We start from the raw sequence: 56,052 nt of genomic DNA, 5'->3' as shown, positions 1-56,052 counted from the left end.
ATACGACGGAAAAAGCTGTCCTCGCCAGCGGACGCCTGAGAACCCGCGGCGGTGCCGGTTGGCAGTGTGGGCTAAGCGGCTTCGCCGCTTGAAGACGATGGCCGGGTTGTGGTGTCACTGCGGGGTGCGGAGGCGGTAGACGGTCACGATCGGGGCGCGCAGGAGGCGGTCGCGGTCGGCGAAGCCGAGCACCTCGGTCTCGGCGATCACGCCGTCCAGCGCGGGATCCTCGGTCGGCATGGTGCCGCCCGCCTCGTGGTGCGCGGGGTCGAAGCGCAGGCCGTCCGGCCGCAGCGCGGTCACGCCGATGCCGTCCAGGCCCTCCGAAAGCCGTTCGACGACACCCGTGCTGCGGGCCCGGTCCATCGCGTACATGCAGAGCTGGATCAGCGTCGCGCGCTCGGCGAGCGCCTGGTCGAGCGGGTTGGCGAGGAAGTCGGTGTCCACCGCGGTCATGTCATTCCCCAACTGGCCGTCGGAACCGGAGGCCACGGGTTGGCCCCCGTCGGTTTCCGACGCGTCCGCCGCCTCCCCGGTTCCCCGCTCGGGTCGCCGAAACCATCCCCGCATGGCCATCCCCTCACGTGCTCTGGGCCCGCAACTGCTGCCAGATCAGGAAGTAGGCGCGGTGCACCACGTGCGCGATCCGACTTTGCGCAGGTGTGGCGCCGAACGACGAGAACGACCGCCACCAGCCCGCGCGCTCCAGCGCGTAGTCGGTCAGCTCCTGCCTGCCGCGGCCCGGAAGCCCCAGCTGCTCGCCGATGTCGGAAGCGCTGCCGACCCGCATGACCTCCTCGGCCAGGTCGTCGGGCATCGCCACCGCCCCGGACGCGACCAGCGTCAGCGCCTCCAGCAGCCGCAGCTGGTGCGCCTCCGGCTTGGCCAGCAGCACCTCGATCGCGTCGTGCACCCGCTGCCGCTCGCCCTGGTCCCCGGAGGCGTGCGCGAGCGCGGTCACCGACGCGAGCGCGGCGGCTGCCTTGATGCCGTCGGCGCGGGCGCGGAACACCGAGTCGAGGCGGCTCAGCACGCCCGCGAGCCCGGAGGCGTCCAGCAGCCTGCGCCGCAGCGCACCGGCGGTGATCTCGGGATCGGCGTCGATCGCGGCCAGCGCCTGCCCGATGCCGTAGAGGTCCATCCGCTCCAGCAGCCTGCTGCGCACCCCGGCGGGGACCTCGCACTCCCAGCTGGTGAACAGGTCCGCCGACATCAGCAGCGTCTCGCGGGTCGCCTCGTCGAGCCCGGCCAGCTCGCGCAGCGCGTCGGCGTCGGCGGAGGTGAACCCGCCGGTCTCGGCGGTCTCGGCGAGCAGGCCGATCACCGGCAGCACGTCGGCGACCCGGGGCTTGAGCAGCTGCGACTGCTTGTCCGCGATCGTCGTGGCCGCGGCCCACACGTCGCCGTCGGCGCCCTCGACCGAATCGGGCTCGATGGTGTCGGCCTTGTTCAGCAGCGCGATCGCGTTGACCGGCCCCGCCTCCCGGCTCGCGGTGGCCGCGGTGAACGACGCCAGCGCCTGCTGGTCGTCGGCGCGGACCGCCTGCGTCACGACGTAGAGGACGGCCTCCGCCCCGGCGACGGCGTTGCGGGAGACCGGGTCGAGCTCGTCGTCGCCGGGCTCCTCGTCCGGCCGGGTGCCGAGCAGCTCCTCGGTCCGCGCGACCGACGCGGCGTCCAGCGAACCCAGGCCCGGGGTGTCGATCACGGTGAGGTCGCGCAGCACCGCGTTGGTCAGGTACGCCTCCAGGTGCGAGACCTTCTCGACGTCGATCCCCAGGTCGGCGGGGATGCCGCCGTCGGCGTCGAACGGGATGGCCTGCTTGCCGCCGTCGTTGAAGATCACCTCGACGCGGTCCACGGTGCCGTACTGGAACCGGGTCACCAGCCGGGTGCACTCACCCACGTCGGTCGGTGCGACCCGGCGCCCGATGAGCGCGTTGACCAGGGTCGACTTGCCGGACTTGATCCGGCCCGCGACGGCGACCTGCAACGGCGCCGACAGCCGCCGCAGCACCTCGCGGAACCCGGCGGCGGTGCGTTCGGAAACCTGCGGCTGGAGCCCGGTGCACAGCCGCGCGACGGCCGCGGAGAGCGGACCGGGCCAGTGCTGTTGCTCGGTTCCCGTACTCACCCATGACCCCTCGATCGGCGACGCGTGCGGACATCCTGCCACGCGGCCCCTCGGCGCACGGGCCGTCCGCCGGGATCCGACCGCAGGTGGACGCGGTCGGCCCCGGAGGATGACGCCGTCGCGGCGCGGGCTGCCTAGGCTCGTCGGTGTGCGAAGGCTGAGTCTGTGGATGCGCGCGCATCCGGCGGTGGGAGATGCGCTCATCGCGCTGTTCGTGCTGGTCCCGGACCTGGCGGACGCGATCTACACCGACACCCGGCCGCAGCCGCTGTGGCTGGCGGTGCCGGCCGGTCTCCTGCTCGCCGGTCCGCTGTTCGTGCGGCGGCGCTGGCCGGTGCCCGCGGCGTACGTGACGCTGGCCGGGCTGCTGCTCGTGGTGATCACCGCGGACACGCCCCAGGTCAGGTTCGGCGGTATCGCGGTGTGCATCGCCGTCTACACGCTCGTCGCGTACGTCGGCAGGCGCGTCGCCGCGCTCTACACCGCGCTCGCCGCGGCGCTGGTCGCGTACCAGGTGCTGGTCAAGAGCCCGCACTTCGAAGGCCGGGCGGGCGCGATCGTGGTGCTGGCCATCGTCTACAGCCTGGTCACGGCGTTCTGCTGGGCCCTCGGCGAGTTCGTCGGGGCCCGCCGCGCCTACCACGCCGAGGTCGAGCGGCGGCTGCGGAACCTGGAGTTCGAGCAGGACCAGCAGGCCCGCATCGCGGTCGCCGAGGAGCGCAACCGGATCGCCAGGGAGCTGCACGACGTCCTGGCCCACTCGGTCAGCGTCATGATCACCCAGGCCGACGGCGGTTCCTACGCGCTGCGCAACAAGCCGGAGCTGGCCGAGCAGGCGCTGCGCACCATCGGCGACACCGGCCGCGCCGCGCTCGGGGAGCTGCGCGGCCTGCTGGAGGTCCTGCGCAACCCCGACGAGGACGGCACCCGCGCCCCGCAGCCGACCGCGACGAGCCTGCGCGAGCTGGTCGACCGGGTCCGCGAGCTGCGGCTGCCGACCGAACTGGAACTGGTCGGCGACTTCGACGAACTGCCCACCGGCATCGGGCTCGGCGTCTACCGGATCGTGCAGGAGTCGCTGACCAACGTCCTCAAGCACGGCGGCCGCAACGTCCGCGCGAGGGTGCGGGCGGTCAACGACGGCGAACGCATCGACATCGAGATCGTCGACGACGGCAGCAAGACCGAACCGTCCACGCTGCCCGGCGGCAACGGCCTGATCGGCATGCGCGAGCGCGCCACCATCTACGGCGGCACCCTCGACGCGGGCCCGCGCCCGGAAGGCGGTTGGCGAGTGCACGCGGTGCTGCCCCTGCCGCGCGGATAGGGTTGTGGACATGTCTCGCGTCCTGCTGGTCGACGACCAGGAACTCATGCGCATGGGCTTCCGCATGGTGCTCGACGCCCAGGACGACCTCGAGGTCGTCGGCGAGGCGCACAACGGCGAGGAAGCCGTCGAGATGGCGGCCCGCCTGCGCCCCGACGTGGTGCTGATGGACGTGCGGATGCCGGTGCTCGACGGCGTCGAGGCGACCCGCCGGATCGTCGCCGACGGCAGCTCGAAGGTGCTCGTGATGACCACCTTCGACCTCGACGAGTACGCGCTGGCCGCGCTGCGCGGCGGGGCCAGCGGCTTCCTGCTCAAGGACACCCCGCCGGACGGGCTGGTCACCGCGGTGCGGTCGGTGGCCAGCGGCGATGCCGTGGTGTCGCCGAGCGTGACCCGCAGGCTGCTCGACCGGTTCCTCGGCGGGGACGCGGGCGAGCTGCGCGATCCGTCGGTGCTCGACTCGCTCACCGAGCGGGAGCGCGAGGTGCTGGTGCTGGTCGCCAAGGGCCTGTCCAACTCCGAGCTGGCCGGGACGCTGTTCCTGTCCGAGGCGACGATCAAGACCCACATCGGCCGGATTCTGTCCAAATTGGACCTCCGGGACCGGGTGCAGGCGGTGGTGCTGGCCTACGAGACCGGTTTGGTGCGCCCCGGGGAACAGTGAGATTGGACGCGTCCGGGACACCTCGGGCGCGAGCGCGCATAACCTGCTCTGGTGCCCTCCGCCTGGAAGCCGAAGCCGGCCTGGACCCCGAAACTGGTAGCCCTCGACGTCGACGGAACGCTGCTCGAACCGGATGCGCAGGTCGTCTCGGAGGCCGTCGGCGCGGCGGTGCACCGGGCGGTGGAAGCGGGTGCGCTGGTCGTGATCGCCACCGGCCGGAGCACGCTTGGCACCCGCCCGGTGCTGGCGGCGCTGGGCCTGACCGGCGGCACCGCGCTGTGCTCCAACGGCGCGGTCCGGATGGACGCCGCGACCGGCGAGGTGCTGGCGGTCGACACCTTCGACCCCGCCCCGGTGCAGGCGGCGCTGGCCGCCCGGCTGCCGGGAGCGATCTTCGCGGCCGAGCGCATCGACGTGGGCAGCCTGGTCACCAGCAAGTTCCGCGAGGAGGCGCTGCACGGACCGCAGCGGCTGGCCAGCCTCGACGAGCTGCTCGCCGAACCGACCTCGCGGCTGATCGCGAACTGGGCCGACCACGACGCGGACGAGCTGCTGCGGGTCATGGCCGGGGTCGAGTTCCCCTCCTGCACGCTGACCATCGACCACTACCAGCCGTGGGTCACGGTGGTCCCGGCAGGCGTGACCAAGGGCGCGGCGCTGGAGAAGCTCCGCGTCGAGCTCGGCGTCCCCGCCGAGGACACCTTCGCCGCCGGTGACGGCGACAACGACATCGAGATGCTGACCTGGGCCGCGCACGGCGTCGCGATGGGCCAGGCGCCGGAGGTGGTCCGCGCCGCGGCCGACGAGATCACCGCGACGGTCGACGACGACGGCTTGGCGAAGGCCCTCGACCGCTGGTTCCGGTGAACGCTCGGCAGTTCCCGCGAGCGCGCGGTAGTTCCCGTGAGCGCTCGGGGTTTTCCCTGAGACCGCGGTCACTCCCCGCGGCCGAAAGTACGACCTGAGGTTGACCCGTTCCTGGCCCATCGACCGATGTGGACGTCCCATCGGCCGGGGCAGAGTTGTGGTGCCTGGGGGAAGCACGAAGTCTGCACGGGAGTGACCAATGATCGAGGCAAGCCATGATCGAAGCTGACCGCCTCACCAAGCGCTACGGGTCGAAGGTCGCGGTCAACGACCTGTCGTTCACCGTCAAGCCGGGCCGGGTCACCGGCTTCCTGGGGCCCAACGGCGCGGGCAAGTCGACCACGATGCGGATGATCCTGGGCCTGGACCGGCCGACCTCCGGCGCGGTGCTCGTCGACGGCAGGCCGTACCGCGAGCTCAAGCAGCCGCTGCGCACCGTCGGCGCGCTGATCGACGCGAAGTGGGTGCACCCGAACCGCTCGGCGCAGGCGCACCTGAAGTGGCTGGCCCGGTCCAACGACATCCCGCTGCGGCGCGTCGACGAGGTGCTGGAGATGGTCGGCCTGTCGCAGGTCGCCAGGCGCCGCGCGGGCGGGTTCTCGCTGGGCATGTCGCAGCGGCTGGGCATCGCCGCCGCGCTGCTCGGCGACCCGAAGATCCTGCTGTTCGACGAGCCGGTCAACGGCCTCGACCCGGAGGGCATCCACTGGATCCGCCGGTTCATGCAGGGCCTCGCGGCCGAGGGCCGCACCGTGCTCGTCTCCAGCCACCTGCTCTCGGAGATGTCGCTGACGGCCGAGGAGCTGATCGTGATCGGCCGCGGGGAGCTGATCGCGCAGTGCAGCACCGACGAGTTCGTCGAGGGCGCGAGCAACGCGTCCGTGCGGGTGCGCTCGCCGCAGGCCCAGGAGCTCCGGCAGCTGCTGACCGGGCAGGAGTTCGTGGTCCAGCAGCCCGACCGGGAGACGCTGCTGGTCGGCGACGCGGGCAGCGAGCAGGTCGGCGAGATCGCCGCCCGCAACGGCATCGTGCTGCACGAGCTGAGCCTCCAGCGCGGATCGCTCGAGGAGGCGTTCATGCAGCTGACCAGCCAGGCCGTGGAGTACCAGACCGATTTCGGCGGCGCCGCCGCGACGACGGCAGGAAAGTGACATGACTCTGCTCGCAGTGGAACGCATCAAGCTGTTCTCCACCCGCTCACCGTGGTGGTGCGCGGCCCTGGCGCTGGGCCTGACGATCGGTTTCGCCGGGTTGTTCGCGAACTACGCCGACTTCGCGACCGTGTCGATGAGCCAGCAGGGCTCGCAGTTCGGACTGATGGTGGTGATGGTGATGGCCGCGCTGGCGGTCACCACCGAGTACCGCTTCGGCACGATCCGGGCGACCTTCCAGGCGGTGCCGAACCGGACCGCCGCGCTGCTGGCCAAGACCGGTGTCGTCGCGGCGCTGGCCCTGGTGATCGGCGAGGTCGCGGGCTTCGGCTCCTGGGCGGTCACCAAGCTGTTCTCGCCCGCGGGCGACCTTGCGCTCGACAGCGCCGAGGACCTGCGGCTGGTGGCCGGCGTCGGCCTGGTCTACGCGCTGGGCGCGGTGATCGCGGTCGCGGTCGGCGCGCTGGTCCGCCAGAGCGCGGGCGCGGTGACCATCCTGATCCTCTGGCCGACCCTGATCGAGGGCCTGGTTTCGGCGATTCCGAGCGTAGGTCCGGAAATCCGGCGGTGGCTGCCGTTCAACGCGTCCAACCACTTCCTGTCCGAAGGAGGAATGGGCGCCATGGACATGCCGTTCGGCCCGTGGGGATCGCTGCTGTACTTCGCTGCGGTCAGCATCGGACTGCTGGTGATCGGACTCGCGGTGACGAATCGGAGGGATGCCTGACCAGCGGGGATGCCACCGGGCGCTCGAACGTAGATCAACTTCGGGGAATTGCCTGCTGGGCGGCGGAGGATATGGGGTCCGCCCATCCCGGCCGAGAGCCTGGTCACGTAAGCCGATAGGATCCCCGCAAAGAGATCAACCACGGTAACGCCGCGCGACACGCCGGAACCGATCCGGTGGAACACGTCCGAAATGGACACCACCGAGAACAACGGCGAACAGCGCGAAGCACAACAGAATCGACCGACTGCACCAGCGCTCGGGGGCGCTGCGGTCGGGACGGGGGAGGGCCCGGGCTGTCATTCGGGGGATGGCCCGGGCCCTGTGCTGTCCGGGGCCGGCACGAACCCCGGACCCGCCGCCGCGACCACGCGAAGCGGCCCCCGAAGCCGCCGCCGCTCCAGGGACGCCCGAGGCCTGCCGCTCCTGGGCCAGTGTTTAGCCGAGCCCCCCCGCTTCGAAGCCGCCCGGCTCCCCGCCACCTTCGGACAGGCCGATCGACCCCCGCTCCGAAGCCGTCCGACCGCCTACCGTCTCGGGCAAGCCGAGCGACCACGGCTCCGAAGTCGATCGAGCGCCCGTCGCCTCGGGACAGGCGGAGCGACCACGGCTCCGAAGTCGTCCGACCGCCCCGTCGCCTCGGGACAGGCCGAGCAACCGCTGCTTCGAAGCCGATCGAGCGCCCCTCCACCTCGGACAGGCAGAGCGACCATCGCTTCGAAGCTGTCCGAGCGACCGCTGCCTCAGGGCAGGCTGAGCGGCCGTTGCTTCAAAGTCGTCCGAGCGCCCGTCGCCCTGGGCAGGCTGAGCGACCATCGCTCGGAAGCCGTCCGAGCGCCCGCCACCTTGGGCCAGGCCGAGCGACCGCTGCTTCGAAGCTGTCCGAGCGCCCCGCCGCCTCGGGCAAGCTGAGCGGCCGTTACTTCGAAGCCGATCGAGCGCCCCGCCGCCCTGGGCAAGCCGAGCGAGCATCGCTCGGAAGCCGTCCGAGCGCCCGTCGCCTTGAGACAGGCTGAGCGACCACGGCTCCGAAGTCGATCGAGCGCCCGTCGCCTCGGGGCCGCCCGAACGGCCGCTCCTCGGAAGTCAGCCGAGCCCGCCGCTTCGGGGTCGACCAAGCGACCGCTGCTACGAGGCCGGTCGAGCGTCCCGTTGCTTTGGGACCGGCCGAGCGGCCGCTGCTTGGGCGCCGGAGCTGCCGCCACTTCGAGGTCAGTGCTGAGCCCACCGCCGCAGAACCGGCCGAGCGACCGCAGTTTGGAAGCCACTCAAGCCCGCCGCTCCGGGACCTGCCGGAGCGACCGCCGTTTCTGGACCGGCCGAGCCACTGCTGTTTCGATGCGGGCCGAGAGGCCGCCGCACCGAGGTCGGTCCTACGGCCGCCGCTTCGGAGCTGGCCGAGCGGTCGCTGTTTGGCGACTGGCCGAGCGGTCGCCGCTTCGGAGCGGCCGAACGACCGGTGCTTTGGGGCCGGCCGAGCGGTCGCCGCTTTGGAGCTGGCTGAGCGCCCGCTGCTTTGAGGCCGACCGAGCGGTCGCTGCTTCGGGGCCGACCGAGCGACCGCTGCTTGGAGGCGGGCGGAGCGGTAACCACATCGGGTCGCAGCTGAGCCCCGCCGCTTCCAGGGGCGGCGCCGAGCGGCCACCGCCCCGACGTCGGCTCAGATGCTCGGGCGCACGACCAGCACCGGACACGCCGCGTGCCGGACGCACTGCTCGGCCACCGAGCCGAGCATCAGCCCCGCGAATCCACCGCGTCCGCGGTGGCCGACGACCAGCAGGTCCGCTCCGCGGGACGCGGAGAGCAACGCCTGCGGCGACGGTGAGTGCACGACGTGCACCTCAATCGGTATGCCCGGGTCCTCCCCGAGCTTGGTCCGCACGATCCGCTTGGTGTCGGCGAGCACGGTCTCGTGGTACTGGTCCGTGCTCGGGACCGCCCCAGGCGGACAGTCCTCCGGACGCGGTGCGGTCCGGATGCTCCAGGCGCGCACGACGTGCAGCACCGCATCGCGCCTCTTGGCCTCTTCGGCGGCCACCAGCAGTGCGCGCAGCGACGAGGCCGAGCTGTCCACGCCGACGGCCACGCCGCCTTCGATTTCGACTCTCTGCATAGTGTGGTCCACGTCTCCACTCCAACCGCCGAAGCCGGACTTGTCGAGTCGGGCCGTCGATCCGACCATCCACGGAGGCCGATCTGTGACCTTGGGCACAATTGTTCACAAAGTGTCACATATCGACTGCATTGTGGTAATGCATTGAAGGGAACCTTTGTCCCGAACCAGCGTCGCTTGGGGGCAAGCGCAGTTCGGGAGCCACCTGTCCGGTGTGCTCGCGGCCTTCTCGGGGCCTGTCCTCCTCGAGGTCGGGTTCTCAGCAGCAGATGGGGTGAGCCGATTGATGCGTTCCACAGAACGCGCGGTGCCGGTACCACAGGACCCGCGTGACGACGTCCACCTGGAGCCGGTACCGAGACTGGAATGGTCCCTGGCGACCGAGGTGCACCCGCCCGCGAGGGAGCCGGTCGCGCCGGTGTCGCTGCGGTGCAGCTGGATCCACACCGCTCCGGAGGACCAAGTCCTCGAACTCTTCCGCAAGCTGAACGGCTCGGCCCGCCGGTTGCCCGCGCCCTGGTGGCTGCGCGCACTGGACCGCGGCGAGATCCCGTCCAGGGCGAAGGGCTTCGAGATCGAGGACGAGGTGCACGCACTGCTCAGCAGGCGCGAAGGCTGGGTCTTCGTGCCGTGGGCCGGGCTGGGCGAGACCGGCTACTGGGAGTTCGGGCCGTCCGACCGAGCCCAGATGAAGGCCCCGACCACAGTGGTCTTCACCGACCAGCACCTCGGCTGGGTCGAGGTCGTGGCCGCCCACCAGGACAACCCGCCGCTACCGCTGCCCGTCGACCGGGCGCCCGGCCTGCTGTCCGCTCTCCCGCAGGTCGAGTCCTGGTGACCGCAGGCTGAGCCAACCTGGGCGTTTGCGATACTGGCTTCCCGTGAACGCCTCTGACCAGCAGGTTCCCTTCCGGCGCACGGTTGTCAGCTACGTCCAGCGCGGCGAGCGGATGACCGTCGGGCAGCAGCGGGCCTGGGACCAGTACTGGCCCGACCTCGGCACCGAGGTCAACGCCCTGCCGCCGGGCCCGCTGGACACCACCACGTGGTTCGGCCGGTCGGCGCCCGTGGTGCTGGAGATCGGTTCCGGCATGGGCGAGACCACCGCGCAGCTCGCCGCCGCCGCGCCGGAGGTCAACTACCTGGCCATCGAGGTCTACAAGCCCGGCCTCGCCCAGCTGATGCTGCGCGCCGAGAAGCTGGAGCTGACCAACCTGCGCCTGCTGCGCGGCGACGCGATCGTCCTGCTCCGCGACCACGTCGAGCCCGGGACGCTGTCCGAGGTCCGCGTCTACTTCCCGGACCCGTGGCCGAAGAAGCGCCACCACAAGCGCAGGCTGGTCCAGAAGTCCTCGGTCGAGCTGATCGCTTCCCGGCTGGCCCCGGGCGGCGTGCTGCATCTGGCCACGGACTGGGAGAACTACGCCGAGCAGATGCTTGAGATCTGCCAGGCACAACCGCTGCTGCGCAACCGCTTCGAGGCCGAGCCGGGTGGCTGGGCGCCGCGACCGGATTGGCGGCCGGTGACCAAGTTCGAGAACCGCGCCCACGAGGAAGGCCGGGTCGTGCACGACCTGATCTTCGAGCGGGTGTGACCACCGGTCGGAGGACCGCAAATCTGGTCCCTCTGTGGACTGATCTCACTCGAACGGCCGATCAAGAGGCCGCCTGATCTCGTCGAAGGTCAATACGGCCGGTCGGCATTGACCGGATCGGGTTGCGCCAAGTTCACGACAAAGGCTGGCCGTCTGAGGCTGCCGAGTAAGCGCTGCCGACCACTACGTTTCCGGCTGTGACGGCAATCCGCAGTGGACTCCTCCCAGCCCGGCAGGCTCCCGCGACCGACGACCACCCGACCGATCCGGCGGCGGCGGAGGAGTTCCTGCGCGCGTTCCACGACGCCCACCCCGACGCCGGCCCGCTCGCGCCACGGCTGTCGCAGGTCCGCGCGGACATCGCGAGATCCGGGACCTACCGGCACACCACCGAGGAACTCACCCACGGCGCACGGATCGCGCTCCGGGACAGCGGCTGGTGCACGAGCGGCGTGCCCTGGCGACACGTCCAGGTGCGGGACCTGCGCGGTCTGCGCAACGCCTCACCGGTGGCCAGGGAGTGCTTCGAGCACCTGCGGCTGGCCACCAACGGCGGCCGCATCCGGCCGCTGATCACCGTCTTCGCCCCGGACTCCCCGCGCAGGCCGGGACCGCGCATCTGGAACGAACAGGTGGTCCGCTACGCGGGCTACCCGGGCTCGGACGGTGGAACGCTCGGCGACCCCCGCTACGCCGGGTTCACCACCGCCGCGCAGCGGCTCGGCTGGAAACCCCCGGCCCGGCGTGGCCGGTTCGACCACCTCCCGCTGGTGGTGGAGACCGCGCACGAGGGACCTGCGGCGTTCACCGTTCCCCGCGACGTCGTGCAGGAGGTTCCGCTGGAGCACCCGGACCTCCCGTGGTTCGCCCGCCTCGGCCTGCGCTGGCACACCGTCCCGCTGATCAGCAACCTGCACCTGGTGATCGGCGGCATCCGGTATCCGGCGGTGCCGTTCAACACCTGGTTCGTCGGGACCGAGATCGGCACCCGCGGTCTCGCCGACGAGAACGCCTACGGCGTAGTGCAGGAGGTGGCGGGCGAACTCGGGCTCGACACCTCCAGCGAGCGGACGCTTTGGCGGGACCGGGCCATCGTGGAGATCAACCGCGCGGTGCTGTTCTCCTTCGACTCCGCGCGGGTCACGGTCACCGACCACCACGCCGAGACCCTGCACCGGCTCGGCAGCCCGCGCCCTGCGTCCGGGAGCGCGCGGCCCGCCTTCGTCCGTCCCGCCGATGCCGATCGGAGGGCGCGAGAAGGCGCCCCGGCGTGCTTCCCGCTGGTCGCGCGCACCTCGTCGGCCGGTTGACGCATCGGGCTCAGCGCCGCGATCCGAACGTGTCCGAGAGCTCCGGCAGGATCGAGCTCGCCGCCATCATCAGCAGGACGCCGATCGCCGCCACCGTTCCGAACGCGGTCAGCACTGTCGTGATCATCTTGTCCACCTTCCCTGGTGTTCTCCGTTGTGCTTCCAGAATCGCTGCCGCGGGGCCGGTGGCGGATCGGCCATGTGGCCATCGGCGCTGGCCACATGGCCGGTCCTCGCGAGCCGGAGGTACGAGCTCACTCCTCGGCGAAGGGCTCGGCGCTGACCCGGCGCAGCATCGGCCCGCTCGCCGACGTCGCGAGCACCGCGACCAGCACCCCCAGCGCGACCGGGGCGAACACCCACGGGCTGATCGCGCCTTCGATGTCGAACAGGCTCAACATCCCGAATCCGACCGCGACACCGCCCGCACCTGCGCCGATGGTGGCCACCAGCGCGGGGAGCGCGGCCTCGGTCCGCAACGCCCGAGCCAGCACCCGCAACGGCGTCCCAGCGGCGATCAGCGCCCCGAACGTGCGGCGGCGGTCCACAACCGAGGACGCGGCGGTGATCGCCGCGCTGCACCCGGCCAGCACGGACGCGATGACCAGGCCGATCGCGGTGACCCGCCGCAGGTCCGACAGCATCGTCCGCTGCTCGCCCAGCACCAGCTCCCGGCTGTTGATCTCCGCCCCAGGCGCGGCGACCGTCATCGCGGTCCGCACCCGCTCGCGGTCGGCGTCGCTCGCGGGCGCGACCGCCAACGTCGTCTCCCCGCTGCCGAGCACGTCCGGCACCAGCGCGGGATCGACGATCACCGAGTCGACGAGGTCCGGATCCTGACCGCCGAACGGCCGCACCGGAGCGCCCGCGGGCACCGGAACTCCCGGCACATCAGCGGAAACTCCATATCCGCCGGTGGGGACCACGGTCATCCCCGCGGTCGAGAGCTCAAGCGACGGATCGGCCCGCACGCTGGGCGGACCGGCGCACGAGCCGACCGCCATCCGGCTCACCTGCGCCGCTTCGGGACAGCTGATCACCAGTGCGCTGTGCGAGTTCTCCGGAGTCCGCACGGTCACCCGCGTCGCCGACGCCACGACCGCCGACGCTCCGCTGCGCGCCAGCTGGTCGGTGATCCGCTGCCGCTGCTGCTGCGCCTGCGCCGACGGAACGTCCACGTACAGCACGGAATCCTGGAACGACCGGCCACCGCCGGACTGCGACTCGAACCCCGGCAGCAAGGTCAGCGCCATCGACCCGACGAAGACGGCCAGCACCACGCCGGACGCCGAGCGGTAGGCGGCCTTCGGGTCGTCGCGTAATCGCCGGCCCGCGAGCAGCGTCGAAGGCCGCCGCCACAGCGTCGAGAACAGGGTCCCCAGCGAGGCCGTCAGCCACGGTCCTACGACAGACGCCGAGAGCACGACTCCGGCCAGCGACGCCATCAGCACGACGAGGTTGCCACCGTCCTTCGCGGTCGCCAGGCCGAACAGGAAGAACGCCCCCGCGGCGACGATCGCGAGCAGCCGCCAGGCCTTTGGCGCCTTCTTGCGGTGCGCCATCGCGGCGCCGACCGGCGCGCGGACCACCCGCCGCAGCCCCAGTACGGCCGCCGCGACGACCAGCACCGGAACCCCGAGGCCGACCCCGGCCACCGTCGCCAGCGACGGGGTGAAGTCCGCGGCCAGCCAGGTCCCGCCGCCCCACGGCACGTGTATCACCAGCAGCCGCAGCGGCCAGCCCAGCAGCAGTCCCAGCGCGGCGCCCGCGACCGCGGCGAACGCGGTCTCGGCCGCGACCGCGCCCACGACCTGGCCGGGAGTGGCGCCCGCAAGCCGCAGCGCGGCGAGCCTGCGCTCCCGGCGGGCGGCGGTCAGCCGCGACGCGGAGGCGACCAGCACCAGGCTCGGCACCGCGAGCAGCACGAGCCCCACCCAGGCCAGGAACTTGAGCAGGAAGTCCTGTTCCGCCGCCTGATAAGCGGCCGATCCGCCCTCCACGGCGTCCAACGCGCCCGGTTGATGCCCGACGACGGCGACCAGCTGCTCCGGATAGCGCAGGTAGTCGTCGGTGATCGTGCCGACCACCTGCCCCGGGAACCGCTCGGCGAGGTCGCCGGGCGGCAGCTGACCGCTCAGCTCGGCCAGCCGCGGCGAGAGCAGGACCTGGCCCGGCGCTGGGAAGCGGGGTGCGCCAGGGGCGTCCGGGTTGCCCGCGACGTCGACGCGGGTGATCTGCTCGCCGCGCACGAAGTCCGATGTGGACACCGACGTGCCTGCCGCGCCGGTCCGGTCGGCGTACTGCCACGAGGACCGCTCGGTCCGTGCGTCCGCCGCGTTCGGCAGCGTCGACAGCAGCACGACCAGCGCCGTGCCGACCGCGATGCCGAGGGCGGTCAGCACCGCCGAGACCCGCGTGCGCGGATCCCCGCGCAGGACTCGGACGGCCAGCTGCACCGGGTTCATGCCGCGACCACCCCTGGTGCGATCCGGCCGTCGCGGATCTCCACCACGCGCCCGGCGCGGGCGGCCAGCTCGCGGTCGTGGGTCACTATGACCACCGCGGCACGGTTGTCGGCGGCGGCCGTGAGCAGCGCGTGCATGGTCTCGGCGCCGGTGCGGCTGTCGAGGGCGCCGGTCGGTTCGTCGGCGAAGATCACCTTCGGCTGGTGGGCCAGCGCCCGCGCGATCGCGACCCGTTGCGCCTGACCGCCGGAGAGCTCGCCGGGCCTGCGGGTCTCCATGCCCGCGAGGCCGAGCCTGCCGAGCCACTCCCGCGCCCCGGCCATCGCCTGCGCGCGGTTCGCGCCCGCGAGCAGCAACGGCAGCGCGGTATTCTCCTCCGCGGTCAGCTCGCCGACGAGCATGCCGTTCTGGAACACGAACCCGAAGTCGCGACGCCGCAGTTCGCTGCGCTTGGCCTCGCCCAGGCGGTCGATGCGGTGGCCGTCCAGCACCACCTCGCCGTCGTCGGGGCGCAGAATGCCGGCCAGCACGTGCAGCAGCGTCGTCTTGCCCGAACCGGACGGGCCGACGATCGCCAGCACCTCGCCGGGGGTGATCGCGATGTCCACGCCCGCCAGCGCGTGGTGCTCGCCGTAGCGCTTGACCAGCCCCCGCCCCACCAGCATCGGATTTCCCGGTACCGGAACTGACACTGTCCTTCTCCCGTCTCCGCTCGTCCCGGCCCGCTGCCGGGAGGATCGGTACCCAGGATCGGGCGAGGAGGGGGTGTTCCGGCTCGTCCGGCGGGCCGGGAGCAGCGACGCGGCGATCGGCCGATCGGCCAGGGATTTCGGACCTATCGGCCAAGGGCGCTCGGAGTTCGGCCTCGATACGGTTTCGGGGTGAGCATTTCCGCGAAGACCCCGTCGTCAGCCCCGGGCATCGTCCGGCGGCTGCGCACCTTGCTGCGCGAGCAGTGGATCTTCGCGGCTGCGCTGGGCACGGTCCTGCTCGGCGAGCTGCTGCTGCTCGTCGACAGCGGTGCCCGTTCCCTGCTCGTCTACCCCGGTCTCGTGGTGATGGCCGTGCTCGCGCTGCTCGCCCGGCGGTGGCCGGTGCTGTGCGGGTTCGCGGGTGCCTTCGTGCTGGCGGCCAACAGCGCGCTGATCCACCTGATCCACTTCGACCCGTACTCGTTCGGGCTCGCCGCGATCCTGCTGACCGAGAACATCGCGGGTGTCGCGTTGGTGCTCACGGCGTTCTGGCGGACCCGCAAGCGCTACGCGATCCCGGTGACGGCCCTGCTGGTGCTGTCCTGCCTGGGCTCGATCCACCTGCGCACCGGTTCCTCGCTCGTGATCGCCCCGGAGGAGATCTCCCGCGCGATAGGTGCGGGGTTCCTCGAACTGGTGCTGGCCATCGGCACCGGCCTGTACCTGCGGGGCACCCAGCCGCGGTCCGACGACACCCCGCTCCAGGCGCTCGTCCGCAGGCAGTGGCCGGTGATCGCGGTCCTGTTCGTGTTCCTGTTCCTGGACCTGATCAGCATGGGCGCGGTCCTCCCGGCGGTGGTCGTCCTGCTCGGCGGGGGCGTGCTGTCCGTGCTCGCGGTGCTCGCCCCAACGCGACCGGTCGAGGCACCGATGCTCGGGGCCGCCGCGGTGGCGCTGATGGCTGTGACCATGCGGCTGATCGGCGCCCAGTCGGACACCCTCCTGCTCGGACCGATCCGGCCGACCGTGATCGCCGCCGGGATGATCCTGCTCGCCTTCTCGACCCGGTACGCGCCACCGCGCAAGGCGGTGTGGAGCGGAGCGGCGCTCGTCGTGTCGGCGCTGTTCGCGATGACCGTCACGCCGGGGGACGAGAACTACGACTGGCCGAGCGACGCGCTGACCTTCCTGTTCATGGGCGGTCTGCTCCTGGTCCTCGCGGTGGGCACCGGCGTCTACTTCCGGGCCAGGGACAACGAGCGGGCCAGGACGGTGGAGACGGCGGTCAGCAGTGCCCAGCAGGCGGAGCGGATGGCGCTGGCCCGCGAGCTGCACGACGTCGTCGCGCACCACGTCACCGGGATCGTGGTGCAGGCGCAGGCGGCGCAGATGGTCGCGGAGAAGAACCCGCAGGCCGCGACGGACGCGCTCGCCCGCATCGCCGACAGCGGCACCGAGGCGCTGACCGCGATGCGGCGGCTGGTCGCGAGCATGCGCGGCGCCGAGCCGGCAGGAGCGTCGAAAGCCACCGAGCAGGCGACCACCAACCTCGAGGCCGACCTCGCCGCCCTGATCGAGGGTGCGCGCCGCCATGGCGCCGACACCGAGGCCGCCCCCAACATCAACCTGCGGGTCGACATCGGCAGGCAGATCCCGCAGGAGGTGGCGAGATCGGCGCTGCGGGTGGTGCAGGAGTCGCTGACCAACTCCCGCAAGCACGCCTTCGACGTGTCCCAGATCGAGATCGACGTCGACGTCTCGCGCACCCACCTGCGCACCAGGGTCACCGACGACGGCTCGGGCAGCCATGCTCGTCCGGTCGGCGGATCGGGCGGATACGGTTTGGTGGGCATGCGCGAGCGGGTGGAGCTGCTCGGTGGCCGGTTCAACGCCGGCCCAGGTGACCACGTCGGCTGGCGGGTCGAAGCGTGGTTGCCGCTTGGTGAGCAGAACGAGCAGGAGGACTCTCGATGATCCGGGTGCTGATCGCCGACGATCAGGAGATGGTGCGGGCCGGTTTCCGGATGATCCTGGAGTCGCAGGACGGCATCGAGGTGGTCGCCGATGTCGCCAACGGGATCGACGCGGTCCGGGAGGCCCGCGAGAAGCGACCGGACGTCTGCCTGATGGACATCCGGATGCCCGGCATCACCGGACTGGAGGCGACCAAGCAGCTGGCGGGCCCCGACGTGACCGATCCGATCAAGGTGGTCGTGGTGACCACCTTCGACCTGGACGAGTACGTCGAGCAGGCGCTGGCCTACGGCGCGAGCGGGTTCCTGCTCAAGGACGCGGGTCCAGCCCTGCTGATCGAGGCGATCCACGCCGCGGTCCGCGGCGACGCGCTGGTCTCGCCGCAGATCACCGTCCGGCTGCTCAAGCACTTCTCGCAGCCGAAGGAGAAGGTCCGCCCGAAGGTCGCGCAGCCGAAGGAAGGACTGACCGAACGCGAGCTCGACGTGGTCCGCGCGACCGCGAAGGGGCTGACCAACACCGAGATCGGCCAGGAGCTGTTCATGTCCCTGTCGACGGTGAAGACCCACCTGGCCGCGGCCCAGTCCAAGATCAACGCTCGCAACCGGGTGGAGACCGCGGCTTGGGCTTGGCGCAGCGGCCTCATGGACGAGTAGGCGACGCTCCGCCGGACACTCCACACGCCAGACCCGGCGTCGCTTCCGGCTCCCCATGCGGCTGCCGTACCCGGCAGCTCATCCGATCAGCCGGCGTCGGAGCTGCACCCTTCCCGCGGCTCACCCGGCGTCGTAGTCCCGCCGAGCCTGATCGACCTTGCTCAGGTTGTCGCTCGCCCACTCGGCGAGCGTCGCGAACAGCGGTGCGAGGCTCCGCCCCAGCTCGCTGATCTCGTACTCCACCCGCGGCGGAACCTCGGCGTGATAGGTGCGCACCACGAGCCCGTCGCGTTCCAGTTGCCGGAGGCGCTGCGTCAGCACTTTGGGCGTGATCGAGGTGATCCTGCGTTCCAGTTCCACGAACCGCTGCCGCCCGAACTCGTGCAGCGCCCAGAGGATCGGCGTGGTCCAGCGGCTGAAGACGATGTCGACCACCGGGGCGATCGGGCACGCTTGCTCCGGGTCGCGAACCGTGCTGCCCGCTGTGTTTTCAGCCATAAAACGCCCCTGTTTCCAATACTTTCCTCTAGGTACCTACTATATCCACGAAGGTAGCTTCCTCCGAGTCGTTAGGAACTCGGAACGGGAGTGATCATGATCGTGGTGGCAGGAGCGACCGGGAACGTCGGTCGACCGCTCGTGCAGGCGTTGGCCGCAGCTGGAGAGCAGGTCACGGCGGTGTCGCGCGGCGCGGGGCCTCGCGACCTTCCGACGCAGGTGCGACACCAGCAGGCCGATCTGGCTGATCCGGCGAACCTCAAGCCCGCGTTCGACGGAGCAGAGGCGTTGTTCCTGCTGGTCACCGGCAATCTGTCGGCAGGCGACGTGACTGGCGTCCTCGATACCGCACGGGCCGCTGGGCTCAGCCGGGTCGTCTTCCTCTCCTCCCAAGGCGTCGGGACTCGACGGCACCCGCCGGAACTGGAGAACGCCGTCAAGCAGTCGGGTCTGGAGTGGACGATGCTGCGGCCGGGTGGCTTCGGCTCGAACGCCTTGATGTGGTCGGGAATGGTCCGCGAGCAGCGGATGGTCGCCGCGCCGTTCGGGGACGTCGCGCTGCCGGTCGTCGATCCGGCCGACATCGCCGACGTCGCGGCCGCCGCACTGCGCGGAACCGGGCACGTCGGCAACACCTACGAGCTGACCGGCCCGGCGCGGATCTCGCCGCGCGAGCAGGTGGCGGTGATCAGCGACGTGCTGGGCGAACCGGTGCAGTTCGTCGAGCAGGGCCGCGAGGAGGCGCGGGCGGGACTCCTGCAGTTCATGCCAGAACCGGTCGCCGAAACCACCCTCGACATCCTCGGCACGCCGTCGCCCGCCGAGCAGCGCGTGAGCCCCGACGTCGAGCGCGTTCTGGGCCGCCCGCCCCGGGCCTTCGCCGAGTGGGCGGCGCGCAACGCCGCAGCCTTCCGCTGATTTCCTTCCACCTCAACCGAAAGCCGGTCATGCCAGTCACGCACGTCCTCGACTCGACCATCTCCCACCGCGAAACCGGCACCGGAGTGCCGATCGTCTTCCTGCACGGCAACCCGACGTCGTCGCACCTGTGGCGAAACGTCCTGCCCGCCGTCGGCGGCCCAGGCCGGCTGCTGGCGCCGGACCTGATCGGCATGGGCGACTCCGGCAAACCCGACATCGCCCACACCTTCGACGATCATTCCCGTTACCTGGACGCGTGGTTCGAAGCGCTCGGCCTCGACGACGTCGTCCTGGTCGGGCACGACTGGGGCGGCGCGCTCGCCTTCGACCTGGCCGCCCGCCATCCCGGGCGGGTGCGGGGCATCGCGTTCACGGAGGCGATCGTGAAACCCATGTCCTGGCAGGAATTCCCCGAAGGCGGCCGGGAACTGTTCCGCTCGATCAAGACCCCCGGGATCGGTGAAGCGGTGGCGGACGCGTTCATCGACGGTCTGCCGGGCACCGTGGCGCGTCCGATCAGCGAGGCGGACCTCGACGTCTACCGCAGGCCGTACCCCACGCGCGAGAGCCGGCTTCCGCTGCTGCGGTGGGCGCGCATGATGCCGCTGGGCGGGGAGCCCGCCGACGTGGTCGCCAGGGTGAGCCGCTACGACGAGTGGCTGGCCGCCAGCCCCGAGGTGCCGAAGCTGATGCTCACCTTCGAACCCGGGCCGGGAACGATGCTGGGCCCGGAGCTCATCGATTGGTGCGCGGCCAACATCGCCGGGCTGGAGATCGTCCACCACGAGGTGGTCGCCGGACACCACACCCCGGAGGACCAGCCCGAGGCGATCGGCACGACCATCGCGTCCTGGCTGGACAGGCACGGTCTGCGGACCTAGGCGGGGGACTGGCGGCAAGGGTTTCGCCTTGGCCGAACGGACTGGTCGGTCCTGGCCTATCGGACGAGGTCCATCGGCCCATCAGCCGAGGTGAACCCGACCGCCGAAGCCGATCCTGGAGTTATGCCACCACGAGTTCTCGACCGTCCCTCCGACCTCATCGCCCTCGTCCTGATCCTCGCGTTCGTGGTCGCGGCAGGAGCCACCATGTGGCTGTCCGCGAGTGCGTTCGGCGTGTGACGGGTCCGGCAGAATGCGGGGCATGCCGATCGCCTTTCGCCTCCACGCCCCGCTGGTGCTGCCCTGCGACCCGAACTGCTCGATGATCCGGGACGCGGTCGTGGACATCGACGAGGACGGCCGCATCCTCTACTGCGGTCCCCAGGCCGATGCGCCGGCCCGTCCGGCCGACGCGCAGGTGCGGGAGTGCAGCGGAGTGCTGCTCCCCGGGCTGATCAACGCGCACGCGCACAGCCCGATGACGCTGCTGCGCGGCATGGGCAGCGATCTGCCGTTGCTGCCGTGGCTCCGCGACGTCATCTGGCCCGCCGAAGCGCGGCTGCGCCGCTCCGACGTGCGCGCTGGCATGGAGCTGGGCTGCGTGGAGATGCTGCGCGCGGGCGTGACGACCAGCGCCGAGATGTACTTCTCCGGCGAGTCCGTGGCCGAGGGCGCGCTGGCGGTCGGCTCCCGGCTGGTGGTGGCGCCCGCGGTCATCGACACTCCCGAGCTCGGCGGACTCGGCAGCTGGCAGGGCATGGTCGACGGGATCAGCCGGTGGATCGACGCCGATGGTTTGAGGTTCGGCCCCGGTGACCGCGTGGAGCTGGCCTACGGTCCGCACTCGGCGTACACGCTGCCGCCGGAGGCACTGCAGACCATCGCCGAGGCCGCGCAGCAGCGTGGCGCGCTGGTCCACATCCACGTCGCCGAGACCCTGCAGGAGGACGTCGCCCAGCGGGAGAGCTTCGGTTCGGTGCCCGCGCTGATGGAGAAGGTCGGGCTGCTCGAGGGTCGGGTGCTCGCCGCGCACGGCGTCCACCTCAGCGACGACGATCTGGCGCTGTTCGCCCGCAAGCAGGTCGGTGTCGCGCACTGCCCGGGCTCCAACGCCAAACTCGCGTCCGGCACGGCACGGCTGGTCGACCTGCTGGCCGCGGGCGTTCCGGTCGGACTCGGCACCGACGGCCCCGCCGCCAACGACGACCTCGACCTGTGGGAGGAGGTCCAGCTGGCGGGGTTGTTCGCCCGCACCAGCACCGGCGACGCCACCGCGCTGAGCGCGGGCGCAGCACTGCTGGCCGCCACCCGCGGCGGCGCCGCGGCCCTCCACCGCGACGACATCGGCTCGCTCGAACCGGGCCGCTGGGCCGACATCGTCCACCTCGACGTGGACAACCCGGCGTTCGCCACCGGCCTCGACGCCCCGGACGACCAGGTCCTCGCCAACATCGTCTGGGCCTCCGGCTCCCGCTGCGTCCGCGACGTCTGGGTGGCGGGCGAGGAAGTCCTCCACGACCGCGAACCCACCCGAGTCGACCGCAGGCACGTCCAGGCCGCGGCCCGCACCGCCGCGACCCACGTCCGCGGCTGAGCTCGCCCGGCGAGCAGGTCTCTTCGGGCTGCACTTGCCCGCGACTCGCCCCGCGGCTCGCCGGGGCATGCCGGGTTGTCCGACTCACAGCGGCGTGTCGGACAGCCCGACTCGCCGTGGAATGTCTGGTAGCCCGACTTACAGGGGAATTGCCTTGCAACCCGACCTCGCCGGGGAGTGCCTGGCAACCCGACGCACCAGGGCATGTCGGGCTGCCCGACCCACCACGGCGTGTGGGCAGCTCGACTCACCGCGGCGTTGTGGGGCAGCCCGACCCACTGCGCGTGTCGGGCAGCTCCACCCCGGCGTGTCGGGCAGCTCGACCCACTGCGGCGTGTCGGGCACACGACTCACCGGCAAATGCCGGGCACCCAACTCGCGGGCGTACGTCGGGCACCCCGACTCACGTGGTCGTGTCGGGTATCCCGACTCACACGGCCTGCCTGGCACTCTCGACTCGCGGGTGCGTGTCGGTACTCCGACTCACCGGGGAGTGTCCGGCACCTCGACACACCGGGACTTGCCGTGCGCGTCGACTCACCAGGGAGTGTCGAGCACCGGGACTTGCCGAGATGCGTTGGGCACCCACGACTCGCGGAGGCGTGTCGGTACTCCGACTCACCGGGGAGTGTCCGGCACCTCGACTTGCCGGGCGTGTCGGCCGACCGACTCACCGAGGCCTTTCGGGTACTCAGACTCGCCGAGGGGCGGGAAGCTCGACTTGCCAGGGGCGGGAAACCCGACTTGCCAGGGCGTGTCCGGGGCCCCGACTCGCCGGGGTATGTCGAGCGCACTGACTCGCCGGGACCACATCGACCACCCCGACTCGCCTCGGCGTGTCGGCTACCCGACTCACGTGGGCGTGTCGGGACTCCCAACTCGCCGAGCCGTGTCGGGACTCCCGACTCGCCGAGCCGTGTTGACCAGTCCGACGACTCGCCGGGGCGTGTCGACCACCCGACTCGCCGGGGCGTGTCGACCACCGACCCCGGCGACCACCGACCCCGCCAACCGACCCCGCCCGCCAACCGACCCCCTAAGAAGGCCGGATGACGATCTCGGTCAAGTGTGCGTCGCGAGAAGCGCGCACGGCGGACACGATCGGTGCGGACACCGACTCCGGTCGCAGGTAGTTCTCCGGCTGGTACTCGCCGCCCTCGCTCGCGCGGACCTCGCGCTGCATGTCGGTCGCGGTGCGGCCGGGGAACACCGACGTCACCCGCACTCCGTTGGCGGCCTCCTCCGCGCGCAGCACGTCGGCGAAGGCGCGCAGTGCGAACTTGCTCGCGGCGTAGGAACCCCAGTTCGGGCGGGCGGACAGGCCGGCCCCGGAGTTGACCAGCACCACGTGACCTTCCGCCGCGCGCAGTGCGGGCAGCAGCAGGCGGGTGAGTTCCGTGACCGCGAACAGGTTCAGCTCGAACGTGCGGCGCCAGGAGTCCGAAGGCGCGTCGGCGAGCGGGGCGAGCTCGACCAGGCCCGCCGAGTGCACGAGCACGTCCAGGCGGTCGATGTCGGCCACGGCTGCCGCCACCGCTTCGTGGTCGGTCAGCTCCACCGTCCACGGGCGTGCACCGGGCAGTTCGTCGGTGAGGGTTTCCAGCGCGGCGGCGTCGCGCCCGCCCAACAGCAGGTCGTGCGTGTCGGACAGGTCTCGGGCCACCGCGGCACCGATGCCGCGGGAGGCACCGGTGACCAGGGCGATCGGTCTTGCAGGCATGCCCGGAACGGTAGTCGCGGGCACCCCGCTCGCTTCGACCGGCCGTCCCATCCAGTGGTCGAGCACTTGACCCCGGCCGCCCCGTCTGCCTAGTACTTCCCGGTGAACAGCGCCAACGTCGCCGCACAGCTGGAGAAGCGCGTCCTGCGCAAGGTCGCCGTCCGGCTCATGCCCTTCCTCTGCCTGCTCTACTTCGTCAACTACCTCGACCGGGTCAACATCGGCTTCGCCGGGCCGAACGGCATGAACCAGGAGCTGGGGCTCACCGCGACCGTCTTCGGCTTCGCCTCCGGCATCTTCTTCATCGGCTATCTCGTGCTGGAGGTGCCGAGCAACCTGGCGCTGCACCGCTTCGGCGCGCGCAAGTGGCTCGCCCGGATCATGATCACCTGGGGCGTCGTGGCCACGGTCATGGCTTTCGTGCCCAACGCGACGACCCTGGTCGTGCTGCGGTTCCTGCTCGGCGTGGCCGAGGCGGGGTTCTTCCCCGGCATCATCCTCTACCTCACCTTCTGGTTCCCGGCCGCGCAGCGGGCGAAGGCGGTCGCGCTGTTCATGGCCGCGGTGCCGATCTCCAGCGCCATCGGCGCGACCGTGTCCAGCGTGCTGATCAGCGGCGGGCACGGCGTGTTCGGCCTGTCCGGCTGGCGGTTCATGTTCCTCGTCGAGGGCGTGCCCGCGATCCTGCTGGCCGCGGTCACCTGGTTCTACCTGACCGACCGCCCCGAGCAGGCGAAGTGGCTCGCCGCCGAGGAGCGCGAGTGGCTGGCGGGCAAGCTCGCCGAGGAGCAGCGCGAGACCGAGGCCAAGCACCACTGGCCGCTGCGCAAGGCGCTGACGCACCCGCGGATCCTGGCGCTGGCGTTCGTCTACTTCGGCATCGCCTACGGGCTCTACGCGCTCGGCTTCTTCCTGCCGACCATCATCGCCGGCTTCGAGCAGCAGTACGGCACCGATCTGTCCACTGTGGAGTCCGGACTGGTCACCGCGCTTCCCTACGCGATCGGCGCGGTGGCGATGGTGGTCTGGGCTTCGCACGGCGACCGCACCCGCGAGCGGGTGTGGCACGTCGCGCTGCCGATGCTGCTGGGCGGCGTGAGCATCCCGGTCGCGCTCTACCTCGGCAACCCCTACGCCGCGATGCTCGCGGTGACCTTCTGCGCCGTCGGGGTGTGCGCCGCGCTGCCCACGTTCTGGGCGCTGCCCAGCAACTTCCTGTCCGGCGCCGCCGCTGCCGGCGGCATCGCGCTCATCAACTCCCTCGGCAACGTCAGCGGTTTCGCCGCGCCCTACATCACCGGCGCGCTGCGCGACGTGACCGGTTCGCAGCGCGCGGGTCTGTGGGTGGTCGGTGTCGTGATGGTCGCCGCGGCCATGCTGGTGATCTTCCTGCGGGCCGCCCCGAAGCGGGGCTGACACACGACGGTGCCCCCGGCAGAAACCGGGCCACCCCGAATCGAGGCTGAAAACGACCGCGCCCCCCGGTCGATACCGGGGGGCGCGGTCAGCACACCGCTGGGATCAGAACACCGACTCGTCCAGGTCCATCAGCGAGTTGTCCGCCGCCTCGACGATCTTGCGACGGGACTTCAGCTCCGGCAGCACGTTCTTGGCGAAGAACCGGGCCGCCGCGATCTTGCCCTTGTAGAACGCCTCGTCCTTGCCCGCGCCCGCGTCCAGCGCGGCGTGCGCGACCTCGGCCTGGCGCAGCAGCAGCCAGCCGACCAGCAGGTCGCCCATGCTCAGCAGCAGCGTCACCGCGTGCTGGCCGACCTTGTAGATGTTGCGCACGTCGTCCTGCGCCGAGGTCAGGAAGCCGAAGACCGCGCCGAGCAGACCCTGCGCGTCCTCCAGCGCGGCGGCGACCAGCGCGCGCTCCTCCTTCAGCCGCTCGTCGGCGTTCTCGGCCTGCAGCGACTTCTGGATCTCACCGGCGAGGTGGCCCAGCGCCTGGCCGTTGTTCTTGACGATCTTGCGGAAGAAGAAGTCCTGCGCCTGGATCGCGGTGGTGCCCTCGTACAGGCTGTCGATCTTGGCGTCCCGGATGTACTGCTCGATCGGGTAGTCCTGCAGGTAGCCGGAGCCGCCCAGGGTCTGCAGCGACAGCGCCAGCATCTCGTAGGCCCGCTCGGAGCCAACGCCCTTGACGATCGGCAGCAGCAGGTCGTTGACCGCCTCGGCGAGCGCGACGTCCTCGCCCGCGGCCTTGCCCTGGGCGATCTGGTCCTGGTAGGTGCCGGTGAGCAGGTACACCGCGCGCAGGCCCTCGGCGTAGGCCTTCTGCAGCATCAGGATGCGGCGCACGTCCGGGTGGTTGGTGATCGTGACCCGCGGGGCGGTCTTGTCCGCGGCCCGGGGCAGGTCGGCGCCCTGCACGCGCTCCTTGGCGTAGTCCAGCGCGTTGAGGTAGCCGGTGGACAGGGTGCCGATGGCCTTGGTGCCGACCATCATCCGCGCGTACTCGATGACCTGGAACATCTGCGCGATGCCGTCGTGCACGTCGCCGAGCAGCCAGCCCTTGGCCGGGGTGCCGTGCTGGCCGAAGGTCAGCTCGCAGGTGGCCGACGCGTTCAGGCCCATCTTGTGCTCGACGTTGGTGACGAAGGCGCCGTTGCGCTCGCCCGGCTCACCGGTCTTGGGGTCGAAGTGGAACTTCGGCACCAGGAACAGGCTCAGGCCCTTGGTGCCCGGCTTGGTCTCCACGCCTTCGCCCTCGGGGCGGGCCAGCACCAGGTGCATGATGTTCTCGGTCATGTCCTGGTCGGCGGAGGTGATGAACCGCTTCACGCCGTCGATGTGCCAGGTGCCGTCGGCCTGCTTGATCGCCTTGGTGCGGCCCGCGCCGACGTCGGAGCCCGCGTCCGGCTCGGTCAGCACCATCGTGGCGCCCCAGCCGCGGTCGATCATCAGCTTGGCCCACTCGCGCTGCTCGTCGGTGCCGTTGTTCCAGAGGATCGTCGCGAAGTTCGGGCCCGCCATGTACATGTAGATCGCAGGGTTGGAGCCCAGGATCAGCTCGGCCGCCGACCACACCACCGACGGCGGGATGCCGTAGCCGCCGAGCTCGTCCGGCAGCCCGATCCGCCACCACTCGCCGTCGATGACCTGCTGGTAGGACTTCTTGAACGCCTCGGGCAGCGTCACCGAGTGGGTCTTGGGGTCGAACTGCGCGGGGTTGCGGTCGCCCTCTTCGAAGGAGTCGGCCAGCGGGCCGGTGGCCAGCGCGTTGAGCTCGCCGAGCACTCCGCGCACGGTGTCCTCGTCGGACTGCGCGAAGGCACCGGTGCCCAGCCGGTCCTGGACCCTGAACAGCTCGAACAGGTTGAATTCGAGGTCGCGGACGTTGCTCTTGTAGTGGCCCATGCGGAGGCTCCCTTGATGCGCTCTTGGAGCGGGCGAGACCGGCTCCCCGGACGCCATGCCCTTACTCATCGGTAACAAGAGGGTATTACCTGGCAGTAACTTCTGCCAAGGTGCTGTGGCGAAGGCGGCACCACCCGTTTTGAGCGGGAATTGAGGCGCGGCGTGTCGGGGATCGGTCTTAGAGTCGGCTGCACGTGGTGAACGGCATCCGGGGGTCCCGATGAGCTCGATCGCGGTGCGCGCCGAAGCGCTGGTCAAGACGTTCGGGTCGACCCGCGCGCTGGACGGCGTCGACCTGGAGATCCCGGCGGGCGAGGTGCTCGGGCTGCTCGGCCCCAACGGCGCGGGCAAGACCACCACCGTCCGCATCCTGACGACGCTGCTGCGCCCGGACTCGGGCCGCGCGTTCGTCGCGGGCCACGACGTGTTCGCCGAGCCCGACGCGGTCCGCCGCTCGATCGGGTTGTCCGGCCAGTACGCGGCGGTGGACGAGAACCTGACCGCCTACGAGAACCTCTACATGGTCGGCAGGCTCTACGGCATGCCGCGGTCGAAGGCGGGTTCGCGGGCCCGCGAACTGCTCGACCGGTTCAACCTGGCCGACGCCGCCGACCGGCCGTCCAAGGGCTACTCGGGCGGGATGCGCAGACGGCTGGACCTGGCTGGCGCGCTGGTCGCCGCGCCGCCGGTGGTGGTGCTCGACGAGCCGACCACCGGGCTCGACCCGCGCGGCCGGATGGACACCTGGGCGGTGATCGGCGAGCTCGTCGGCGACGGCACCACGGTGCTGCTGACCACCCAGTACCTCGAAGAGGCCGACCAGCTCGCGGACAGCATCGCCGTCATCGACCACGGCAGGGTGATCGCGCGCGGCACCGCCGACGAGCTCAAGACGCAGGTCGGCGGGGAGCGGCTGGAGCTGGTCGCGCAGAACGCCGACGAGCTCCCGGTGGTCGCGCGGGTGCTGGCCGAGGTCGGCTCCGGCGAGCCGAAGGTCGAGACCGCGGTGCGGCGCGTCCAGGTCGCCGTGGACGCCGGGCCGAAGGCCCTGGTGGAGGCGCTGCGCAGGCTGGACGCGCAGGACGTGGTCGTGCAGGACGTGGCGCTGCACCGGCCGACCCTCGACGACGCGTTCCTGGCGCTGACCGGTCGTCCGGCCGAAGAGGAAGAACGGGGTGGACTGGCGTGACCGCACTGGCAGCGAGCCTGCGCGACAGCAGCGTCGTCGCGTGGCGGAACCTGGTGAACATCAAGCGGAATCCGGACTGGCTGCTGTCCGGCACCGTGCAGCCGATCATGTTCGTGCTGCTGTTCGCCTACGTCTTCGGCGGCAGCCTGGGCGGCGCCGAGTACCGGGAGTTCCTGCTTCCGGGGATCTTCGTGCAGACCGTCGCGTTCAACTCGGCCTTCACCGTGATCGGGCTGGCCAACGACCTGCAGAAGGGCATCGTGGACCGGTTCCGGTCGCTGCCGATGTCGCGGCTGGCGGTGCTGCTCGGCCGCACCACCTCGGACCTGGCGGTCACCGTGCTCACCGTGGTGATCATGTCGCTGTGCGGGCTGATCGTCGGCTGGCGGATCCGGGGCAGCGTCGCCGACGCGGCGCTGGGGTTCTTCGTGCTGCTGCTCTTCAGCTTCGCGATGTCGTGGGTCGGCGCCTTCATCGGCCTGGTCGCGCGCAGTGTCGAGGTGGCGCAGAGCGCGGGCCTGATGTGGCTGTTCCCGGTCACCTTCATCTCGTCGGTGTTCGTCTCCGCCGAGAACATGCCCGGGCCGCTGCGCGCCTTCGCCGAGTGGAACCCGATCACGGTGTCGGCGGACGCGCTGCGCGAACTGTTCGGCAACCCGCTGCGGCCGGACGGCGGGCTTCCGGACAGCTGGCCGTCGCAGCACGCGGTGCTGTACTCGATCGCCGTGTCCGTGCTGATCATCGCCGCGTTCGTCCCGCTCGCGGTCGCCAGGTACCGGCGGGTCGCGAGCCGCTGAGCGCAGTACTTGAATGATCGGTCCAATATCGGGTAGCTTTCCGGTGTGGGCAGGACCAAGGAGTTCGATCCGGACGCCGCGTTGCGCAGGGCGATGGGCCTGTTCTGGCGGCAGGGCTACGAGGCGACCTCGATGCAGGACCTGGTCGACTGCCTCGGGCTCGGCCGGGGCAGCATCTACGGCGCCTTCGGCGGCAAGCGCGAGCTGTACCTGCAAGCCCTGCGGCGCTACGTCGAGGACTCCGGGCAGGCGTTCGTGGAGCACTTGTCCGCGCCCGGCCGGGCGTTCGACGCGGTCTGCGGGATGATTCGCCACTACGCCGAGATGTCGGTCGAGGACGCCGAGTTCAAGGGCTGCTTCATGGTGAACACGGCGGTCGAGCTGCCCGCGGACGAGCAGGCGGGCCGGCAGGTCGAGTCCAGCCTGTCGGTGATGGAGACCGCGCTGACCTCGGCGCTGATGCGCGCCCGCGCCGAGGGTGACCTGCCGGAGGGCCGGGATCCCGCCGCGCTGGCGCGGTTCCTCGTGACCCTGCTCCAGGGCATGCGCGTCGTCGGCAAGACGCGGGCCCGCGGGCGCTACCTCGAAGACACCGTGGAACAGGCCATCGCCCTGCTGAAGTGATCCGTCGGTGGTTGCGCGCTTCGTCATGCCCAATTACTGGAATGAATGGTCAAGAAAAGGAGAGCCATGAAGACCGATGCCGAACTGGCCGCGTCGCTGGACGGGGACTTCACGAGCGAGCACGCCGAGGTCAACGGCACCCGGCTGCACCACGTCACCGGCGGGCGCGGCGAGCCGCTGGTGCTGCTCGGCGGGTGGCCGCAGACCTGGTGGCAGTTCCGCAAGGTCCTGCCGGAGCTGGCGACCCGGTTCCGGGTGACCGCCGTCGACCTGCGCGGCATGGGCTCGTCGGCCAAGCCGGAGTCCGGCTACGACAAGCCGACGATGGCGCAGGACATCCGCGAGCTGATCCGGCACCTCGGGCACGAGTCCGCGTTCGTCGCGGGCCACGACATCGGGGCCTCGGTCGGCTACCACCTCGCGGCCGGTCACCCCGCTGCGGTGCGGAAGCTGGTGACGATCGACCTGGGAGTCCCGGACGCCTCCTGGCTGGACATCACGATGCTGCCCGGATCCGACCAGCAGGCGAAGGAGCTGGAGGCGGGGCGCGGCGGCTACCCGTGGTGGTTCGCGTTCAACCAGCTCCGGGGCCTGCCCGAACAGCTGCTGGCCGGCCGGTTCCGGCACCTGATCGACTGGCTGTACGGGCACATGCTGCTGGACCAGGCGTCCGTGGAGGAGGACGCGCGGCGGATCTACGCGCACGCCTACGACGCCCCGGACGCCATCCGCGCCGGCAACGGCTGGTACCAGACGATGCGGCAGGACGTCGCCGCGCTGGCCGGCTACGCCCCGGTGGAGATCCCGATCCTGACGCTGGCCGGCGAGTCCAGCTACCCGGCGCTGCGCGCGCAGATGGGTCCGGACAAGGGAACCGACATCCGCGTGGTCGAAGTCCGGGGCAGCGGCCACTACGTTCCCGAGGAGAAGCCGGACGCGGTGATCCGCGAGATCGTGGAGTTCTTCGGCGCGGCTTGACCCTCACGTCGGGTCGGGCCGCAGGCTCGGTCGCGAGGAGGTGAGCGCCAGTGGGCTACTCGGTCGGCGAAGCCGCCCGGATCGCCGGTGTCACGGTGCGGACGCTGCACCACTACGACGCGATCGGGCTGCTGGTGCCGAGCGGTCGGACAGCGGCGGGCTACCGCAGCTACTCCGACGCGGACCTGGACCGGCTGCGCCGCGTCCTGGCCTACCGGGAGCTGGGCTTCGTCCTCGACGACATCGCGGGCATCCTCGCCGGTGGCGATCCGGCCGACCACCTGCGCAGGCAGCGGGAGCTGCTGCTCGGGCAGCGGGGTCGGCTGGACCGGATGCTCGCGGCCGTGGAACGCGAACTGGAGGCGGTGGAGATGGGGATCGACCTGACCCAGGAGGAGAAGTTCGAGCTGTTCGGGGACTTCGACCCGGACGAGTACAGCGAGGAGGCCGAGCGCCGCTGGGGCGGCACCGACGCCTACAAGCAGTCGCAGGAGCGGATGCGCGGCTTCACCAAGCAGGACTGGTCGGCGTTCATGGCGTCCCAGGACGCCGTGCACCGGCGGTTCGCCGAGGTGATGGCCGACGGCGTCGCCCCGGACGACGAGCGCGCGATGGACGTGGCCGAGGAGCACCGGCAGCACATCACGAAGTGGTGCTACGACTGCACGTACGAGATCCATCGCGGCCTGGGCGAGATGTACGTGGCGGATGAGCGGTTCACCGCGGTCTACGAGGGCATCGCGGCGGGGCTGGCGCAGTTCGTCCGGGACGCGATCGCCGCGAACGCGTCGCGCGCGGGAGCCTGATGTCCGCGGTGCGCGCGGCGGCCCGGGTCGCGCGGGCGCACGGCGCCGTTGTTGGCGAGCCGGTCGTTCTGGCCAGCGGCTACAACGTGATCGTGCGCTTGGACCCGGCGCCCGTCGTAGCTCGCGTCGTGGTGGTTCCGGCGGTGTTGCGGTCCAATGTGGACGGGCTTGTGGGCAGGGAGCTTGCGGTCGCGGCGTTTCTCGCCAGGAGCGGTGTCGCCGCGGTGCGGCCGAGCGCGGAGATCCCGCCCGGCCCGCACCATGGCGAGGGATTCTGGATGAGCTTCTGGGAGCCGCTGCCCGCGGTCGCCGAGCGGCTGCCCGGCGCCGAGGAGTTCGGCAGCCGCCTGCGGAAGTTGCACGAGGCCCTGGCCGGCTTCCCGCTCGCGACCCCGCCGCTGGACGTCCCGATCGGCGATGTCGAAGCCTTCCTGCGCAGCGGCTTCGCGACCCGGGAAGACCTGGCGGCAGGCCGGGAACTGGAGCGGATCGTGCCCGAGTTGGCGGGTCCCGCGCAGACCGTGCACGGCGACGCCCACCCGAGGAACCTGGTGCTCAGCGGTGGCGACTGGGTCTGGACCGACCTGGAGGAGTGCTGCCGCGCGCCGGTCGAGTGGGACTTGGCGGTCCTGCGCGGCACGAAGCGCCTCGACGGCGTTGCGGCGCTCGCCTCCTACGGCAGGGATGATGTGGGCTTGGAGCCGTTCCTGCGGCTGCGCGAGCTGCAGGCGACGGCGTGGATCCGGACCCGAGCGGCGGTCGAGGGGGCATGACGGAGCAGCGGACGGCCTTTCCGGCGGAGGCGCGCCCCAGGCGGCGCGCCCGCGTCCCGTGGGATCTGCTGGGCGCGGTCGCGGTGGGCGGCTCGATCGGCTCGCTGCTGCGCCACGGCGCGTCGCTGCTGTGGCCGGGGCCGTGGTCGACGCTGCTGGTCAACGCGGTCGGCTGCGTCGCGATCGGGGTGCTGATGCACGTCATCACCGAGGTCGTGAGCACCCACCGGCTGGTGCGGCCGTTCCTCGGCGTCGGCGTGCTGGGCGGCTTCACCACGTTCTCGACCTACGTCGCCGACGCGATCCGCCTGGTCGCCGGCCACCGCCCCGGCCTCGCGCTGGCGTACCTGCTGGGCACGGTGCTGGTGGCGCTGGCGGCGGTGGTGGCCGGAGTGGCGCTCGCGCGGCTGTGCACCAGGAGGAGATGACGATGCGCCTGAGCGGTCAGGCACTGCGGCTCACCGCGATCGTCGGTGAGGCCGACACCTACGAGCACCGCCCGCTGTTCCACGAGATCGTCCTGCGCGCCCGCAGAGCCGGGCTCGCGGGGGCGTCGGTGTTCCGGGGCGTGGAGGGCTTCGGCGCTTCGTCGGCGATCCACACCACGCGGATCCTCTCGCTGAGCGAGGACCTGCCGGTCGCGGTGGTGATCGTCGACGACGAGCAGCGGGTGCGGGACTTCCTGCCGCAGCTGGACGAACTGGTCGCCGAGGGGCTGGTCCTGCTCGACGAGGTCGAGGTGATCCGCTACGCGGGCCGGGAGGCGCGGTGACCTTCGCGCTGGTCGCCCTGGGCGGCGCGATCGGGGCGTGCGTGCGGTTCTCCGTCGACCGCTGGGTGCAGGGCAGGCACGACACCGCGTTCCCGTGGGGCACCATGACGGTCAACGTGATCGGGTCACTGATCCTGGGTTTCCTGACCGGTACGGCGTTGTTCGGCGTGTCCTGGCCGGTGGTGCAGACGCTGGTCGGCGTCGGGTTCTGCGGGGCACTGACGACCTACAGCACCTTCGGCTACGAGACCGTCCGGCTGTTCTTCGAGGGCGCGCGTTGGTACTCGGTGGTCAACGTGGTCGCGACGGTTCTGGCGGGCGTGGGGGCCGGGGTGTTGGGCGTGGTGTTTGCGGCGGGTGTTTGGTCTTGAGGTTCGGTTGGGGTGGGTGGTTTCCGGGGCTCTCGCCGACCCCGGGCCCCCGGCAGGTCTCCGGGATGAGTCTCGGCGGTCCGGCTGCGGTTCGGTTGGGGTGGTTCTCATCCCGTCGACCTCCACGGAGGGCTATCAGACCGCGTCAAGGGGGCGGTTTGTGTTGGCACGCTGCGGTTTTCTTGTCGGTGCCCCCTTGACACGGTCTGATCGGGCTGGCGCCAGGTCGACGGGATGAGAACCAAACCCCGCCCTTTGTGCGGGGAGACTTCAACCCCGCCCTTGTAGGCGGGGACTTCTCCGCCGGGTCACCCCTGCCCCGGCCGCATCCAGCCTCGCCGCTCGCCTTCGGCGATCAGCTCCGAAGCGGCCTCCCACAGCGCCCCCGAAGCGTCCCCGATGACCGACTTGCGCCTGCGCACGTCGTCGGCGGTGACGCCCGGTGCCTGCCAGGTCCCGCCGCGGGCCATCCAGTTGAGCAGGAACGGCTGCAGCCGGTCCATGGCCTTGGCGAAGCGCGCCTCCGGCGTCCGGCGCTGCTCGAACTCGTCCCACAGTTCGCGGAAGTGCGTGGCTTGGTCGTCGGGCAGCAGCGGGAAGAGCCGGTCGGCGGCGGCGCGTTCTCGCGCTTCCTGGTCGCGACCGGCTTCGGCGTCGTACAGCGGCGTGTCCCCCGCGTAGATCTCGATCAGGTCGTGCACCACTACAAGCTGGATCGTGCGGCCGATGTCGATTGGTTCGTCCGCGTACTCGGCGAGGACCGGCACCATCAGCGCTAGGTGCCAGGAGTGCTCGGCGTCGTTCTCCCGGCGCTCGACCGCCGCCAGTGGCGACTGCCGCAGCACGGTCTTGAGCTTGTCCACCTCGATCAGGAAGTTCCACTGCGCCCGCAGGCGCTCGGGGATCGAGTCGGGGAACGGGTTGCTCTCGCTGAGCGTCTTCTCCTCGGTCACGTGCGCCGACTCTGGCACCGGCCGCTCCGCCGATCAACCCGGTTTCAGGCCAGCGGCGCGCAGGTCGCCGGGTCCGCCTGCAACCGCGGGTCGTCGCGCTGCGCGCCCTCTACCGCGACCTGCTCGACCACGGTCGCGAGCCCGTCCCGCACGGTGTAGGTCACCCGTTCGCCCCGGTAGAGCTCGTCGTCGGCCGCGTAGGCGTTGACGCTGACCAGCGCGCGAGTGGCGTCGGCCGGACCGCACGAGTAGCTGGACACCGCACGCGCCCCGCCGCCCTCGAACAGCCGCAGCGGCTGCCCGTCGGCGGTGCGGACCGGGTGCAGGCCGCGCTCCGCGGAGTAGCCCCACACCGTGTAGGTGATCGTGTTCGCGCCGACCGCCTCCGGCACCATCACCTCGTCGGACCCGTCGCCGTTGACGTCGGTCGGCAGCACCGGCTGCCCCTGGGCGTTGCCCGGGACCTCCGCGTCGACGAACTCCTCGGCGAGCCCGACGCGCAGCAGCATCGAGTCCTCCGACACCTGCTGCAACGACACCGGGTCCGTGCGGCCGTCGCCGTCGAAGTCGGCGCCCGCCGCCTCGGCGTTGGCCGTCGCGCAGGGCAGGACCGCCAGTGACAGGGCGGCGATCCCGGTGATGATCGTCCGGTTCATGTTCGACCTCCAGTTGTTCCGGTTCCGGAGACCGATGTGCACATCGTCTTCACCCCGGAAGACGTGATCGGGGGACTGGAGGTTGCCCGGCTCTGGGAAGCTCTCGGCATGACGCATCCGCTCGACCGGGTCACGCACGGCTGGATGATCGCGACCGGCCGCCGGGTCCGGGCCGATCACGTCCCGTGGCTGGCTGGTCCGACCGGTCACCCGGACGTCGTCGGGGACGAGTGGGTGGAGCGAACCGCGGCCGAGCTGTCCGGGCGCACCAGCACCGGGCCCGACCACGGCCTGCTGCCCGACTTCGGCGCGCTGGCCGGACCGGAGTTCGACCCGGGCGAGGTCGATCCCAGGATCGCCGACTTCTACGAGCGCACCCCGCGCTGGCAGATCGACCTGTGGTCGCAGTGGTCCCCGGTCGCCTGGCCGTTCGGCGTGCTGCTCACGGCGTTGTGGAGCAACCGGCTCCAGCAGCTCAGCCTGCCGATGCACCCGCTGGACGCTTCGTTCGGAATGGACAGCGCGGTCGTCCAGATCCACGACGCGGACGACCGGGTCGCCGGAGCCGCGTGGCTGCGCACCATGCGCAAGACGGGCCGCACCATCTATAGCGGCTTCTACGGCACGGCCACCCTGCCCGGCAGCGACCAGCCGAGCGTCCGCGTGATCTTCCCGCTGCCCTTCGGTTCGCTGCCGGTGCTGCTGCGCCCGGAAGCCGACAACGGCGGACTGCACCTGCACTCGCCGATCGGACCGTTCGGCAGCCACGGCGCCTACCTGCTGCTCGCGCGCCCGCGCGGCACGTTCGTGGTCCGGCGCATCCCCGTCGCCGAGCACTTCCACCTCTACGTCGACGAAGACGGCGACGTGCGCGCGGACCACTCGCTGCGGCTCGGCCGGATCCCGGTTCTGCGCCTGCACTACCGGATGCGCCGCGCGTAACCTCGGGTCGTGTTCCGGGAAGGTTTTCCCATCGTGTCGACACCGGATCTGCCGCGGGCGATCCGGTTCTACGTCGACGTGCTCGGATTCCGGGAGCAGTACCGGTTCCCCGGAGACGGGCCCGCGGATTTCGTCTCGCTCTCGCTCGGCGAGGTCAAGCTCGGGCTGGGGCGCGATCCTGACGCGGTGCCCGGCAACTTCGCGATGTGGTTCTACACCGACGACGTCGACGCGGCGGTCGAGCAGCTGCGCGATGCGGGCGTGCCGGTGCGCCAGGAACCGCAGGACATGCCATGGGGCGAGCGGGTCGCGGCGGTCGCAGACCCGGACGGCAACACCGTCTACCTGGGCGCGCGATGAAGAACCGGGCCAGGACGACGGCGGAGCCGCACCGGGTCGCCGTGCTGGTCCGCGACGGCGTGATGCCGATGGAGCTCGGGCTGGTGCACCAGCTGTTCCGGAACGCGTGCACCTCCGACGGCGCGCCGCTGTACGAGGTCACCACCTGCGCGTGCGCACCCGGCGAGGTGCGCACCGACGCGGACTTCCCGATCGTCGTCGGGCACGGGCCGGAAGCTCTGGCCTCGGCGGACACGGTGGTCATCCCGGCCACGCACGCGCTGGACGCCACCGAGATCGACGGCACGCTCCCGCAACCGCTGGCCGACGCCCTCGCGCGGATCCGGCCGGGCACCCGCATCGCGTCGATCTGCACCGGAGCGTTCGTGCTCGCCGCCGCCGGGTTGCTCGACGGCCGGCGGGCGACCACGCACTGGAAGTCCGCGGCGGACTTCCGCAGGCTCTTCCCGACCGTCCGCCTCGAACCCGACGTCCTCTACACCGACGAGGGCGACGTGCTGACCTCGGCGGGCGAAGCGGCGGGGATCGACCTGTGCCTGCACATGATCCGCAGCGACCACGGTGCCGCGATCGCCAACGAGGTCGCGCGGTCGGTGGTCGTGCCGCCGCACCGGGAGGGCGGGCAGGCGCAGTTCATCAGAACCCCGGTCCCCGAGCCGGAATCCTCGTCCACCGCGTGCGCCCGCACGTGGGCGCTGAAGAACCTCCACCGGCAGCTGAGCCTGCGCGACCTGGCGGGCCAGGAGTCGATGAGCACCCGGACCTTCACCCGCCGGTTCCGCGACGAGGTGGGGATCTCGCCGGGGCAGTGGCTGATCCAGCAGCGCGTCGAACGGGCCCGGCAGCTGCTGGAGGACACCGACCTGCCGGTGGACCGGGTCGCGGAGGAAGCCGGTTTCGGCAACACGGTCTCGCTGCGCCAGCACCTCCAGACCGCCCTCGGCGTCACGCCGACCGCCTACCGCAGCACCTTCCGCGGCACCTCCTGAGCGATCCGGATCGCCCGAGCCACCACGGCGGCCACCACGCACAGCGCACCGGCCCCGATCCACACCAGGTCGTACTCGCCGGACACGTCCCGGATCACGCCGCCCAGCAACGCCATCGCCCCCGCGCCGAGCTGGTGCGCGGCACCGACCCAGCCGAAGACGATCGCCGCGTCCTCGCCGTAGAAGCGGTTGGCCAGCGCGATCACCGGTGGCACGGTCGCCACGTCAAGCACCCCGAACGCCACGACGAAGACCACCATCGACGGCCGGACCGTCGCGTCCATCAGCGCGGGCAGGCACACCAGCGCGACCGCGCGCAGCGCGAAGCAGCCCGCGAGCAGCCACCGCGCGTCGAACCGGTCGGTGAGCCAGCCGGAACCGACCGTGCCGACGAGGTTGAAGATCCCGACCAGCGCCAGCAGCGACGACGCGATCGTGCCGGGCATGCCGTGGTGGCTCGCGGCGGGGACGAAGTGGCTCCACATGATCCCGTTCGTCGAGGCCCCGCAGATCGCGAACGCGGCGGCGAGCAGCCAGAACGGTCCGGTCCCGGCCGCCCGCACCAGCACCCGCACCGCCCGCCCGGCGGGCTTCGACGGGCGGCTGCCGGAGGGAGCGCGCAGGAGCAGCCAGACCAGCGGGATCGCGCAGGCGGCGGCGAGCGCCACCGTCACGAGCCCGGCCCGCCACTGGAACAGCTCGACGATCCAGGAGAGCACGGGCAGGAACACGAACTGCCCGAACACGCTCGCCGCGGTCAGCAGACCGGTGACCAGGCCGCACCTCGCGACGAACCAGCGCGAGGCCACGACGGCGGCGAACGGTGCGGCGAGCGAGCCGGTGCCGAGCCCGACCAGCAGTCCCCAGAACAGCACCAGCTGCCACGCGGCGGTCAGCACTGTCGTCAGAGCGGAGCCCGCGGCGACCAGCACCAGCGCGGCGGCGGCGACGTTCCGGACGCCGAAGCGGTCCATCAGCGCGGCGGAGAACGGCGCGGTCAGCCCGTACAGCACCATGTTCACCGACACGGCGACGCCGATTTCCCCGTGCGACCAGCCGAACTCGTGGTGCAGGGGCGTCACGAACAGTCCGGAAACGGTGGTGAGCGCGCCCGCGACGATGATCGCGAGCCCGGCGGCCACGACCACCGGCCAGGCGGATTTCTGATCCATGGGCCCGAGCCTGCGGGACCGGGGCGAGCACCACGAGTGGCCCGATGGACAACAAACGCAACATTCGGGCCAATGCGGTTGCCGCTCAGTTTCCCAAGGAATGGGCGCGACGTTCAACTCCCTGGTGCAGCGCACCTTCGGTCTTCCGTCCTCGCCCCTGCGTCTCCGCATAGCAAAACAGCAGGTCAAATGCCTGTTTCCGGTGCGTGACGGATCAGTAGCCGACTTGGCGGGCTGACTCCGGGCCCACGGAGGCTTACTCTGTGAACGTATACATCGCTCCGCGCGCGGCGCACCCGGCACGCACTGCACGCAGCGTGTGAACGTCGATCGAGAAGGAGTAGCAACTTTGAGCGAGCCGACGTATTACGCCCCGGAAGGCGGCCTTCCGTCGCAGTCCACGCTGCTGACCGACCGGGCCATCGTGAAGGAGGCGTACACCGTCATCCCTCGCGGGGTGCTCCGCGACATCGTCACGAGCAACCTGCCCGGGTGGGAGAGCACCCGCGCGTGGATCCTCGCCAAGCCCATCGCCGGGTTCGCCACCACGTTCGCGCAGTACATCGTCGAGGTCTCGCCCGGGGGCGGCAGCACGAAACCGGAGCCGGAGAGCGGCGTCGAGTCGGTGCTGTTCCTGCTCACCGGTGACCTGGACGTGGTCATCGAGGGAGAGAAGCACTCGCTTACCGCGGGCGGCTACGCCTACCTGCCGGCGGGCGCGTCCTGGTCGGTCGCCAACGCCTCCGACGGCGTGGCCACCTTCCAGTGGGTTCGCAAGGCGTACGAGCCGCTGGAGGGCCACACCCCGAAGGCGTTCGCGGTGCAGGAGCAGGACATCGAGCCGACGCCGATGCCCGACACCAACGGCGCCTGGGCGACGACCCGCTTCGTGGACCCGAACGACATGGCCCACGACATGCACGTCAACATCGTCACCTTCGAACCGGGCGCGGTCATCCCGTTCGCGGAAACCCACGTGATGGAACACGGCCTGTACGTCCTGGAGGGCAAGGCGGTCTACCGCCTCAACGACGACTGGGTCGAGGTCGAGGCGGGCGACTTCATGTGGCTGCGAGCCTTCTGCCCGCAGGCCTGCTACGCGGGCGGCCCGGGCAAGTTCCGCTACCTGCTCTACAAGGACGTCAACCGCCAGATCAAGCTGACCTGACGTCATCGGCCCGGCGGAGCCGTCCGCCGGGCCGCGTCTTCTACGGTGAGCGGGTGGACCTGGCGACCTGGGCACGCGAACTCGCCCGCGAACACCTGGCGGCCCCGCTGCCCCGCAGGTGGGCCCACGTCCAGGGCGTCACAGCCCAGGCCCAGCGGCTGGCGCCGCTGTTCGGCGCCGAGGCCGATGTGCTGACCGCCGCCGCCGCGCTGCACGACATCGGCTACGCCCCCGCCCTGGCGGAGACGGGCTTCCACCCGCTCGACGGCGCCCGCTTCCTTCGGGCCGCCGGGGCACCCGAGCGCTTGGTGCACCTCGTCGCGCACCACTCCGCAGCGCAGATCGATGCGCAGCTTTGGGGTTTGGCAACGGAGTTCGCGGAGTTCGAAGACGAGCGCAGTCCGCTGCGCGATGCGCTGTGGTGGGCCGACATGACTGTCGGGCCCGATGGCCGGGTGATGACTTTCCCCGAGCGCATGGCGGAAGTCCGCCAGCGCTACGGGCCGGATGATCCGGTGACCTTGGCGCTCGACCTGTCGATGGAAGCGCGTTCGGCAGCGGTGGAACGGACCGAGGCACGGATGAGAACAGGTCAGCTGTAGAAGGGTTCCTCCCGCTCCTCCAACGCGTGCCGGAGCCGCAGCCGGATCGAGGGATGGATGTTCAGCTCGTCGAGCTGATCCGGCTCTGCCCACCGGACTTCCCTGGATTCGCTGCTCGTGCGGGGAAATCCGCCGTTCGGCCGGGCGCGGAAGCAGATCGAGAACTCCTGCCGGACCTCCCCGTCGTCGTACGCGATGACGTGCCGCGGGTTGGCGTAGAGGCCGATCAGGCCGGTGACCTCGATGTCGATCCCGGTTTCCTCGTGCACCTCCCGGACGGCGGTCTGCGTCAACGTCTCGCCGAGTTCGAGCTGCCCACCCGGGATCGAGTGGAGATCGTTGTCGGACCGGCGGATCATCAAAATCCGCCCGTCCGGGTCCTGCACGAACGCGCTGACCGCGACCGCGACGCTCCCGCCATCCCGATCAGCCGGTCCCAGACTGCCACCGGAATCGAGTTCCGGTGCGGATAGACCTGGACGAACTCGCACTCGGTCCTCGCGGCGATTCGCGACGAACCAACCTCCGGCCAGAGGTAGGTCTCCTGCTCCTGGAGCATGTCGGCCACGGCGTGGCGGTGGCGCGGGTAAGGCGCGCCCCTGCGTGACACCGTTCCACGGTCTTCGGATCGACACCGACTGCCTCCGCGACCTGCCGGGCCCGCCGGAGGAAGTAAGTGCAACGATGCCGATCTTCGTCACGGTGCAGCCCGACGAGAAGACCAACGCGGAATGTCTTATCCACGCCACGGGAACACCGATGCTCGCGGTGCATGATCCGGCAGCGAGCGTGATGTTCACGGCCGGGCAGTCCGCCGAAGCCGCTCAGCACGCGGCTCATCGACAGTTCCCGCAACAGGCGGCGAATGCACCGGCTCCGCCGACGCCGGGTGCGGCCAGAATTCCCCGACGCGCGCCCGCCGCCCACTCCAGACCAACCCCACCGCCAAACGCGCTAGCGCCGACCAGCCCCGAAGCCCCAAGATCGACGACGTATCGTGCAAGGGCCGAGACAGGGGGTTGAGCGACGTGGCGGACCGGCTGGAGGCCGAGTGGAGCCGGCACCGGCCCGCCGTGTTCGGGGCGGCCTACCGGCTGCTCGGCAGCGTCGCCGAGGCCGAGGACGTCGTCCAGGACGTGTGGCTGCGGGCAGCCGCCGCGGACGTGAGCGGGGTCGAGGACCTGCGGGCCTGGCTGGTGACCATCGCCGCGCGGCGCAGCTACGACGTCCTCAAGTCCGCGCGGGTGCAGCGGGAGGACTACGTCGGCCCCTGGCTCCCCGAGCCGTTGGTGACCGGGCCGGACGCCGCGCAGCAGGTGCTCGTCGACGAGTCGGTTTCCACGGCGATGTTGCTGGTCATGGAGACGTTGTCGCCGCCGGAGCGGGTCGCGTTCGTCCTGCACGACGTGTTCTCCTTCTCCTTCGACGAGATCGCCGAGGTGCTCGACGTTTCGGTGCCCACCGCGCGGAAGGCGGCGTCGCGGGCGCGGTCGCGCATCGCCCGGGCCCGTGACAGCACTCCCGACGCGCCCCGCAGCGAGCGGGAACGTCTGCTGCTGACCTTCCGCGGCGCTTACCTGAACGGGGATCTCGCCGCGCTGATCGAGCTGCTGCACCCCGACGTCCGCTACGTCACCGACGGCGGCGGGCGGGTCACCGCCGCGCAGGTGCCCATCCTCGGTGGTCAGCGCGTCGCCGAGGTCATGGTGCGGGTCGGGCAGGGCCGGTGGCGGCCCGACCGCATGGTGCTCGCCGACATCGGCGGTGAACCGGCGCTGGTCTGCGTCCAGGACGGCCAGGTGTTCTCGGTGGACACCCTGGTGATCGACGGCGGGCGGATCCGGGAGTACCGGCGGGTGATGAACCCGGAGAAACTCGGTCACCTGCGGGCGGTCACGTTCGGCTGAGCCCAGTCGTCTCCCTGGCGAACAACCACGCAAGGGAGTCGAAATGCGTTTGAACGTTGCCGAAGCCGCTCCGGGGCCGTACAAGGCGCTGCGGTCCGCCGAAACCGCCCTCGGGCACGGCCCGCTGTCGGCCACGATCCGCGAGCTGGTCAAGATCAGGGTTTCGCAGATCAACGGGTGCGTCTTCTGCGTGACCCTGCACAGCCGCGAGGCGCAGCGGATCGGGATCACCGAGGAGCGGCTCACCGAGCTGCCGGTGTGGCAGGAGTCCGAGCTGTTCAACGCCCAGGAGCGGGCGGCGCTGGACTACGCCGAGGCGGTGACCCGCGGTCACCTCGACGACGAGCGGTGGGAAGCCCTGCGCGAGGAGCTCTCCGAGGAGGAGATCGGCTACCTCGCGGTCCAGGTCGCCCACATCAACGCGCTGAACCGGATCGGGGCGCCCATGCGGATGAAGCCGCCGCGCCGCTGACCGGGTGAATGCCGGGGGAGGCCTGAAGATGTCCGGCCCGTGTGGTGTTGATGTCCGCGCATTCTGTTGAAGGTTGCAGCAAGCGATCGATCGGGAAGGGAGTGAGCGCAACGATGCCGATCTTCGTCACGGTGCAGCCCGACGAGAAGACCCACGCGGAATGCCTGATCCACGCCACGGGAACACCGATGCTGGCCATCCACGACCCGTCGGCGAGCGTGATGTTCACCGCCGGGCCGTCCGCTGAGGCCGCGCAGCACGCGGCCGTCTTCGCCAGCCGGTTGACCCAGGCGGGCAGGCAGTTCGAGTACGAAGCCCTTCGCCGCGCGTACGCCGAACCGGAACCGACGTGCGAGGTCGAGGCGTGACCCGCGCGCACCGGTAGGTCCTGGACCCGGCCGGTCGTCCATTCCCCCTCCCCCCATGACGACCGGTCGAAGGGCGGCGGGCCAGCCCCTCCCGCCGCCCTTTCAGGGGCTAGGCCGGCCCTTCGAAGCTGGAACCCGTTCAGGGCATCCCCCGTCTGATCCTGGTATCCCTGACCAAGGACGACGACAACACTGGGGAGGCGGGCATGGGAGAAGGCTTCAGCACCGGGCCCGACGACTTGCGCAAAGCGTCCAAGGAGCACATGGGCGCGATGATCCAGGACCTGGAGAAGGCCATCCAGCAGATCGCGAAGACGTCGGAGAAGATGGACGCCTTCACCGGCGGCGGCGAGATCTTCATGGACGCCCACGAGTACTACCAGGACGCGAAGGAATACCTGCTCCGCGTGCTGATGGACAACATCCAGAACATCGACCTGGACATCAGGGCGCTGCACGAGATCGCCGACCGGTACGAGTCGGTCGACCAGGCCTCCGCGGAAGGGTTGACGCGATGATCGGGCCGAGCGCCAAGCAGCAGGCGTGGCAGCAGCACATGGAGAAAAGCCTCCACGCCCTGCGCCTGAAGTGGAGCGAGCACGGGCTCGAATACATCCGCACCAGCAAGAACCTGGACGCCGAGGACCTCGGGCCCGCTCCGCCCGGCGGGTCGCCCAAGAAGAACCCGCCGCAGGTCGGCTACCCCGCGCACCACCCGCTGGAGATGCCGACCGACCGGTTGATGGCGGAGTGGAACAAGGTCGACCAGAAGCTGGTCGACCTGTTCACGGACAAGTTCCTGTCCGGCGACCTCGGGCACACCGACGACGTCATCGAGGACCTGTCCAAGGCGACCATCGGCGACCCGCTCCCCGAAACCATGATGCAGGAGAACGGAAACGCCCGGATCAGCCTGGGCGACTCGTCGGCGGACCACTTCAAGAAGCTGGACGCCCGCCTGGAGCAGTGGCGGGGGCAGGCCTACCTCGCCTTCTACGACCACCGGGTCGACCTGGAGAAGGCGCTGGCGATGTGCCAGGACCGGGTGGCCGCGCTGTGGCGTTCCTTCGTCCACTACAAGAAGGCGGTGCACGGCTTCAAGAAGGACATCCTCGAACTGATCAAGACGACCAACGATCAGGTCGAGAAGGGCGAGGCGGGCAATCCGCGGCTGAAGATGAACGCGGCCTCCATGGTCATGAACACCACGGCGGCGTTCGTCGGCGTGGCGGCGACGGTGGGGACAGGCGGCGGTGCGACGGCCGCCTGGGTGGCGGTCGGCGCGGCGGTCGGTTCGGGTGCTTTGGGCGACCAGATCCTGCGCGTCGGCGGAGAGCCGGACCTGCCGGGCAAGGCGATCGCGGACATGACCGAGGCCGGCGACCGGATCGTCGAGGAGGCAGAGAAGAACGCGCACCGGGTGAAGAAGGCGTTCCACGCGGTCACCGCGAGCGTCACGGGCGACAACCTGGTCAAGGTCCGCCCGCCGAGGTCGAACATCGTCAGAGGGGACTCCTTCGACCCGGATGAGTTCCATCACGAGGACCACGGCCCGGCGGAACGGCAGCGGGTGGACCGGGGCAAGCTGGTCGACGAGCCGAAGCCGCAGGGGGACAGGCGAAGCGACCACGAGATCAAGGACCCGGACAACCACGGGAAGCCGAAGGACGACGGGGACGCTTACAAGGAGCAGTGACGACGGGAGGGGCACCGGTGGACGCCGACGATGACCTGGAACGGCTCATGGCGGAGACCGGTGCCCAGGCCGACCACGCGATCGAGCAGGGGAACCGCCGCAGGCAGGCGCTGGAGTGGGCGAACAGCCAGATCGCCGCGGTCGAGGGAACGGCGGCGTCGGCGGACGGACTGATCCGCGCGACCGTGGACCAGTCCGGCATGCTGGTCGGGTTGGAGCTCTCGCCCCGGGTCCGGACGGCGAAGCCGGAGGACCTGTCGGACGCGATCATCGTGGTGGCACAGCGCGCGGTTGCCAACGCCCGCAGCCAGATCCGGGAAACCTACGCCAACCTGCAGAACGAGGGCGTGATCCGCGAGGTGCCCGAGGACCTGCCCCGGCCGCCGTCGGTGCGGAACGTCAGCGTCCCGCTGCAGCCCGAGCCATCGCCGGAACCGGCGTCGGACTGGAAACCCGCGCCGTCGGATTGGCAACCGGCCGGGGCGGAGTGGAAACCGGCCCCGATTTCCGAGGACTGGCGCCAAAGCACGCCGGTCGACCAGCCGGAACCGCCGCCCGCCCCGAGCCAGCCGGACGAGGACGGGCCGCCGGAAACCTGGCTGGACCGCAAAACGACCTGGTGAGCCTCAATGACCGCCGGAAGGCCGGGCGCACCCGCCTTCCATGTAGACGCCGTGCGCCTCGACCTCAGTCGCCGTCGTGGTCACCGAACCTTCCAGGCAAATCGGCAGCAAGTCGACGACGAAGTTCGTGCCCGCGGTCATCTCGGAAACGTCGACCGCCTGATATCCGAGCCCTGCCAAGGCGTTCCGAACGTCAGCCGCCCCGAGCCGCCCGTCCACGCGGAGCTGTTCGACGGCAGTCCGGATCTTCCCGGCTTCAGCCTCGCCCTTGCACCGCTCGTCCACGCTGAGCTTGCGTGTCTCGAGGTACGCGCGATTGTCGGCGTGGTTGGGCGGCATATCGCCGCGCGGGGCGGAGGAACTCTCGACCTGAGCTTCCGGGCACGGCGCTTCGGGAACCTCGGCCGCCTGCTCGCCGCACGCGGTAGCGGCGAACAGCAGGCTGGAAGCGATGATGACGCGCGACGCAGTCATGGTCCGATCATGTCGGAAAGTCGAAGGATTGGGGAACCGATGGGCACTTTGGGCCTGATCGGCTCGGCGGCCGACGGCGTGGAGAAGATCCGCCCAGCGCTGATCGAACCCGCGATAGCCCGAGGCTGGCAGGTCGCGGTCACGCTGACGCCGACGGCCGGAACCTGGTTGCAGGCCAACGGAGAACTCCAGCGCATCGAGGACGTGACGGGCCTGCCCTGCCGAACCACGCCGCGCCTGCCGACGGAGGACAAGCCGCACCCACCGATCGACTGCTACCTCGTCTGCCCCGCAACGGCGAACACAGTCGCCAAACTCGCCCTCGGCCTCGCCGACAACCAGGCCCTGACAGCGGCCTGCGAAGTCATCGGAGCCCGCACTGTCCCGGTGATCGTCGTCCCGAAGATCAACACCGCCCACGCCGGCCACCCCGCGTGGACCTCCCACGTCGACGCCCTCCGCAGCGCCGGCGTGTTGGTGTTGGCCGACGACCCGCTTCCGGCCCCGGGGACGGAAGCGGACCGGGACCTCCCGTGGACGAAGATCCTCGACGCCGTCGCGTCAGTTATGGAGTAGCTGCTCCGCGCGGGCGAGTACGGAGTCGACCGAGGCACGCCCGTTCGTGGTGACCCATGAGACACGGAGGCCGGGGCGGACCCGCTTGCGACCGACGCGCATCGGCCAGCTCGTGACCTCCCGGGCTTGCTCGGCGATCTCTTCACCGGTGCCGCCCGGGTGCTCCGCGACCACGGCGAACTCGTCCCCGCCGTACCGGAAAACGGTGTAGCTGTCGCTCATCCCTTCACACAGCCGACCGGCGAGTGTGGTGAGCAGCTCGTCGCCGCGCTCGAAGCCGTGCTCGGTGTTGAAGGCGGAGAGCTGATGCACGTCGAGCAGCACCAGCGTGGTCAGCGTGCCGCGGGTTCGGGAGCGGGTCAGTGACTGTTCGAGCCGGTCCAGCAGCAGATCGCGGCCAGGCAGCTGGGTAAGCGGGTCGAGCAGGTCCGTGCGGGGCCAATCGGCGATGTTCGCCGCTGTGACGGTGCCCGGCTCTTCGAGGACCGCCGTCCCAGCAACGGAATACCTACCCACCGCAACCACTCCGGCCGTGCCGCCGCGGCGAACGTGCTCAGTTGCCGTGCGCTCTTGCGCGGAGTGTTGTGCTGCTCTTTGCGCACCACGCACCACACCAGCGCGGCGGAGCACGTCGGCAAGCCCGTTGTGCGGGTCGAACGTGCTCTGACGGGAGTCGGCGTCGTAGGCCCGCTGCACCAACTCACGGGCATCGTCGGTAGCGCTCATGATCGTTCGCCTCCCCCGTAGAGCTGGTGGATCAATGGCTTCAGGTGTCCACGTAGTCGTTCGATCTGCGTTCGTACCGTTGATTCGCTGATGGCCAAAGCCTCCGCGATCTCCTGGTACGGCCACTCTTCGACGAAGTACAGCACTCCGACGCTGCGCCGGTGAGCCGGCTGCTGTTCGATCAGGTCCCGGACTGCCTTGAACACCGACAGTTCGTTGAGCACCTTGTCGAATCCAGGATCAACGGCAGGGCAGTCGTTCTCGTCGTCGATGGCATCCCAGTCGCGCAGGCGCCGGTACCAGTCGGCGAGCTTCTTCGCGGCGATCCCGATTACATAGCGACGATTGTCCTCCTGGGAAGCATGCCGGCGCTTCGGCCAGCACTCCAGCATCGCCACGTAGGCTTGCTGGCTGATTTCCTCGCCCAGGTGCGAATTGCCCGCAGCCATCCTGGTAATCACGCGAACAACCTGCTCGGCGGTAGCCAGGTAGAACTCCTCGAACGGCTCGCCAGGCTCCTCAGGGCCGAACATGGTCTGTTTCCGGCTCGTCGGCGGCCATCGCCCCGCGCCCGGGCGACGGCGCCGCGGTGACCTCGGTGGTGGACCCGTCCGCATCCCGATCAACAACCCGGAAGCCGGAACGCGCCTCGAACGCAAGTCGTTCGAGACTGGCCCGCCGCAGCCGACTGCGATGCAAAGCGATGAGGTCGCGCAACAGGACAACGCACGCCGACCCCAGCACGGCCACCAGTGCCCAAACGGTGATCATCCGTCTCCGTCCTCCCAGTCCCTTCCATCTGACAGGAACTCGCGACGAAAGCCCGTTTCGTCTACAGGAGGCGCCCAAGATTCACGCGTTCGGGCCAGATGCCCACCCGCGCGGTCCAGAAACGACGAAGGCCCAGGTCGTTGACCTGGGCCTTCGCCAAGAGAGCGGATGACGGGAATCGAACCCGCGTTCTCAGCTTGGGAAGCTGATGTTCTACCATTGAACTACATCCGCACTGCCGCTCGCGGCGTGTGACAGCCTAGCACGGCGGCCGTCGAAGATCGGTAACCGGCTGCCCGATACGCTTGACCGGTGTTGCTGAGTGACCGGGACCTGCGCAAAGAGCTCGCCGACGGACGTCTGGAGCTGGATCCCTTCGACGCCGCCATGATCCAGCCGTCGAGCATCGACGTGCGGCTGGATCGCTACTTCCGGGTGTTCGACAACACCAAGTACACCCACATCGATCCCTCGCAGCAGCAGGACGAGCTGACCTCGCTGCGGGAGGTGCCCGACGGGGAGCCCTTCGTGCTGCACCCCGGGGAGTTCGTGCTCGGGTCGACCTTCGAGCTCGTCAGCCTGCCGGACGATCTCGCGGGCCGCCTGGAGGGCAAGTCCTCGCTCGGGCGGCTCGGGCTGCTGACCCACTCCACCGCCGGGTTCATCGACCCCGGGTTCACCGGGCACATCACGCTCGAACTCTCCAACGTCGCCAACCTGCCGATCACGTTGTGGCCCGGCATGAAGATCGGGCAACTCTGCCTGTTCCGGCTCTCCAGCCCCGCCGACCACCCCTACGGCTCGCGGGAGGCCGGTTCGCGGTACCAGGGCCAGCGGGGCCCGACCCCTTCGCGCGCGTACCTGAACTTCGTCCGCGCCGACACCAGGCGGTAGTCGCTCCGACTCGGTCCGTTGCCACTGGTCAGGCGATCTGGTCCGATTCAGCTCCGGTGTGTTCAGGGTCACTCTGAATCGTGGAAGTCAAGTTCGGGTTCAGAACTTACGGTGTCGGGGCCCGACGCACTGGAACGATCACGCAAAGGGGCTGATCGGCGGGCGGGCACCGGGAGAACTCGATGTCGGTATCGCAGTCGCGAGCCCCTGGCGCTTCGACCGAACACCTGGGGCACGTGGTGATGATCGCCGGGGCGGCGGCCCTCGGCGGGTTCCTCTTCGGCTACGACACCTCCGTCATCAACGGCGGTGTCGACGCCATCCAGGCCCACTTCCAGGTCGGTTCCGCGATGACCGGGCTGACCGTCTCGTCCGCCCTGCTCGGTTCCGCCGTCGGCGCCGGGATCGCGGGCGGGCTGGCCGACCGGATCGGCCGCATCCGCGTCATGCAGCTCGCCGCCGTGCTGTTCATCATCAGCGCCGTCGGTTCCGCGGTGCCGTTCGCGATCTGGGACCTGGCGCTGTGGCGGGTGGTCGGCGGTGTCGCCATCGGCATCGCGTCGGTGATCGCCCCGGCCTACATCGCCGAGGTCGCGCCCGCGGCCTACCGCGGCAGGCTCGCTTCGCTGCAACAGCTCGCGATCGTGCTGGGCATCGCCGTGTCGCAGCTGGTGAACTTCGGCCTCGCCGCCGCTGCCGGCGGCAGCGCCTCCGGGATGCTCGGGCCGTTGCAGGCGTGGCAGTGGATGCTCGGCGCCGCTGCCGTTCCCGCGGTGATCTACCTGGTCGTCGCCTCCGCCATCCCCGAGTCGCCGCGCTACCTGGTCGCGGCAGGCAAGGCCGACCGCGCCCGCGAGGTGCTGGCCAAGATCGAGGGCGGCGATCCGGACGAGAAGATCGCCGAGATCCGCGGCGCGCTGGGCGGCGAGCACAAGCCCCGGCTCAGCGACCTCAAGGGCCGCTTCGGCGTGCTGCCGATCGTCTGGGTCGGCATGGCGATCGCCGCGCTGCAGCAGTTCGTCGGCATCAACGTGATCTTCTACTACTCGTCGTCGCTGTGGCAGTCGGTCGGCATCGATGAGAGCAACTCGCTGCTGCTGAGCCTGTTCACCTCGATCGTCAACATCGTCGGCACCTTCATCGCCATCGCGCTGGTCGACAAGATCGGCCGCAAGCCGCTGCTGGTGATCGGTTCGCTGGGCATGGCCGTGTCGCTGGCCGTGACCGGCTGGGCGTTCAGCTTCGCCGAGGTCGTCGGCGAGGACGCGCACCTGCCGTACCAGTGGGGCGTGGTCGCGCTGATCTCGGCGAGCGCGTTCGTGCTGTTCTTCGCCGGCTCGTGGGGCGTGGTGATGTGGGTGCTGCTGGGCGAGATGTTCCCGGCCCGGATCCGCGCCGCCGCGCTGGCCGTCGGCACCGCGACCAACTGGGTCGCGAACTGGCTGGTGACCGTGAGCTTCCCGAGCCTGCGCGACTGGAACCTGCCCGCCACGTACTTCATGTACGCGGTGTTCGCGCTGCTCTCGCTGGTGTTCGTGGTCAAGTACCTGAAGGAGACCAACGGCCGCTCCCTGGAGGAGATGGGCAGCTGACCAGCCCTTTCCTCCGAAATCGCCCCCGGCTCGAAGTCGGGGGCGATTTTTTTCGCACCTCGGGAACAAACCCGCACCCTCGGACGTATTAGGTACCGTACGCCGTACGAAAGGGAGCGCCTTGACCACCGAGATCCAGCCCTTCCGCATCGACATCCCGCAGGCCGACCTCGACGACCTGCGCGAACGCCTGGCCCGCGTCCGGTGGCCGGACGAGCTCCCCGGTCTCGGCTGGGAGCACGGCGCGCCGGTCGGCTACCTCCGGGACCTCGCCGAGCACTGGCGCACCGGCTACGACTGGCGCGCGCAGGAGGCGCGCCTCAACCAGCACCCGCAGTTCACCACCGAGATCGACGGTGCCCGCGTGCACTTCCTGCACGTCCGCTCGCCGCGGCCGGACGCGCTGCCACTGGTCATCACGCACGGCTGGCCCAGCTCGGTCGCCGAGTTCCTCGACGTCATCGGCCCGCTGACCGACCCGCCCGCGGGCGAGCAGGCGTTCCACCTGGTCATCCCGGCGCCTCCCGGCTACGGGTTCTCCGGCCCGACGCGCGAGCTGGGCTGGGGCACGCGCCGGATCGCCGAGGCGTGGGCGGAGCTGATGCGCAGGCTCGGCTACGACCGCTACGCCGCGCAGGGCGGCGACTGGGCGTCGTGGATCTCCCGCGAGCTGGCGCTGGTGGCGCCCGAGAACGTGGTCGGCGTGCACACCAACGGCCTGATCACCTTCCCGTCCGGCGATCCGGCCGAGATGGAGGGGCTGACCGACTTCGCCCGCATGGGCGCGTGGGACCGGTACATGAAGGAGCTCTACGGCTACAAGCTGATCCAGTCCACCAAGCCGCTGTCGCTGGCCTACGCGCTCACCGACTCGCCCGTCGGCCAGCTCGCGTGGATCGTCGGCGCGCTCCGGGAATGGACCGACTGGGAGCGCGCGGCCGTCGACCGCGACCGCATCCTCACCACCGCGATGCTGTACTGGCTGACTGGGACCGCGCACTCCTCGGCGCGGTCGTTCGTGGAAACGCCGGACACCTCCGAGCACGCGGCGGAGGAAGGCGTGATCGACCAGTTGCAGAAGGGCACCGTGCCGCACGCGGTCGCGGTGTTCCCGAAGGACATCCTGGCCCCGGTGCGGCGTTTCGCCGAGCGGGACAACAACATCGTGCGCTGGACCGAGCACGACCGGGGCGGCACGTTCCCCGCGATGGAGCAGCCCGATCTCTACGTCGCCGACGTCCGCGCGTTCTTCGGAGGTCTTGCCCGGTGAGGTTCGAGGCGGCGGAACCGCCGCGCGATTCGAGGCTGGTCCTCGAAGACGGGACCAGGATGCGGGTGCTGGAGGCGGTCCCGCTGTTGCAGCGGGCCGACGCTCCTCCGGAGCGGTTCTGGGCGGCGGTCGCGGTGCTGGCGCTGCGGCTGGTCGCCCGGGGCCGGATCGTGCCGAGCGTGGCGACCGGCGGTTTCGACGCCTGGCGCGTCGGACCGCTGGACCCGGAGGACGCCGAGTGCGTCCGGCGGCTGGCCGCGCACCAGCCGGTCGAGCTCGTCCGCGCGTTCCTGGACGCCGTCGCCGACGAGCTGCCCCGCACCGCGGATTCCGCCGGTGTCGAGCCACATCCGGTCGGCGACGACGTGCGGCTCTCGCTGCGGCTGGAGATCGAGCCGGACGGGCCGTCGCGGGCGGTCGTGCAGGCGCACAGCCTCGCCGATCCCGCGCGGGTCGTCGACGCGCGCGAGCTCCCGCCCGGCGACGTCGTGCCCGCGCTCCGCCGCGCGGCGCGGACGTGGCCGCCGCTGGAGCGGCTGCTCGACGACGCCGTGCCGGACGCACTTCCGCTGGACGACGACGAAATCGAGGACCTGCTCAGCGGCGCGGCGGCCCGTCTCGCCGGGGCCGGAGTCGACGTGCATTGGCCCAAGGAGCTGGTGCGCGACGTCCGCCCGTTCGTCCACGCCTCCGGCAGGTCCTTTGTGGACGACATGCGGTTCGAGTGGGGGCTGTCGGTCGACGGCGAGCCGCTGTCCGAGGCGGAGCTGGACGAACTCGCCTCGGCGCAGCGGCCGATCGTACGGCTGCGCGGCAGGTGGGCGCTCGTCGATGCAGGAACCGCCCGCAGGGCGGGGAATCGCGAGCTGGAACCCGCGCTCGGGGCGCTGGTGTCGGGGAGCACCGAGGTCGACGGGGCGGAGGTCGAGGTCCGCGGGATGGACGCGCTGCGGAAGCAGCTGACCGCGGAGTCCGAGATCCCGCAACCGCCGGGGCTGAACGCCACCCTGCGGCACTACCAGCTCGACGGGCTGCGGTGGCTGGACCGGCTGCTTTCGCTCGGGCTCGGCGGCTGCCTGGCCGACGACATGGGGCTGGGCAAGACGATCACGCTCATCGCGGTGCACCTGCACCGGGGCGGCGGACCGGCGCTGATCGTCTGCCCCGCGTCGCTGCTGGGCAACTGGGAGCGCGAGATCGAGCGCTTCGCGCCCGGCGTCGGGGTGCGCAGGTTCCACGGCACGCGGCGATCTCTCGATGACGTCAGGGGATTCGTGCTGACCACGTACGGAACGTTGCGGGTCGACGCCGAAGCGCTGGCCGGGGTCAGGTGGGGCATGGTGGTTGCCGACGAGGCGCAGCACGTGAAGAACCACCGGTCCGGTACGGCGAAAGCCCTGCGCGCGATCCCTTGCCGCGCGCGCGTCGCGCTCACCGGAACACCGGTGGAGAACGACCTCGCGGATCTTTGGTCCATCTTGGACTGGACGACTCCGGGGCTCCTGGGCACGGCGGCCGAGTTCCGGCGTCACTGGGTCCGCCGCATCGAGCAGGAACCCGGTGCGGCGCAACGGTTCTCGCGACTGGTCCGGCCCTTCCTGCTGCGTCGCCGCAAGTCCGATCCGGGCGTCGCGCCGGAACTGCCACCGAAGACCGAGACCGACCTGCCGGTGCAGCTGACGCCGGAGCAGGCCGGGCTGTACGCGGCCGTGGTGCGCGAAACCATGGCCGAGATCCGGGAGAGCGAGGGCATCCAGCGGCGCGGCCTGGTCGTCCGGTTGCTGACCTCGTTGAAGCAGATCTGCAACCACCCGGCGCATTTCCTGGGCGGGGGCGAACTCGAAGGCCGGTCGGGGAAGCTGGAGCTGCTCGACGAGCTGCTCGGCACGATCCTGGCCGAAGGCGGATCGGTGCTGGTGTTCACGCAGTACGTCGAGATGGCGAAGCTGCTCGAACGGCACCTCGCCGGGCAGGACATCGCGACGCGGCTGCTGCACGGCGGAACGCCGGTGCCGCAGCGGGAGCGGATGGTGCGCGAGTTCCAGGAAGGCGCGGTGCCGGTGTTCCTGCTGTCGCTCAAGGCTGCCGGGACCGGGCTCAACCTGACCAGGGCGGACCACGTCGTGCACTACGACCGCTGGTGGAACCCGGCGGTGGAGGACCAGGCCACCGACCGCGCCCACCGCATCGGCCGGACCAGGCCGGTGCAGGTGCACCGGATGATCACCGAGGGCACGGTCGAGGACCGGATCGCCGGGATGCTGCACCGGAAGCGGTCGCTGGCCGAGTCCGTGCTGGCCTCCGGCGAGGCCGCGCTGACCGAGCTCTCCGACGCCGAACTGGCCGAGCTGGTCGGGCCGGGAGGTGCGCGATGAACGATCGGGTGCGCGGATTTCCCGCCTTCCCCAAGGGAACCCGGCGGCGCAGCCGGTTCGCCCGGACCTGGTGGGGCAACGCGTGGTTGCGGGCGGTGGAGGACACCGCGCTCGACCCGGACCAGCTGGTGCACGGCCGCCGGTACGCGTTCGGCGGGCACGTCGGACCGATCGCGGTCAGCCCGGGGCGGATCGCGGCGACCGTCAGCGGGGAGGCGGGCGAGCACCGCACCGAGCTGGTGCTCGAAGAACTGTCCGAAGTGGAATGGGACCGGTTCCTGGAGCGGGTTTCGGCCCGTTCCGGGCACATCGCGGCGCTGCTCGAAGGCGAGATGCCCGAGGAGCTGGTCGCCTCCGCCGACGACGCGGGTGTCCGGCTGCTGCCGGGCATCGGTGACCTGGAGCCGGACTGCGACTGCCCGGACTTCGAGCACCCGTGCAGGCACGCCGCCGCGCTCAGCTACCAGGCGTCCTGGCTGCTCGACGCCGATCCGTTCGTGCTGCTGCTGATGCGCGGCAAGGGACGGCGGGAGCTGCTGGAGCGGCTTCGGGTCTCTTCTGCTGTCGAGCCGACGCGGCTGGCCGATGCCGCTTCGGAGCGGGCGCGGGCACTCCTGGAGGGGTGGCCGGAGTCCGAAGCGTTGCTGAACAGGTTCATCTGATCGATGCGGAGACGGGGCGGGCGTTTCTTCTCGCGTCAGCCGCGGAACCGCCCGATCACGGCCGCGTAGCTGTCGGGGCGGGGGCCAAGGCGCACCTGGGCCTCACGCCGACCGAGTACCGGCGGTCCTTCACCCGCCCCCGAAAAGCGCTGGAGGGGTGGACCCGGCCCGGGCCCACCCCTCCAGCGGAATCCGCGTCAGGCTTCCGCGGTCTCCGGTTCCTTCTTGTCGTTGGTGCCGCGTTTGACGGCGTTGAGCAGGAGTTGGGCGACGTCGACGACCTCGATGCTTTCGGAGGCGGTCTGTTCGTTCTGGCGGGCGGTCACGCCGTCGGTGAGCATGACCTTGCAGAACGGGCAGCCGGTCGCGATCTTCGACGGCGCGGTCCCGAGGGCTTCGTCGACGCGTTCGAGGTTGATGCGCTTGCCGACGCGTTCCTCCATCCACATCCGCGCACCACCCGCGCCACAGCACATCGACCGGTCGGCGTGCCGCGGCATCTCGCGGAAGGTGGCGCCGGAGGCGTTCACCAGGTCCCGCGGCGGGGTGTAGACCTTGTTGTGCCGGCCCAGGTAGCAGGGGTCGTGGTAGGTGACGTCCTCGGCCACCGGCGCCACCGGGATCAGCCGCTTCTCCCGCACCAGCTTGTTGAGCAGCTGGGTGTGGTGCACGACCTCGAAGTCCCCGCCCAGCTGCGAGTACTCGTTGGCCAGCGAGTTGAAGCAGTGCGCACACGTGGCGACGATCTTGCGCTTGCCCGGCTCACGGCCCTCGAACACCGAGTTGAGGACCTCGACGTTTTGCTGGGCCAGCATCTGGAAGATGAACTCGTTGCCCGCACGCCGCGCGGGGTCACCGGTGCAGGTCTCCTCCGGACCGAGCACCGTGTAGTTCACCCCGGCGATGTGCAGCAACTCCGCCACCGCACGGGTCGTCTTCTTCGCCCGGTCCTCGAACGCCCCGGCGCAGCCGACCCAGAACAGGTACTCGACATCGTCGGCGAGCTCACCGTCGAACACCGGCACCTCGAAGTCCAGGTCCTCGGTCCAGGCGAGGCGGTCCTTGGCGTTCTGGCCCCACGGGTTGCCCTTGTTCTCCAGGTTCTTGAACATCCCCCCGAGCTCGGTGGGGAAGTTCGACTCGATCATCACCTGGTAGCGGCGCATGTCCACGATGTGGTCGACGTGCTCGATGTCGACCGGGCACTGCTCCACGCACGCACCGCAGGAGGTGCAGGCCCACAGCACCTCGGGGTCGATCACACCCAGCTCGTCCGGGCCGCCCACCAGCGGGCGTTCGGCCTCGGCCAGCGCGAGCGCGTCGATCTTCGCGAGCTTCTCCTCAGCCCCGTCGCCGGTGATACCGACCTCGTCACCGGCCATGTCCTTGCGGCCACCGGCCAACAGGTAGGGGGCCTTGGCGTAGGCGTGATCCCGCAGCGAGGTGATCACCAGCTTCGGCGACAACGGCTTGGCGGTGTTCCACGCCGGGCACTGCGACTGGCACCGGCCGCACTCCGTGCACGTGGTGAAGTCCAGCCAGCCCTTCCACGAGAAGTCCTCGATCTTGCCCGCACCGAACACATCGGTGTCCGGGTCAGCCTCCTCGAAATCCAGCGGCTTGCCCGCCGACATCATCGGCTTGACCGCACCCAGCGCCACATCACCGTCAGCCTCGCGCTTGAAGTAGATGTTGAAAAACGCCGAGAACCGGTGCCAGGCGATACCCATCGTCATGGTCCGGGAGATCACGATCAGCCAGACCGTGGCGCTCATCAGCTTGACGAAGGCGAACACCGACACCAGGGCCGGGCTGGCGGGCAGCAGCGCGCCGACCGGG

General features: G+C 70.6%; 57 protein-coding genes and 1 tRNA gene. 40 read left to right on the top strand and 18 right to left on the bottom strand.

From position 1 onward, the window contains the following. Positions 1–114: 114 nt before the first annotated feature. Both grpE and ABD691_RS29750 read right to left on the bottom strand, forming a co-directional pair. Positions 115–576 (bottom strand): nucleotide exchange factor GrpE, encoded by a 462-nt coding sequence (gene grpE, locus ABD691_RS29755; protein ID WP_344685379.1) that lies wholly within the window; start codon positions 574–576, stop codon positions 115–117. A gap of 4 nt (positions 577–580) precedes the next feature. Next, positions 581–2,134 carry a dynamin family protein gene (locus tag ABD691_RS29750; RefSeq protein ID WP_344685378.1) on the bottom strand — a complete coding sequence of 518 codons (1,554 nt, stop codon included), beginning with the start codon at positions 2,132–2,134 and terminating at the stop codon, positions 581–583. A gap of 169 nt (positions 2,135–2,303) precedes the next feature. Between ABD691_RS29750 and ABD691_RS29745 the strand changes: the two genes are divergently transcribed. The 5 genes from ABD691_RS29745 to ABD691_RS29725 all read left to right on the top strand — a co-directional run bounded on the left by ABD691_RS29745 (position 2,304) and on the right by ABD691_RS29725 (position 6,873). Then, on the top strand, positions 2,304–3,461 hold the full coding sequence (locus tag ABD691_RS29745; RefSeq protein WP_425565189.1) for a sensor histidine kinase: 1,158 nt from the start codon (positions 2,304–2,306) through the stop codon (positions 3,459–3,461). A 10-nt stretch (positions 3,462–3,471) separates the two neighbouring features. Then, the gene (locus tag ABD691_RS29740; RefSeq protein ID WP_344685374.1) at positions 3,472–4,128 is read left to right on the top strand and encodes a response regulator; all 657 of its coding nucleotides are present in this window, start codon (positions 3,472–3,474) and stop codon (positions 4,126–4,128) included. A gap of 51 nt (positions 4,129–4,179) precedes the next feature. Beyond that, positions 4,180–4,995 (top strand): HAD family hydrolase, encoded by an 816-nt coding sequence (locus tag ABD691_RS29735; RefSeq protein ID WP_344685373.1) that lies wholly within the window; start codon positions 4,180–4,182, stop codon positions 4,993–4,995. A gap of 215 nt (positions 4,996–5,210) precedes the next feature. Beyond that, positions 5,211–6,146: an ABC transporter ATP-binding protein gene (locus tag ABD691_RS29730; protein WP_344685372.1), complete on the top strand. Its 936-nt coding sequence runs from the start codon at positions 5,211–5,213 to the stop codon at positions 6,144–6,146. Between the two features lies 1 nt (position 6,147). Continuing rightward, on the top strand, positions 6,148–6,873 hold the full coding sequence (locus ABD691_RS29725) for a hypothetical protein (RefSeq protein WP_344685370.1): 726 nt from the start codon (positions 6,148–6,150) through the stop codon (positions 6,871–6,873). Positions 6,874–8,533: 1,660 nt separating this feature from the next. On the opposite strand, the gene ABD691_RS29720 is transcribed toward ABD691_RS29725, so the two are convergent. Next, complete coding sequence (locus tag ABD691_RS29720) at positions 8,534–8,986, bottom strand: universal stress protein (RefSeq protein ID WP_344685368.1); 453 nt, start codon at positions 8,984–8,986, stop codon at positions 8,534–8,536. Between the two features lie 286 nt (positions 8,987–9,272). Between ABD691_RS29720 and ABD691_RS29715 the strand changes: the two genes are divergently transcribed. From ABD691_RS29715 to ABD691_RS29705, 3 genes are all read left to right on the top strand, one after another. Next, complete coding sequence (locus ABD691_RS29715) at positions 9,273–9,824, top strand: hypothetical protein (protein ID WP_344685366.1); 552 nt, start codon at positions 9,273–9,275, stop codon at positions 9,822–9,824. 43 nt (positions 9,825–9,867) lie between these two features. Further along, positions 9,868–10,581: a tRNA (guanosine(46)-N7)-methyltransferase TrmB gene (gene trmB / locus ABD691_RS29710; RefSeq protein WP_425565187.1), complete on the top strand. Its 714-nt coding sequence runs from the start codon at positions 9,868–9,870 to the stop codon at positions 10,579–10,581. 197 nt (positions 10,582–10,778) lie between these two features. Then, positions 10,779–11,891 (top strand): nitric oxide synthase oxygenase, encoded by a 1,113-nt coding sequence (locus ABD691_RS29705; RefSeq protein ID WP_344685364.1) that lies wholly within the window; start codon positions 10,779–10,781, stop codon positions 11,889–11,891. A 254-nt stretch (positions 11,892–12,145) separates the two neighbouring features. Here ABD691_RS29705 and ABD691_RS29700 read toward each other — a convergent pair whose 3' ends face one another. After that, complete coding sequence (locus tag ABD691_RS29700; RefSeq protein WP_344685362.1) at positions 12,146–14,356, bottom strand: FtsX-like permease family protein; 2,211 nt, start codon at positions 14,354–14,356, stop codon at positions 12,146–12,148. After that, positions 14,353–15,021 (bottom strand): ABC transporter ATP-binding protein, encoded by a 669-nt coding sequence (locus tag ABD691_RS29695; RefSeq protein ID WP_344685360.1) that lies wholly within the window; start codon positions 15,019–15,021, stop codon positions 14,353–14,355. Before ABD691_RS29695 ends, ABD691_RS29700 begins: the two co-directional genes overlap by 4 nt. Before the next feature lie 216 nt (positions 15,022–15,237). Between ABD691_RS29695 and ABD691_RS29690 the strand changes: the two genes are divergently transcribed. Next, complete coding sequence (locus tag ABD691_RS29690) at positions 15,238–17,022, top strand: sensor histidine kinase (RefSeq protein WP_344685358.1); 1,785 nt, start codon at positions 15,238–15,240, stop codon at positions 17,020–17,022. Further along, on the top strand, positions 17,019–17,678 hold the full coding sequence (locus tag ABD691_RS29685; RefSeq protein WP_344685356.1) for a response regulator: 660 nt from the start codon (positions 17,019–17,021) through the stop codon (positions 17,676–17,678). Before ABD691_RS29690 ends, ABD691_RS29685 begins: the two co-directional genes overlap by 4 nt. Positions 17,679–17,798: 120 nt before the next feature. On the opposite strand, the gene ABD691_RS29680 is transcribed toward ABD691_RS29685, so the two are convergent. After that, positions 17,799–18,176, bottom strand: a complete 378-nt coding sequence (locus ABD691_RS29680) for a winged helix-turn-helix transcriptional regulator (RefSeq protein ID WP_344685354.1) — start codon at positions 18,174–18,176, stop codon at positions 17,799–17,801. Between the two features lie 96 nt (positions 18,177–18,272). Here ABD691_RS29680 and ABD691_RS29675 point away from each other — a divergent pair, with 96 nt between their 5' ends. The 3 genes from ABD691_RS29675 (at position 18,273) to ABD691_RS29665 (ending at position 21,572) form a co-directional block, all read left to right on the top strand. Next, positions 18,273–19,094: an SDR family oxidoreductase gene (locus ABD691_RS29675; RefSeq protein ID WP_344685353.1), complete on the top strand. Its 822-nt coding sequence runs from the start codon at positions 18,273–18,275 to the stop codon at positions 19,092–19,094. Between the two features lie 29 nt (positions 19,095–19,123). Continuing rightward, complete coding sequence (locus tag ABD691_RS29670) at positions 19,124–19,978, top strand: haloalkane dehalogenase (RefSeq protein WP_344685352.1); 855 nt, start codon at positions 19,124–19,126, stop codon at positions 19,976–19,978. 262 nt (positions 19,979–20,240) lie between these two features. Further along, complete coding sequence (locus ABD691_RS29665; protein WP_344685351.1) at positions 20,241–21,572, top strand: amidohydrolase family protein; 1,332 nt, start codon at positions 20,241–20,243, stop codon at positions 21,570–21,572. 1,036 nt (positions 21,573–22,608) lie between these two features. On the opposite strand, the gene ABD691_RS29660 is transcribed toward ABD691_RS29665, so the two are convergent. Next, on the bottom strand, positions 22,609–23,292 hold the full coding sequence (locus tag ABD691_RS29660) for an SDR family oxidoreductase (protein WP_344685350.1): 684 nt from the start codon (positions 23,290–23,292) through the stop codon (positions 22,609–22,611). 102 nt (positions 23,293–23,394) lie between these two features. On the opposite strand from ABD691_RS29660, the gene ABD691_RS29655 reads away from it, so the two are divergent. After that, the gene (locus tag ABD691_RS29655; protein WP_344685348.1) at positions 23,395–24,708 is read left to right on the top strand and encodes an MFS transporter; all 1,314 of its coding nucleotides are present in this window, start codon (positions 23,395–23,397) and stop codon (positions 24,706–24,708) included. A gap of 105 nt (positions 24,709–24,813) precedes the next feature. On the opposite strand, the gene ABD691_RS29650 is transcribed toward ABD691_RS29655, so the two are convergent. Further along, the gene (locus ABD691_RS29650) at positions 24,814–26,655 is read right to left on the bottom strand and encodes an acyl-CoA dehydrogenase (protein WP_344685346.1); all 1,842 of its coding nucleotides are present in this window, start codon (positions 26,653–26,655) and stop codon (positions 24,814–24,816) included. Positions 26,656–26,875: 220 nt separating this feature from the next. On the opposite strand from ABD691_RS29650, the gene ABD691_RS29645 reads away from it, so the two are divergent. From ABD691_RS29645 to crcB, 9 genes are all read left to right on the top strand, one after another. Then, entirely contained in the window at positions 26,876–27,844 is a 969-nt protein-coding gene (locus ABD691_RS29645) for an ATP-binding cassette domain-containing protein (protein ID WP_344685344.1), read from the top strand. Then, entirely contained in the window at positions 27,841–28,641 is an 801-nt protein-coding gene (locus tag ABD691_RS29640; RefSeq protein WP_344685342.1) for an ABC transporter permease, read from the top strand. Before ABD691_RS29645 ends, ABD691_RS29640 begins: the two co-directional genes overlap by 4 nt. Before the next feature lie 45 nt (positions 28,642–28,686). Continuing rightward, on the top strand, positions 28,687–29,265 hold the full coding sequence (locus ABD691_RS29635; RefSeq protein ID WP_344685340.1) for a TetR/AcrR family transcriptional regulator: 579 nt from the start codon (positions 28,687–28,689) through the stop codon (positions 29,263–29,265). Between the two features lie 66 nt (positions 29,266–29,331). Next, a complete protein-coding gene (locus tag ABD691_RS29630; protein ID WP_344685338.1) occupies positions 29,332–30,243 on the top strand; it encodes an alpha/beta fold hydrolase in 912 nt (303 codons plus the stop codon). Positions 30,244–30,293: 50 nt separating this feature from the next. Next, complete coding sequence (locus ABD691_RS29625; protein WP_344685337.1) at positions 30,294–31,049, top strand: MerR family transcriptional regulator; 756 nt, start codon at positions 30,294–30,296, stop codon at positions 31,047–31,049. Continuing rightward, positions 31,049–31,822 carry a phosphotransferase gene (locus tag ABD691_RS29620; protein WP_344685335.1) on the top strand — a complete coding sequence of 258 codons (774 nt, stop codon included), beginning with the start codon at positions 31,049–31,051 and terminating at the stop codon, positions 31,820–31,822. Before ABD691_RS29625 ends, ABD691_RS29620 begins: the two co-directional genes overlap by 1 nt. Next, positions 31,819–32,250, top strand: coding sequence for a fluoride efflux transporter FluC (locus tag ABD691_RS29615; protein WP_344685333.1), 432 nt, complete (start codon positions 31,819–31,821; stop codon positions 32,248–32,250). The genes ABD691_RS29620 and ABD691_RS29615 overlap by 4 nt, the downstream gene beginning before the upstream one ends. Before the next feature lie 2 nt (positions 32,251–32,252). Then, the gene (locus ABD691_RS29610; protein WP_344685331.1) at positions 32,253–32,594 is read left to right on the top strand and encodes a DUF190 domain-containing protein; all 342 of its coding nucleotides are present in this window, start codon (positions 32,253–32,255) and stop codon (positions 32,592–32,594) included. Beyond that, positions 32,591–32,965 carry a fluoride efflux transporter CrcB gene (crcB, locus tag ABD691_RS29605; RefSeq protein WP_344685329.1) on the top strand — a complete coding sequence of 125 codons (375 nt, stop codon included), beginning with the start codon at positions 32,591–32,593 and terminating at the stop codon, positions 32,963–32,965. Before ABD691_RS29610 ends, crcB begins: the two co-directional genes overlap by 4 nt. Positions 32,966–33,273: 308 nt before the next feature. On the opposite strand, the gene ABD691_RS29600 is transcribed toward crcB, so the two are convergent. Both ABD691_RS29600 and ABD691_RS29595 read right to left on the bottom strand, forming a co-directional pair. Next, a complete protein-coding gene (locus tag ABD691_RS29600; protein WP_344685327.1) occupies positions 33,274–33,936 on the bottom strand; it encodes an HD domain-containing protein in 663 nt (220 codons plus the stop codon). A gap of 26 nt (positions 33,937–33,962) precedes the next feature. Continuing rightward, positions 33,963–34,574, bottom strand: coding sequence for a hypothetical protein (locus tag ABD691_RS29595; protein ID WP_344685326.1), 612 nt, complete (start codon positions 34,572–34,574; stop codon positions 33,963–33,965). Between the two features lie 108 nt (positions 34,575–34,682). Here ABD691_RS29595 and ABD691_RS29590 point away from each other — a divergent pair, with 108 nt between their 5' ends. The 3 genes from ABD691_RS29590 to ABD691_RS29580 are packed head-to-tail and all read left to right on the top strand — an operon-like array spanning position 34,683 to position 36,865. After that, positions 34,683–35,516 (top strand): hypothetical protein, encoded by an 834-nt coding sequence (locus ABD691_RS29590; protein ID WP_344685325.1) that lies wholly within the window; start codon positions 34,683–34,685, stop codon positions 35,514–35,516. A gap of 9 nt (positions 35,517–35,525) precedes the next feature. Beyond that, positions 35,526–35,876, top strand: a complete 351-nt coding sequence (locus tag ABD691_RS29585; RefSeq protein ID WP_344685323.1) for a VOC family protein — start codon at positions 35,526–35,528, stop codon at positions 35,874–35,876. Beyond that, entirely contained in the window at positions 35,873–36,865 is a 993-nt protein-coding gene (locus ABD691_RS29580; protein WP_344685321.1) for a GlxA family transcriptional regulator, read from the top strand. The genes ABD691_RS29585 and ABD691_RS29580 overlap by 4 nt, the downstream gene beginning before the upstream one ends. On the opposite strand, the gene ABD691_RS29575 is transcribed toward ABD691_RS29580, so the two are convergent. Beyond that, positions 36,835–38,037 (bottom strand): MFS transporter, encoded by a 1,203-nt coding sequence (locus tag ABD691_RS29575; RefSeq protein ID WP_344685319.1) that lies wholly within the window; start codon positions 38,035–38,037, stop codon positions 36,835–36,837. The two genes, ABD691_RS29580 and ABD691_RS29575, sit on opposite strands and share 31 nt — an antisense overlap. A gap of 349 nt (positions 38,038–38,386) precedes the next feature. On the opposite strand from ABD691_RS29575, the gene ABD691_RS29570 reads away from it, so the two are divergent. Next, positions 38,387–39,205, top strand: coding sequence for a bifunctional allantoicase/(S)-ureidoglycine aminohydrolase (locus ABD691_RS29570; RefSeq protein WP_344685317.1), 819 nt, complete (start codon positions 38,387–38,389; stop codon positions 39,203–39,205). 53 nt (positions 39,206–39,258) lie between these two features. Continuing rightward, complete coding sequence (locus tag ABD691_RS29565) at positions 39,259–39,807, top strand: HD domain-containing protein (RefSeq protein WP_344685315.1); 549 nt, start codon at positions 39,259–39,261, stop codon at positions 39,805–39,807. Here the strand turns inward: ABD691_RS29565 and ABD691_RS29560 are convergent. Further along, entirely contained in the window at positions 39,798–40,247 is a 450-nt protein-coding gene (locus ABD691_RS29560; RefSeq protein WP_344685466.1) for an NUDIX hydrolase, read from the bottom strand. The genes ABD691_RS29565 and ABD691_RS29560 overlap by 10 nt on opposite strands. Positions 40,248–40,835: 588 nt before the next feature. Here ABD691_RS29560 and sigJ point away from each other — a divergent pair. The 6 genes from sigJ (at position 40,836) to ABD691_RS29530 (ending at position 44,873) form a co-directional block, all read left to right on the top strand. Continuing rightward, the gene (sigJ, locus tag ABD691_RS29555; protein ID WP_344685465.1) at positions 40,836–41,714 is read left to right on the top strand and encodes an RNA polymerase sigma factor SigJ; all 879 of its coding nucleotides are present in this window, start codon (positions 40,836–40,838) and stop codon (positions 41,712–41,714) included. A gap of 43 nt (positions 41,715–41,757) precedes the next feature. After that, positions 41,758–42,186, top strand: coding sequence for a carboxymuconolactone decarboxylase family protein (locus ABD691_RS29550; protein ID WP_344685313.1), 429 nt, complete (start codon positions 41,758–41,760; stop codon positions 42,184–42,186). 113 nt (positions 42,187–42,299) lie between these two features. Next, positions 42,300–42,554 carry a hypothetical protein gene (locus ABD691_RS29545; protein ID WP_344685311.1) on the top strand — a complete coding sequence of 85 codons (255 nt, stop codon included), beginning with the start codon at positions 42,300–42,302 and terminating at the stop codon, positions 42,552–42,554. A 206-nt stretch (positions 42,555–42,760) separates the two neighbouring features. Then, a complete protein-coding gene (locus tag ABD691_RS29540; protein ID WP_344685309.1) occupies positions 42,761–43,072 on the top strand; it encodes a hypothetical protein in 312 nt (103 codons plus the stop codon). Then, a complete protein-coding gene (locus tag ABD691_RS29535; protein ID WP_344685308.1) occupies positions 43,069–44,250 on the top strand; it encodes a hypothetical protein in 1,182 nt (393 codons plus the stop codon). Before ABD691_RS29540 ends, ABD691_RS29535 begins: the two co-directional genes overlap by 4 nt. Before the next feature lie 17 nt (positions 44,251–44,267). Then, a complete protein-coding gene (locus ABD691_RS29530) occupies positions 44,268–44,873 on the top strand; it encodes a YbaB/EbfC family nucleoid-associated protein (protein WP_344685306.1) in 606 nt (201 codons plus the stop codon). Positions 44,874–44,876: 3 nt separating this feature from the next. Here the strand turns inward: ABD691_RS29530 and ABD691_RS29525 are convergent, their stop codons facing one another. Further along, entirely contained in the window at positions 44,877–45,347 is a 471-nt protein-coding gene (locus ABD691_RS29525) for a hypothetical protein (RefSeq protein WP_344685303.1), read from the bottom strand. A 39-nt stretch (positions 45,348–45,386) separates the two neighbouring features. Here ABD691_RS29525 and ABD691_RS29520 point away from each other — a divergent pair, with 39 nt between their 5' ends. Continuing rightward, the gene (locus ABD691_RS29520; protein WP_344685301.1) at positions 45,387–45,923 is read left to right on the top strand and encodes a flavoprotein; all 537 of its coding nucleotides are present in this window, start codon (positions 45,387–45,389) and stop codon (positions 45,921–45,923) included. Here ABD691_RS29520 and ABD691_RS29515 read toward each other — a convergent pair. From ABD691_RS29515 to ABD691_RS29500, 4 genes are all read right to left on the bottom strand, one after another. Then, complete coding sequence (locus tag ABD691_RS29515) at positions 45,909–46,649, bottom strand: GGDEF domain-containing protein (protein WP_344685299.1); 741 nt, start codon at positions 46,647–46,649, stop codon at positions 45,909–45,911. The genes ABD691_RS29520 and ABD691_RS29515 overlap by 15 nt on opposite strands. Next, entirely contained in the window at positions 46,646–47,182 is a 537-nt protein-coding gene (locus ABD691_RS29510) for an RNA polymerase sigma factor (protein ID WP_344685297.1), read from the bottom strand. Before ABD691_RS29510 ends, ABD691_RS29515 begins: the two co-directional genes overlap by 4 nt. Further along, positions 47,169–47,420, bottom strand: coding sequence for a hypothetical protein (locus ABD691_RS29505; RefSeq protein WP_344685295.1), 252 nt, complete (start codon positions 47,418–47,420; stop codon positions 47,169–47,171). The genes ABD691_RS29510 and ABD691_RS29505 overlap by 14 nt, the downstream gene beginning before the upstream one ends. 163 nt (positions 47,421–47,583) lie before the next feature. Continuing rightward, positions 47,584–47,654, bottom strand: a tRNA-Gly gene (locus ABD691_RS29500). Positions 47,655–47,732: 78 nt separating this feature from the next. Between ABD691_RS29500 and dcd the strand changes: the two genes are divergently transcribed. The 5 genes from dcd to ABD691_RS29475 all read left to right on the top strand — a co-directional run bounded on the left by dcd (position 47,733) and on the right by ABD691_RS29475 (position 54,213). Next, positions 47,733–48,314: a dCTP deaminase gene (gene dcd, locus ABD691_RS29495; protein ID WP_344685293.1), complete on the top strand. Its 582-nt coding sequence runs from the start codon at positions 47,733–47,735 to the stop codon at positions 48,312–48,314. Positions 48,315–48,496: 182 nt separating this feature from the next. Next, positions 48,497–49,906, top strand: a complete 1,410-nt coding sequence (locus ABD691_RS29490) for a sugar porter family MFS transporter (protein ID WP_344685292.1) — start codon at positions 48,497–48,499, stop codon at positions 49,904–49,906. A gap of 121 nt (positions 49,907–50,027) precedes the next feature. Further along, entirely contained in the window at positions 50,028–51,176 is a 1,149-nt protein-coding gene (locus ABD691_RS29485) for an epoxide hydrolase family protein (RefSeq protein WP_344685291.1), read from the top strand. A gap of 59 nt (positions 51,177–51,235) precedes the next feature. Continuing rightward, positions 51,236–53,551 (top strand): DEAD/DEAH box helicase, encoded by a 2,316-nt coding sequence (locus ABD691_RS29480; RefSeq protein ID WP_344685464.1) that lies wholly within the window; start codon positions 51,236–51,238, stop codon positions 53,549–53,551. Next, positions 53,548–54,213 carry an SWIM zinc finger family protein gene (locus ABD691_RS29475; RefSeq protein WP_344685289.1) on the top strand — a complete coding sequence of 222 codons (666 nt, stop codon included), beginning with the start codon at positions 53,548–53,550 and terminating at the stop codon, positions 54,211–54,213. The genes ABD691_RS29480 and ABD691_RS29475 overlap by 4 nt, the downstream gene beginning before the upstream one ends. Positions 54,214–54,410: 197 nt before the next feature. Here the strand turns inward: ABD691_RS29475 and ABD691_RS29470 are convergent. Further along, the coding region (locus ABD691_RS29470; RefSeq protein ID WP_344685287.1) for a (Fe-S)-binding protein at positions 54,411–56,052 on the bottom strand (1,642 nt) is incomplete at its 5' end.

The organism is Saccharopolyspora taberi (assembly GCF_039534165.1).
Taxonomy (GTDB): domain Bacteria; phylum Actinomycetota; class Actinomycetes; order Mycobacteriales; family Pseudonocardiaceae; genus Saccharopolyspora_D; species Saccharopolyspora_D taberi.
This window is presented reverse-complemented; position numbering and strand designations above follow the sequence as displayed.

Bases quoted from the DNA above. Each gene is read 5' to 3' on its own strand.
- grpE (WP_344685379.1), bottom strand. From the start codon at position 576: ATGGCCATGCGGGGATGGTTTCGGCGACCCGAGCGGGGAACCGGGGAG.
- ABD691_RS29745 (WP_425565189.1), top strand. From the start codon at position 2,304: ATGCGCGCGCATCCGGCGGTGGGAGATGCGCTCATCGCGCTGTTCGTG.
- ABD691_RS29740 (WP_344685374.1), top strand. From the start codon at position 3,472: ATGTCTCGCGTCCTGCTGGTCGACGACCAGGAACTCATGCGCATGGGC.
- ABD691_RS29730 (WP_344685372.1), top strand. From the start codon at position 5,211: ATGATCGAAGCTGACCGCCTCACCAAGCGCTACGGGTCGAAGGTCGCG.
- ABD691_RS29725 (WP_344685370.1), top strand. From the start codon at position 6,148: ATGACTCTGCTCGCAGTGGAACGCATCAAGCTGTTCTCCACCCGCTCA.
- ABD691_RS29720 (WP_344685368.1), bottom strand. From the start codon at position 8,986: ATGCAGAGAGTCGAAATCGAAGGCGGCGTGGCCGTCGGCGTGGACAGC.
- ABD691_RS29715 (WP_344685366.1), top strand. From the start codon at position 9,273: ATGCGTTCCACAGAACGCGCGGTGCCGGTACCACAGGACCCGCGTGAC.
- ABD691_RS29700 (WP_344685362.1), bottom strand. From the start codon at position 14,356: ATGAACCCGGTGCAGCTGGCCGTCCGAGTCCTGCGCGGGGATCCGCGC.
- ABD691_RS29695 (WP_344685360.1), bottom strand. From the start codon at position 15,021: ATGCTGGTGGGGCGGGGGCTGGTCAAGCGCTACGGCGAGCACCACGCG.
- ABD691_RS29685 (WP_344685356.1), top strand. From the start codon at position 17,019: ATGATCCGGGTGCTGATCGCCGACGATCAGGAGATGGTGCGGGCCGGT.
- ABD691_RS29680 (WP_344685354.1), bottom strand. From the start codon at position 18,176: ATGGCTGAAAACACAGCGGGCAGCACGGTTCGCGACCCGGAGCAAGCG.
- ABD691_RS29675 (WP_344685353.1), top strand. From the start codon at position 18,273: ATGATCGTGGTGGCAGGAGCGACCGGGAACGTCGGTCGACCGCTCGTG.
- ABD691_RS29670 (WP_344685352.1), top strand. From the start codon at position 19,124: ATGCCAGTCACGCACGTCCTCGACTCGACCATCTCCCACCGCGAAACC.
- ABD691_RS29665 (WP_344685351.1), top strand. From the start codon at position 20,241: ATGCCGATCGCCTTTCGCCTCCACGCCCCGCTGGTGCTGCCCTGCGAC.
- ABD691_RS29660 (WP_344685350.1), bottom strand. From the start codon at position 23,292: ATGCCTGCAAGACCGATCGCCCTGGTCACCGGTGCCTCCCGCGGCATC.
- ABD691_RS29650 (WP_344685346.1), bottom strand. From the start codon at position 26,655: ATGGGCCACTACAAGAGCAACGTCCGCGACCTCGAATTCAACCTGTTC.
- ABD691_RS29645 (WP_344685344.1), top strand. From the start codon at position 26,876: ATGAGCTCGATCGCGGTGCGCGCCGAAGCGCTGGTCAAGACGTTCGGG.
- ABD691_RS29630 (WP_344685338.1), top strand. From the start codon at position 29,332: ATGAAGACCGATGCCGAACTGGCCGCGTCGCTGGACGGGGACTTCACG.
- ABD691_RS29620 (WP_344685335.1), top strand. From the start codon at position 31,049: ATGTCCGCGGTGCGCGCGGCGGCCCGGGTCGCGCGGGCGCACGGCGCC.
- ABD691_RS29615 (WP_344685333.1), top strand. From the start codon at position 31,819: ATGACGGAGCAGCGGACGGCCTTTCCGGCGGAGGCGCGCCCCAGGCGG.
- ABD691_RS29610 (WP_344685331.1), top strand. From the start codon at position 32,253: ATGCGCCTGAGCGGTCAGGCACTGCGGCTCACCGCGATCGTCGGTGAG.
- ABD691_RS29595 (WP_344685326.1), bottom strand. From the start codon at position 34,574: ATGAACCGGACGATCATCACCGGGATCGCCGCCCTGTCACTGGCGGTC.
- ABD691_RS29590 (WP_344685325.1), top strand. From the start codon at position 34,683: ATGACGCATCCGCTCGACCGGGTCACGCACGGCTGGATGATCGCGACC.
- ABD691_RS29580 (WP_344685321.1), top strand. From the start codon at position 35,873: ATGAAGAACCGGGCCAGGACGACGGCGGAGCCGCACCGGGTCGCCGTG.
- ABD691_RS29575 (WP_344685319.1), bottom strand. From the start codon at position 38,037: ATGGATCAGAAATCCGCCTGGCCGGTGGTCGTGGCCGCCGGGCTCGCG.
- ABD691_RS29550 (WP_344685313.1), top strand. From the start codon at position 41,758: ATGCGTTTGAACGTTGCCGAAGCCGCTCCGGGGCCGTACAAGGCGCTG.
- ABD691_RS29545 (WP_344685311.1), top strand. From the start codon at position 42,300: ATGCCGATCTTCGTCACGGTGCAGCCCGACGAGAAGACCCACGCGGAA.
- ABD691_RS29540 (WP_344685309.1), top strand. From the start codon at position 42,761: ATGGGAGAAGGCTTCAGCACCGGGCCCGACGACTTGCGCAAAGCGTCC.
- ABD691_RS29535 (WP_344685308.1), top strand. From the start codon at position 43,069: ATGATCGGGCCGAGCGCCAAGCAGCAGGCGTGGCAGCAGCACATGGAG.
- ABD691_RS29525 (WP_344685303.1), bottom strand. From the start codon at position 45,347: ATGACTGCGTCGCGCGTCATCATCGCTTCCAGCCTGCTGTTCGCCGCT.
- ABD691_RS29520 (WP_344685301.1), top strand. From the start codon at position 45,387: ATGGGCACTTTGGGCCTGATCGGCTCGGCGGCCGACGGCGTGGAGAAG.
- ABD691_RS29515 (WP_344685299.1), bottom strand. From the start codon at position 46,649: ATGAGCGCTACCGACGATGCCCGTGAGTTGGTGCAGCGGGCCTACGAC.
- ABD691_RS29510 (WP_344685297.1), bottom strand. From the start codon at position 47,182: ATGTTCGGCCCTGAGGAGCCTGGCGAGCCGTTCGAGGAGTTCTACCTG.
- ABD691_RS29505 (WP_344685295.1), bottom strand. From the start codon at position 47,420: ATGATCACCGTTTGGGCACTGGTGGCCGTGCTGGGGTCGGCGTGCGTT.
- ABD691_RS29490 (WP_344685292.1), top strand. From the start codon at position 48,497: ATGTCGGTATCGCAGTCGCGAGCCCCTGGCGCTTCGACCGAACACCTG.
- ABD691_RS29480 (WP_344685464.1), top strand. From the start codon at position 51,236: ATGCGGGTGCTGGAGGCGGTCCCGCTGTTGCAGCGGGCCGACGCTCCT.
- ABD691_RS29475 (WP_344685289.1), top strand. From the start codon at position 53,548: ATGAACGATCGGGTGCGCGGATTTCCCGCCTTCCCCAAGGGAACCCGG.